This is a genomic window from Streptomyces sp. NPDC007808 (assembly GCF_042868655.1).
GTDB lineage: Bacteria > Actinomycetota > Actinomycetes > Streptomycetales > Streptomycetaceae > Streptomyces.
Window position 1 is genome coordinate 1 of record NZ_JBIAEQ010000007.1, and the last position, 54,381, is coordinate 54,381.

Annotated in this window: 57 protein-coding genes and 1 rRNA gene (1 of these 58 only partly in view); 24 read left to right on the plus strand and 34 right to left on the minus strand. The window is 70.9% G+C overall.

The features are described 5' to 3' along the window. Positions 1 to 95, plus strand: a 5S ribosomal RNA gene (rrf, locus tag ACFYNL_RS25410); the annotation flags it as partial. Between the two features lie 49 nt (positions 96 to 144). Here rrf and ACFYNL_RS25415 read toward each other — a convergent pair. Together ACFYNL_RS25415 and ACFYNL_RS25420 are read right to left on the minus strand one after the other, a co-directional pair. Continuing rightward, the gene (locus ACFYNL_RS25415; RefSeq protein ID WP_388807299.1) at positions 145 to 819 is read right to left on the minus strand and encodes a response regulator; all 675 of its coding nucleotides are present in this window, start codon (positions 817 to 819) and stop codon (positions 145 to 147) included. Then, complete coding sequence (locus ACFYNL_RS25420; protein ID WP_388807300.1) at positions 816 to 2,087, minus strand: sensor histidine kinase; 1,272 nt, start codon at positions 2,085 to 2,087, stop codon at positions 816 to 818. Before ACFYNL_RS25420 ends, ACFYNL_RS25415 begins: the two co-directional genes overlap by 4 nt. A gap of 86 nt (positions 2,088 to 2,173) precedes the next feature. Here ACFYNL_RS25420 and ACFYNL_RS25425 point away from each other — a divergent pair, with 86 nt between their 5' ends. Beyond that, the gene (locus ACFYNL_RS25425; protein ID WP_388807301.1) at positions 2,174 to 2,737 is read left to right on the plus strand and encodes a GNAT family N-acetyltransferase; all 564 of its coding nucleotides are present in this window, start codon (positions 2,174 to 2,176) and stop codon (positions 2,735 to 2,737) included. Positions 2,738 to 2,788: 51 nt separating this feature from the next. Here the strand turns inward: ACFYNL_RS25425 and ACFYNL_RS25430 are convergent, their stop codons facing one another. From ACFYNL_RS25430 to ACFYNL_RS25460, 7 genes are all read right to left on the minus strand, one after another. Continuing rightward, positions 2,789 to 4,444 carry a TraM recognition domain-containing protein gene (locus ACFYNL_RS25430; protein ID WP_388807302.1) on the minus strand — a complete coding sequence of 552 codons (1,656 nt, stop codon included), beginning with the start codon at positions 4,442 to 4,444 and terminating at the stop codon, positions 2,789 to 2,791. Between the two features lie 9 nt (positions 4,445 to 4,453). Then, positions 4,454 to 5,866 (minus strand): ATP-binding protein, encoded by a 1,413-nt coding sequence (locus ACFYNL_RS25435; protein ID WP_388807303.1) that lies wholly within the window; start codon positions 5,864 to 5,866, stop codon positions 4,454 to 4,456. A 6-nt stretch (positions 5,867 to 5,872) separates the two neighbouring features. Continuing rightward, the gene (locus ACFYNL_RS25440; protein ID WP_388807304.1) at positions 5,873 to 7,429 is read right to left on the minus strand and encodes an SCO6880 family protein; all 1,557 of its coding nucleotides are present in this window, start codon (positions 7,427 to 7,429) and stop codon (positions 5,873 to 5,875) included. Then, complete coding sequence (locus ACFYNL_RS25445; protein ID WP_388807305.1) at positions 7,426 to 8,742, minus strand: hypothetical protein; 1,317 nt, start codon at positions 8,740 to 8,742, stop codon at positions 7,426 to 7,428. The genes ACFYNL_RS25440 and ACFYNL_RS25445 overlap by 4 nt, the downstream gene beginning before the upstream one ends. Further along, positions 8,732 to 9,565 (minus strand): hypothetical protein, encoded by an 834-nt coding sequence (locus ACFYNL_RS25450; protein ID WP_388807306.1) that lies wholly within the window; start codon positions 9,563 to 9,565, stop codon positions 8,732 to 8,734. The genes ACFYNL_RS25445 and ACFYNL_RS25450 overlap by 11 nt, the downstream gene beginning before the upstream one ends. 208 nt (positions 9,566 to 9,773) lie before the next feature. Continuing rightward, positions 9,774 to 10,082 (minus strand): hypothetical protein, encoded by a 309-nt coding sequence (locus ACFYNL_RS25455; protein WP_004000049.1) that lies wholly within the window; start codon positions 10,080 to 10,082, stop codon positions 9,774 to 9,776. A gap of 415 nt (positions 10,083 to 10,497) precedes the next feature. Continuing rightward, on the minus strand, positions 10,498 to 11,100 hold the full coding sequence (locus ACFYNL_RS25460; RefSeq protein ID WP_388807307.1) for a TetR/AcrR family transcriptional regulator: 603 nt from the start codon (positions 11,098 to 11,100) through the stop codon (positions 10,498 to 10,500). Between the two features lie 89 nt (positions 11,101 to 11,189). Here ACFYNL_RS25460 and ACFYNL_RS25465 point away from each other — a divergent pair, with 89 nt between their 5' ends. Continuing rightward, positions 11,190 to 12,137 carry an oxidoreductase gene (locus tag ACFYNL_RS25465; RefSeq protein WP_388807308.1) on the plus strand — a complete coding sequence of 316 codons (948 nt, stop codon included), beginning with the start codon at positions 11,190 to 11,192 and terminating at the stop codon, positions 12,135 to 12,137. Here ACFYNL_RS25465 and ACFYNL_RS25470 read toward each other — a convergent pair whose 3' ends face one another. The 3 genes from ACFYNL_RS25470 to ACFYNL_RS25480 form a co-directional block, all read right to left on the minus strand. Beyond that, complete coding sequence (locus tag ACFYNL_RS25470; RefSeq protein WP_388807309.1) at positions 12,138 to 12,836, minus strand: HAD family hydrolase; 699 nt, start codon at positions 12,834 to 12,836, stop codon at positions 12,138 to 12,140. It abuts the gene before it with no gap. 196 nt (positions 12,837 to 13,032) lie between these two features. Next, positions 13,033 to 13,716 carry a LysE family translocator gene (locus ACFYNL_RS25475; RefSeq protein ID WP_388807310.1) on the minus strand — a complete coding sequence of 228 codons (684 nt, stop codon included), beginning with the start codon at positions 13,714 to 13,716 and terminating at the stop codon, positions 13,033 to 13,035. A 102-nt stretch (positions 13,717 to 13,818) separates the two neighbouring features. Beyond that, complete coding sequence (locus ACFYNL_RS25480) at positions 13,819 to 14,241, minus strand: hypothetical protein (protein WP_388807311.1); 423 nt, start codon at positions 14,239 to 14,241, stop codon at positions 13,819 to 13,821. A gap of 138 nt (positions 14,242 to 14,379) precedes the next feature. On the opposite strand from ACFYNL_RS25480, the gene ACFYNL_RS25485 reads away from it, so the two are divergent. From ACFYNL_RS25485 to ACFYNL_RS25505, 5 genes are all read left to right on the plus strand, one after another. Beyond that, the gene (locus tag ACFYNL_RS25485) at positions 14,380 to 15,138 is read left to right on the plus strand and encodes a PIG-L deacetylase family protein (protein ID WP_388807939.1); all 759 of its coding nucleotides are present in this window, start codon (positions 14,380 to 14,382) and stop codon (positions 15,136 to 15,138) included. A gap of 110 nt (positions 15,139 to 15,248) precedes the next feature. Continuing rightward, positions 15,249 to 16,016 carry a trypsin-like serine peptidase gene (locus tag ACFYNL_RS25490; protein WP_388807312.1) on the plus strand — a complete coding sequence of 256 codons (768 nt, stop codon included), beginning with the start codon at positions 15,249 to 15,251 and terminating at the stop codon, positions 16,014 to 16,016. 49 nt (positions 16,017 to 16,065) lie between these two features. Beyond that, positions 16,066 to 17,823 carry a serine/threonine protein kinase gene (locus tag ACFYNL_RS25495; RefSeq protein ID WP_388807313.1) on the plus strand — a complete coding sequence of 586 codons (1,758 nt, stop codon included), beginning with the start codon at positions 16,066 to 16,068 and terminating at the stop codon, positions 17,821 to 17,823. 100 nt (positions 17,824 to 17,923) lie between these two features. After that, positions 17,924 to 18,868 carry an NlpC/P60 family protein gene (locus ACFYNL_RS25500; RefSeq protein WP_388807941.1) on the plus strand — a complete coding sequence of 315 codons (945 nt, stop codon included), beginning with the start codon at positions 17,924 to 17,926 and terminating at the stop codon, positions 18,866 to 18,868. 197 nt (positions 18,869 to 19,065) lie between these two features. Continuing rightward, a complete protein-coding gene (locus ACFYNL_RS25505; protein ID WP_388807314.1) occupies positions 19,066 to 19,776 on the plus strand; it encodes a phosphatase PAP2 family protein in 711 nt (236 codons plus the stop codon). Between the two features lie 137 nt (positions 19,777 to 19,913). Here the strand turns inward: ACFYNL_RS25505 and ACFYNL_RS25510 are convergent, their stop codons facing one another. Continuing rightward, positions 19,914 to 21,470, minus strand: coding sequence for an FAD-binding oxidoreductase (locus ACFYNL_RS25510; protein ID WP_388807315.1), 1,557 nt, complete (start codon positions 21,468 to 21,470; stop codon positions 19,914 to 19,916). Between the two features lie 86 nt (positions 21,471 to 21,556). After that, a complete protein-coding gene (locus ACFYNL_RS25515) occupies positions 21,557 to 21,736 on the minus strand; it encodes a hypothetical protein (protein WP_388807316.1) in 180 nt (59 codons plus the stop codon). Positions 21,737 to 21,861: 125 nt separating this feature from the next. Between ACFYNL_RS25515 and ACFYNL_RS25520 the strand changes: the two genes are divergently transcribed. Continuing rightward, positions 21,862 to 22,698: a hypothetical protein gene (locus ACFYNL_RS25520; protein WP_388807317.1), complete on the plus strand. Its 837-nt coding sequence runs from the start codon at positions 21,862 to 21,864 to the stop codon at positions 22,696 to 22,698. Between the two features lie 109 nt (positions 22,699 to 22,807). After that, on the plus strand, positions 22,808 to 22,984 hold the full coding sequence (locus tag ACFYNL_RS25525) for a hypothetical protein (protein WP_019754303.1): 177 nt from the start codon (positions 22,808 to 22,810) through the stop codon (positions 22,982 to 22,984). A 39-nt stretch (positions 22,985 to 23,023) separates the two neighbouring features. Here the strand turns inward: ACFYNL_RS25525 and ACFYNL_RS25530 are convergent, their stop codons facing one another. Then, entirely contained in the window at positions 23,024 to 23,428 is a 405-nt protein-coding gene (locus tag ACFYNL_RS25530; protein ID WP_388807942.1) for a metal-sensitive transcriptional regulator, read from the minus strand. A gap of 236 nt (positions 23,429 to 23,664) precedes the next feature. Here ACFYNL_RS25530 and ACFYNL_RS25535 point away from each other — a divergent pair, with 236 nt between their 5' ends. The 3 genes from ACFYNL_RS25535 to ACFYNL_RS25545 all read left to right on the plus strand — a co-directional run bounded on the left by ACFYNL_RS25535 (position 23,665) and on the right by ACFYNL_RS25545 (position 25,805). After that, positions 23,665 to 24,285 (plus strand): DUF47 family protein, encoded by a 621-nt coding sequence (locus ACFYNL_RS25535; protein ID WP_352246668.1) that lies wholly within the window; start codon positions 23,665 to 23,667, stop codon positions 24,283 to 24,285. Positions 24,286 to 24,294: 9 nt separating this feature from the next. Further along, on the plus strand, positions 24,295 to 25,293 hold the full coding sequence (locus ACFYNL_RS25540) for an anion permease (RefSeq protein ID WP_388807318.1): 999 nt from the start codon (positions 24,295 to 24,297) through the stop codon (positions 25,291 to 25,293). A gap of 89 nt (positions 25,294 to 25,382) precedes the next feature. Next, positions 25,383 to 25,805 (plus strand): hypothetical protein, encoded by a 423-nt coding sequence (locus tag ACFYNL_RS25545; protein WP_388807319.1) that lies wholly within the window; start codon positions 25,383 to 25,385, stop codon positions 25,803 to 25,805. 124 nt (positions 25,806 to 25,929) lie between these two features. Here the strand turns inward: ACFYNL_RS25545 and pstB are convergent, their stop codons facing one another. The 12 genes from pstB to mshD form a co-directional block, all read right to left on the minus strand. Then, entirely contained in the window at positions 25,930 to 26,706 is a 777-nt protein-coding gene (gene pstB, locus ACFYNL_RS25550; protein ID WP_388807320.1) for a phosphate ABC transporter ATP-binding protein PstB, read from the minus strand. Between the two features lie 41 nt (positions 26,707 to 26,747). Continuing rightward, a complete protein-coding gene (pstA, locus tag ACFYNL_RS25555; protein WP_388807321.1) occupies positions 26,748 to 27,797 on the minus strand; it encodes a phosphate ABC transporter permease PstA in 1,050 nt (349 codons plus the stop codon). Continuing rightward, on the minus strand, positions 27,794 to 28,801 hold the full coding sequence (pstC, locus tag ACFYNL_RS25560) for a phosphate ABC transporter permease subunit PstC (RefSeq protein ID WP_388807322.1): 1,008 nt from the start codon (positions 28,799 to 28,801) through the stop codon (positions 27,794 to 27,796). Before pstC ends, pstA begins: the two co-directional genes overlap by 4 nt. Before the next feature lie 140 nt (positions 28,802 to 28,941). Continuing rightward, positions 28,942 to 30,066, minus strand: a complete 1,125-nt coding sequence (pstS, locus tag ACFYNL_RS25565; RefSeq protein ID WP_388807323.1) for a phosphate ABC transporter substrate-binding protein PstS — start codon at positions 30,064 to 30,066, stop codon at positions 28,942 to 28,944. A 242-nt stretch (positions 30,067 to 30,308) separates the two neighbouring features. Then, positions 30,309 to 30,731 (minus strand): NUDIX hydrolase, encoded by a 423-nt coding sequence (locus tag ACFYNL_RS25570; RefSeq protein WP_388807324.1) that lies wholly within the window; start codon positions 30,729 to 30,731, stop codon positions 30,309 to 30,311. Between the two features lie 48 nt (positions 30,732 to 30,779). After that, entirely contained in the window at positions 30,780 to 32,072 is a 1,293-nt protein-coding gene (locus ACFYNL_RS25575) for a CHAD domain-containing protein (RefSeq protein ID WP_388807325.1), read from the minus strand. Further along, positions 32,053 to 34,290: an RNA degradosome polyphosphate kinase gene (locus ACFYNL_RS25580; RefSeq protein WP_388807326.1), complete on the minus strand. Its 2,238-nt coding sequence runs from the start codon at positions 34,288 to 34,290 to the stop codon at positions 32,053 to 32,055. Before ACFYNL_RS25580 ends, ACFYNL_RS25575 begins: the two co-directional genes overlap by 20 nt. A 283-nt stretch (positions 34,291 to 34,573) precedes the next feature. Next, positions 34,574 to 35,482, minus strand: a complete 909-nt coding sequence (locus ACFYNL_RS25585; RefSeq protein WP_388807327.1) for a hypothetical protein — start codon at positions 35,480 to 35,482, stop codon at positions 34,574 to 34,576. Further along, complete coding sequence (locus ACFYNL_RS25590) at positions 35,479 to 36,477, minus strand: ABC transporter permease (RefSeq protein ID WP_388807328.1); 999 nt, start codon at positions 36,475 to 36,477, stop codon at positions 35,479 to 35,481. Before ACFYNL_RS25590 ends, ACFYNL_RS25585 begins: the two co-directional genes overlap by 4 nt. Beyond that, positions 36,474 to 37,361, minus strand: a complete 888-nt coding sequence (locus ACFYNL_RS25595; RefSeq protein ID WP_388807329.1) for an ABC transporter ATP-binding protein — start codon at positions 37,359 to 37,361, stop codon at positions 36,474 to 36,476. Before ACFYNL_RS25595 ends, ACFYNL_RS25590 begins: the two co-directional genes overlap by 4 nt. Further along, positions 37,358 to 37,762, minus strand: coding sequence for a GntR family transcriptional regulator (locus ACFYNL_RS25600; protein ID WP_388807944.1), 405 nt, complete (start codon positions 37,760 to 37,762; stop codon positions 37,358 to 37,360). The genes ACFYNL_RS25595 and ACFYNL_RS25600 overlap by 4 nt, the downstream gene beginning before the upstream one ends. Before the next feature lie 154 nt (positions 37,763 to 37,916). Then, complete coding sequence (gene mshD, locus ACFYNL_RS25605) at positions 37,917 to 38,843, minus strand: mycothiol synthase (RefSeq protein WP_388807330.1); 927 nt, start codon at positions 38,841 to 38,843, stop codon at positions 37,917 to 37,919. A gap of 145 nt (positions 38,844 to 38,988) precedes the next feature. Between mshD and ACFYNL_RS25610 the strand changes: the two genes are divergently transcribed. Both ACFYNL_RS25610 and ACFYNL_RS25615 read left to right on the plus strand, forming a co-directional pair. Continuing rightward, positions 38,989 to 40,803, plus strand: a complete 1,815-nt coding sequence (locus ACFYNL_RS25610) for a bifunctional metallophosphatase/5'-nucleotidase (protein WP_388807331.1) — start codon at positions 38,989 to 38,991, stop codon at positions 40,801 to 40,803. Between the two features lie 93 nt (positions 40,804 to 40,896). Next, positions 40,897 to 42,132, plus strand: a complete 1,236-nt coding sequence (locus ACFYNL_RS25615; protein WP_388807332.1) for a DUF2993 domain-containing protein — start codon at positions 40,897 to 40,899, stop codon at positions 42,130 to 42,132. 82 nt (positions 42,133 to 42,214) lie between these two features. Here the strand turns inward: ACFYNL_RS25615 and ACFYNL_RS25620 are convergent, their stop codons facing one another. Then, positions 42,215 to 43,000, minus strand: a complete 786-nt coding sequence (locus tag ACFYNL_RS25620; RefSeq protein ID WP_388807333.1) for a carbonic anhydrase — start codon at positions 42,998 to 43,000, stop codon at positions 42,215 to 42,217. A 202-nt stretch (positions 43,001 to 43,202) separates the two neighbouring features. Here ACFYNL_RS25620 and ACFYNL_RS25625 point away from each other — a divergent pair, with 202 nt between their 5' ends. Next, positions 43,203 to 43,340 (plus strand): hypothetical protein, encoded by a 138-nt coding sequence (locus tag ACFYNL_RS25625; RefSeq protein WP_388807334.1) that lies wholly within the window; start codon positions 43,203 to 43,205, stop codon positions 43,338 to 43,340. Between the two features lie 20 nt (positions 43,341 to 43,360). Here ACFYNL_RS25625 and ACFYNL_RS25630 read toward each other — a convergent pair whose 3' ends face one another. The 5 genes from ACFYNL_RS25630 to ACFYNL_RS25650 form a co-directional block, all read right to left on the minus strand. Beyond that, positions 43,361 to 44,794, minus strand: a complete 1,434-nt coding sequence (locus ACFYNL_RS25630; RefSeq protein WP_388807335.1) for an ATP-binding protein — start codon at positions 44,792 to 44,794, stop codon at positions 43,361 to 43,363. Continuing rightward, positions 44,791 to 45,525 (minus strand): response regulator transcription factor, encoded by a 735-nt coding sequence (locus tag ACFYNL_RS25635; RefSeq protein ID WP_388807336.1) that lies wholly within the window; start codon positions 45,523 to 45,525, stop codon positions 44,791 to 44,793. The genes ACFYNL_RS25630 and ACFYNL_RS25635 overlap by 4 nt, the downstream gene beginning before the upstream one ends. Before the next feature lie 103 nt (positions 45,526 to 45,628). After that, positions 45,629 to 46,678, minus strand: coding sequence for a S1C family serine protease (locus ACFYNL_RS25640; RefSeq protein WP_388807337.1), 1,050 nt, complete (start codon positions 46,676 to 46,678; stop codon positions 45,629 to 45,631). 166 nt (positions 46,679 to 46,844) lie between these two features. Continuing rightward, on the minus strand, positions 46,845 to 47,867 hold the full coding sequence (locus ACFYNL_RS25645) for a LacI family DNA-binding transcriptional regulator (protein ID WP_388807338.1): 1,023 nt from the start codon (positions 47,865 to 47,867) through the stop codon (positions 46,845 to 46,847). 117 nt (positions 47,868 to 47,984) lie between these two features. Beyond that, positions 47,985 to 48,764 (minus strand): winged-helix domain-containing protein, encoded by a 780-nt coding sequence (locus tag ACFYNL_RS25650; protein ID WP_388807339.1) that lies wholly within the window; start codon positions 48,762 to 48,764, stop codon positions 47,985 to 47,987. A 169-nt stretch (positions 48,765 to 48,933) separates the two neighbouring features. Here ACFYNL_RS25650 and ACFYNL_RS25655 point away from each other — a divergent pair, with 169 nt between their 5' ends. The 8 genes from ACFYNL_RS25655 (at position 48,934) to ACFYNL_RS25690 (ending at position 54,258) form a co-directional block, all read left to right on the plus strand. Beyond that, positions 48,934 to 49,818 (plus strand): alpha/beta hydrolase, encoded by an 885-nt coding sequence (locus ACFYNL_RS25655; protein ID WP_388807340.1) that lies wholly within the window; start codon positions 48,934 to 48,936, stop codon positions 49,816 to 49,818. 37 nt (positions 49,819 to 49,855) lie between these two features. Then, positions 49,856 to 50,110 (plus strand): MoaD/ThiS family protein, encoded by a 255-nt coding sequence (locus ACFYNL_RS25660; protein WP_388807341.1) that lies wholly within the window; start codon positions 49,856 to 49,858, stop codon positions 50,108 to 50,110. A 2-nt stretch (positions 50,111 to 50,112) separates the two neighbouring features. Continuing rightward, positions 50,113 to 51,366 (plus strand): hypothetical protein, encoded by a 1,254-nt coding sequence (locus ACFYNL_RS25665; protein ID WP_388807342.1) that lies wholly within the window; start codon positions 50,113 to 50,115, stop codon positions 51,364 to 51,366. A 153-nt stretch (positions 51,367 to 51,519) separates the two neighbouring features. Continuing rightward, positions 51,520 to 52,257 carry a DUF2993 domain-containing protein gene (locus tag ACFYNL_RS25670; RefSeq protein ID WP_388807343.1) on the plus strand — a complete coding sequence of 246 codons (738 nt, stop codon included), beginning with the start codon at positions 51,520 to 51,522 and terminating at the stop codon, positions 52,255 to 52,257. Positions 52,258 to 52,479: 222 nt separating this feature from the next. Further along, positions 52,480 to 52,560 (plus strand): putative leader peptide, encoded by an 81-nt coding sequence (locus tag ACFYNL_RS25675; protein ID WP_350310325.1) that lies wholly within the window; start codon positions 52,480 to 52,482, stop codon positions 52,558 to 52,560. A 146-nt stretch (positions 52,561 to 52,706) separates the two neighbouring features. Beyond that, complete coding sequence (locus ACFYNL_RS25680) at positions 52,707 to 53,552, plus strand: sulfurtransferase (RefSeq protein ID WP_388807344.1); 846 nt, start codon at positions 52,707 to 52,709, stop codon at positions 53,550 to 53,552. A 63-nt stretch (positions 53,553 to 53,615) separates the two neighbouring features. Continuing rightward, complete coding sequence (locus ACFYNL_RS25685) at positions 53,616 to 53,903, plus strand: DUF1416 domain-containing protein (protein ID WP_019755963.1); 288 nt, start codon at positions 53,616 to 53,618, stop codon at positions 53,901 to 53,903. 94 nt (positions 53,904 to 53,997) lie between these two features. Further along, on the plus strand, positions 53,998 to 54,258 hold the full coding sequence (locus ACFYNL_RS25690) for a DUF3099 domain-containing protein (protein ID WP_388807345.1): 261 nt from the start codon (positions 53,998 to 54,000) through the stop codon (positions 54,256 to 54,258). Between the two features lie 89 nt (positions 54,259 to 54,347). Here the strand turns inward: ACFYNL_RS25690 and ACFYNL_RS25695 are convergent, their stop codons facing one another. Further along, positions 54,348 to 54,381, minus strand: the 3' end of a protein-coding gene (locus ACFYNL_RS25695; RefSeq protein WP_388807346.1) for a DsrE family protein. It continues 329 nt past the right edge of the window; the window shows 34 of its 363 coding nt (coding positions 330-363); the start codon falls outside the window, past its right edge; the stop codon is at positions 54,348 to 54,350.

A 54,381-nucleotide genomic window follows, 5' to 3' on the forward strand; every position in this document is an offset into this window, starting at 1 on the left:
AAACGCCCGGTTACATTCCGAACCCGGAAGCTAAGCCTTACAGCGCCGATGGTACTGCAGGGGGGACCCTGTGGGAGAGTAGGACACCGCCGAACAAATTTTGAGAAAAGGCCCACACCTTTATGGTGTGGGCCTTTTTGCGTTTCAGGACGGCTGTACCAGTCCGGTGTCGTACGCCAGAATCACCGCCTGGATTCTGTCCCGGGAGCCTGTCTTGGCGAGGATGCGGCCCACGTGGGTCTTCACCGTGGACTCGGCCAAGTGGAGGCGCCCGGCTATCTCGGTGTTGGTCCAGCCCTTGCCGACCACCGTGAGGATTTCGAGCTCGCGGTCGGTGAGTGCGGTCAGGCGGGCGTCGAGGGGCATGGTGGTGCCGTCGGGCGTGGTCCGTGCCGGCAGGTGGTGGACGTACGCGTCCAGCAGGCGGCGGGTCAGGCTGGGGGCGACGACCGCGTCGCCTGTCGCCACGGCGCGGATGCCGGAGAGGAGCTCCTCCGGCTGGGCGTCCTTGACGAGGAAGCCGGAGGCTCCCGCGCGAAGGCCGGCGTAGGCGTACTCGTCGAGGTCGAAGGTGGTGAGGATCAGGACCCGGGTGCGGTCGCCGGCGGCGGTGATGCGGCGGGTGGCCTCGATGCCGTCCAGGCCGGGCATGCGGACGTCCATCAGGACGACGTCGGGGTGCAGTTCCGCGGTCATGCGGATCGCCTCGCTGCCGTTGGACGCCTCGCCGAGCACCGTCATGTCGTCCTGGCTCTCCAGGAGCATGCGGAAGCCGAAGCGCTGGAGAGGCTGGTCGTCGGTGATGAGGACGGTGGTCACTGCGGGGTTTCCTCCGGGAGACGCAGATGGACGCGCCAGCCCCGTTCGGGCTGGGGGCGTGGGCCGGCCTCAAGTGTGCCGCCGTACAGGGCCGTTCGCTCGCGCATTCCGGGGAGGCCGCGGCCACCCGTGATGGCGGCGGGACCGGTGGGGCCGGCGCTGCCGGTGTCGGTCACGGTGGCGGTGACGGCGCCCTTCTCCTCGTAGGAGAGTGAGATCTCCGCCGTCGTGCCGGGGCCGGCGTGTTTGAGGGTGTTGGTCAGGGCTTCCTGGACGACGCGGTAGACGGTGAGCTGGCGGCCCGCGGGGAGGCTCGGGGTGCCGTGGACGGTGATGCGGACGGGGAGGCCGGCGGCGCGTACGCGGTCGAGGAGTTGGTCCAGGTCGGTGAGGGTGGGCTGGGGGGCCAGTTCGGGGTGGGAGGCGGTGGGGGCCTCCTCGTCGCGCAGGACGTCGAGGAGGCGACGCAGTTCGCCGAGGGCCTGGCGGCTGGTGGTGGCGATGGCCTGCAGGGCCTGGGCGGCGCGCTCGGGGGACTTGGCGGCGGCGTACTGGCCGCCGTCGGCCAGGCCGGTGATGACGGAGAGGTTGTGGCCGATGATGTCGTGCATCTCGCGGGCGATGCGGGCGCGTTCGGCCGCGGCGGCGAGCTGGGCCTGCTGGTCGCGTTCGATCTCCAGGCGGCGGGCGCGGTCCTCCAGGGCCTCGGTGTGGTCGCGGCGGGTGCGGACGGTGATGCCCACGGCGACTGCCACGGCGATCGACATCAGGACCGGGACGATGTCCTTGTCCGGGCTCCCCTGTGGGTGGCGGGCCGCCAGCACCGCCATGGGGGTGGTGATGAGGGCCGTCGCCCACCACAGGTTGCTCGTACGGCGGCGCAGGGCGATGTGGAAGACGACGAGGAGCTGGAGCAGAAACGCCTGGAGGGCGATGCCCGTCCAGGCGTTCACCAGGGCGAACGGGGCTATGGCGAGGAGTACGGCCCGGGGATGCGACCGGCGCTTGAGGAGGGGGACGGAGAGACCGAGACTCAGGAGGAGGACCAGCCAGCGCGGGTTGTCGTGGTCGCGGGCCACGTTGAGCCAGCCGCCGCCGTAGTAGTCGATCAGAGCGGCCGTCACCCAGAAGCCGGTGAGCTGCAGGTCCCAGACGAGGGGGTGGCGGTGGTCGAAGGCGCGTACCCGTCGGCTGATGCGTTGGACGTGCTGGGTGAGGGGTTCCGTGGCTCGCTCTTGCCTGGCCTGCTCTTGCGTCACGTCGTCCATGGTGCGCGGTGCCGTACCTGCGCGGACAGGACCGTGGGCACTATTCCAGGTGAGGGATGTCGTACCCGGGTACTACGGTGGCCGTCATGAGCACCCTGAGTCCCGGCGCCTACGTCATCCGGTCGATCCGTGCCGACGAGTGGCCTGCCGCCAAGGAGTTGAGGCTGGCCGCGCTGCAGGACCCGATCGCTCCGCTGGCCTTCCTGGAGACGTACGAGGCCGCTGTGGCCCGGCCCGACTCGTTCTGGAAGGAGCGGGCGGCCGGTGCCTGCGAGGGGGCCGACCGGGCGCAGACGATCATCGCGGAGCGGCCGGACGGGGTGTGGGTCGGGACGTTGACCGTGCTGGTGGAGGAGCCGGGGACGACCGACTGGGCCGGGTTTCCGGTGGAGCGGAAGCAGGGGCATGTCGTCGCTGTGTTCGTGCGGCCGGAGGAGCGGGGCAGCGGGTTGACCGATGTGCTCTTCGACGCCGGGCTTGAGTGGGCGTGGTCGCGGGGCGCGGAGCGGGTGCGGTTGATCGTGCACGAGGAGAACGGGCGGGCCCAGCGGTTCTACCGCAAGGTGGGGTTCGTGCCGAGCGGGGTGACGGTGCCGCTCCCCGGGGCGCCGGGGGAGACCGAGTTGGAGTTCGTCCTTGAGCGGCCGTGACCGGCCGGCTGAGAGACGGGTGCGGGTGCTCGTGCGGGTGTGACGTCTCGGTCACACCGGGAGTTCGTCGTGCGGCCAGCGGGAGCGGGCCTGTTCCCGGGACCGGAGCAGGGCCAGGGTCGGCATGCCCCGGTCCGCTCCGGTTGCCAGCAGCTCCGGGAGCTGGGGAAGCGGAGCCACGGCGGCGACGTCGTCCAGGACGAGCGTCAGTGGTGGGTCGAGGCGACCGGAGGATGACCGTTCGGCCATGCGCCGGCCGCGCTCGACCACGTTCGAGACGAGGGCCGTCAGCAGGGGCATCGCGCCGGGGTTGCTCCTGGGGTCCTCGATGGATTCACCCACCACATAAAGCGTGCCCGCTTCGTGAACAAAGGAATCCAAGGCGAGGGCATCAGTTCGGTTTGGAGTGCAGGCTTCGCGGATGTTGACCGTGAGGAGGGCCGAGAGGGCTCTGCCGGTCAGTTCATGGGCCATGTCCCGGCGTTCGGGGTGGGCCGTGAGGGCGGCTTCGAGCTCGCCCGCGGCGCCCGGCGCGGCCTTCGGGTTCGTCCGGAGGGTGCGTACGGCGTCCTGGACCTGGGTGCCCTGGGACCAGCGGTGGACGTGGCGCATCGTACGGCCGTCGATGGCCGCGGCGTGCAGGTAGCTGCGCAGGAGCGTCTCGGCGGTGTCGCTGACCGCTTGGTCGAGACGGGAGGTGGGGCGGACCGGGGTCAGGAGCGCGGATGCTCTTGAGGCCGCTGTCCCCTTGTCCTCGCAGCCCGCCACGGGGGACCAGTGGAGGCGGGCCGGGGTGTCGCACAGGTGCGCGGGGTCGTAGAGATGGACCGGGCCGAGCTTGGACCTGGCGTCCTTGGTCTGCTCCCACAGGGCGGCGTTCGAGGTGATCACGAGGGTGGGGCCCGGCGCGTCGTGTACCGCCTGGGCCGCGGTCGTCTGGCGGCTTTCCTTGGGAGCCACCAGGATCTTCTCCCATCCGCCGTGTTGTTCGACGGGCGGCGGGCTGTGCGCCTCGGTCCATGACACCGGGCCTGCGCCCATGCCCACGCCCGCGCCCACGTCCGTGCCTTCGCTGGGCGCTGTGCGTTCGGTCGTCGTGGTCGGCCCGCCGGAATCGGGGTGCGGTGCCGGTGACGGGTGCATCGGTGAGGGGTGCATCTGCGTCGGGTGCACTGGTGACGGGTGCGCCGGCGACGGGTGCGCCTGTGTCGGCTGCGGCTGCGGCTCCGTTCTCGGGGCCGGGACGTCGGCTTTGACGAGGGTGGGGGAGGGCGGACCGGCAGGGTCCGGCTCCCCCTCGACCCGCGTCTTCCCCGCCCGCCGCGCCGCCCTGACGGCTCGCCAGCGGGCCACCGTCCCCAGGACGAACACCGTGAGGACGATCAGGATCATCAGCTGGCCTATGAACAGGCCCCAGAAGAGCCCGTATCCCGAGAACTGGTTCGCCGGCGCGTCCGGCCAGGCGCCCGGGATGTCGTGGGGCTGCTCGATCAGATGGCGCATGGCCAGCGGGGTGCGGGCGAAGGTGACGCCGGTCGGCCACGAGCCGTGCGCGAACCACGCCGCCAGGCCCGTCGCCGACCACACCAGCACGGTCATGCCCAGGAGGAAGGCGAGCAGGCCGATCAACAGGCCGTCGGGGATGCCTCCCTGAACCTCCCGGTGGTCCCTGCCGTCCCGGTGTGCGCGGCGGTCGTCCGGTCTCAACGCTTCTCCTTACGCCACCGTCGATTCGGAGTCGCCGAGGTGCTGCTCCACGAAGGCCGCCGCCCGTTCCTCCGCCTCCAGCTCGGCGGCGCGCAGCGCGTCGTCGGCCAGGTGGTCGCTCGACGACTCGGTCATCGCGCGGTCGGTGAAGACCAGGGGGCGTTCGGTCTCGGTGACCAGGTGTTTGACGACCTGGACGTTGCCGTTGACGTCCCAGACGGCGATGCCGGGCGTGAGGGAGGGGATGATCTCCACCGCCCAGCGCGGCAGGCCCAGTACGCGGCCCGTCGCCCTCGCCTCGTCCGCCTTCTGGGCGTAGATGGTCCTCGTCGACGCCATCTTCAGGATCGCCGCCGCCTCCTTCGCCGCCGCGCCGTCCACGACGTCCGAGAGGTGGTGGACGACCGCGACGAAGGACAGGCCGAGCCGTCGGCCGAACTTGAGCAGACGCTGGAACAGCTGGGCCACGAAGGGGCTGTTGATGATGTGCCAGGCCTCCTCGACCAGGAAGATGCGCTTCTTCCGGTCGGGGCGGATCCAGGTGTGCTCCAGCCATACGCCGACGATCGCCATCAGGATCGGCATCGCGATGGAGTTGCGGTCGATGTGGGACAAATCGAACACAATGAGCGGTGCGTCCAGGTCGATGCCGACCGTCGTGGGGCCGTCGAACATGCCCCTGAGGTCACCGTCGACCAGACGGTCCAGCACCAGTGCCACGTCCAGGCCCCACGCCCGTACGTCGTCTATGGCGACGTTCATCGCCTCGGCGGACTCCGGCTCGGGGTGCCGTAGCTGCTCGACGATGTCGGTCAGGACCGGCTGGCGTGCGACGATCGTCTCGTTGACGTAGGCGTGCGCGACCTTCAGCGCGAAGCCGGAGCGCTCGTCGAGGCCGTGGCCCATCGCGACCTCGATGATCGTGCGGAGCAGCGCGAGCTGGCCCGTGGTCGTGATCGACGGGTCGAGGGGGTTGAGGCGGATGCCGTGGTCCAGGGCGGCCATCGGGTCGAGCCGGATCGGCGTTATCCCCAGCTCCTGCGCGATGAGGTTCCACTCGCCGACGCCGTCCTCGCCCTGGGCGTCCAGGACGACGACCTGGCGGTCGCGGAAGCGCAGCTGCCGCAGGACGTAGGTCTTCTCCAGGGCCGACTTGCCGTTGCCGGACTCGCCGAGGACCAGCCAGTGGGGGGCGGGGAGCTGCTGACCGTACAGCTGGAAGGGGTCGTAGATGTAGCCCTTCCCGGAGTACACCTCGCGGCCGATGATGACGCCCGAGTCGCCGAGGCCGGGGGCGGCGGTCGGGAGGTAGACCGCCTGGGCCTGGCCCGTCGACGTGCGCACCGGCGGCCGGGTCGTCTCGACCTTCCCGAAGAGGAAGGACGTGAAGGCGTCGGTGAGGACGGACAGCGGGTCCCGCATCAGGTCCTACCTCCGAATGCCGGTGGCGAAGGGGAGCGTGTTGACGAATGCCCGGTGGTGCTCGCGGTCGCACCATTCCAGCTTCAGATACGACTTTCCGGCCGACGCCCGGATGGTCCGCTTGTCGCGGGCCAGCGCCTCGGGGCTACGGGAGGAGACGGTGATGTAGCCGACGAGGTTCACTCCGGCGGCGCCGCTCGCGAGGTCCTCGCCGCGCTGGTCGAGACGGTTGTGGGCGGCGACGTCGCGCGGGTCCACGGTGCGGTTCATCTTGGCGGCGCGGCTCGCCTCCGCCTCGTCGTTGGTCTTCTCGGTCAGCATGCGTTCGATGGCGACCTCGGTGGGTTCGAGGTCCATCGTGACGGCGACCGTGCGGATGACGTCCGGGGTGTGGACGAGCAGCGGCGCCAGGAAGTTGACGCCGACCGGGGTCATCGGCCACTCCTTCACCCAGGCCGTGGCGTGGCACCAGGGGGCGCGCGTGGAGGACTCCCGCGTCTTCGCCTGGAGGAACGTCGGCTCCATGGCGTCCAGCTCGGCCGGCCAGGCGTTGCGCTTCGTCATCGCCTGGATGTGGTCGATCGGGTGGTCCGGGTCGTACATGGAGTGGATGAGGGAGGCGAGGCGGCCCTGCCCGAGCGGCTGGCGGACCCGGATGTCGGCCTCCTGCAGGCGCGAGCAGATGTCGGTGAGCTCGCGGGCCATGACGACCGCGAGACCGGCGTCCCGGTCGATCTTGCCGCCGTGTGTGCGGGCGGCCCGGGCCATCGCCAGGGCCTCGGCGGACAGTTCGCGGGTGAAGTGCATGCAGGCGACGAGGTACGCGCGGTGCTGCTCGCTGCTCGTCGACACCATGGACTGCAGTTGGTCGTACGACTGCTGCAGCCAGCCCGGGGAACGGTCGTCGCCGCGTACGGCGACGTCCTTGGCGTGGGCGTCGGGGTCGGCGGGGAGGGTGCGGGCGAGCATCTGAAGGCGCGTCACGAAGCCGTCGCCGTTGGCGACATGCTTCAGCAGGGTGCCGAAGCGGTCGACGAGGGCCTCCTGGTCCTCGGAGTCCCGCAGGCCGACGCCGGGCCCCTCGATCTCGATCGCGGCCGTCACCGTGCGGCGGTCGGCGTGCAGCAGTACGGCGATCTCGTCCGGCCCGAACGGCGCGGCGAGCCAGGTGATGCGGCCGATGCCCGGGGGCGGGCCGACCTCGACCTCGCGGCCGTCGATGTGGGTGCCGGCCTCGATGGCGCCGGAGCGGTAGGTCGTGCCCTGGCGCAGGGTGCGCTTGTAGCTGCGGTTGATCTCGAACCACTTGTAGAAGGTCCGCTGCTTGTACGGCACGTAGACCGCGGCCAGCGCGAGCATCGGGAAGCCCATGAGCAGCACGATGCGTGCGGACAGGACGGGGACGAGGAGGCCGCACATCATGCCGAGGAACGCGCCCGCGATGATCAGCGCGATCTCGCCGGTCTCGCGGTTGCGGCCGACGATCGCGTTCGGCCGGGCGCGGCCGATGAGATATGTACGGCGGGGCGTGACCGGATGGGACACGTGGGACTCGGTCGTCAACGCCCGTCACCTCCTGAACGATTGCTGTTGCGGGTGTTGCTGGCGTGAGGGGTGTTCACCGTGCTGCTCGAACGGGGTGCGGGTGCGGCGGAGGGGACAGATCCGCCGCCCCCGTTCGAGGAGCGCGAGCTGTGCGCGGCGACGCCGCCGGAGGCGGGGTTGGAGGGGCGTGCTCCGCCGGCGTTGCTGTCCGCGCGGGTGCTGTGGGCCTTGATGCCCTGGGCGACGAGGGTCGCCGGGGAGCTGATGACGGCGGCGGCCTTGCCTTCGGCGCCGCGCATGATGCGGTTGTTGCGGGAGCCGGCGAGTTCGTCGCCGAAACCGGGGACGAAACGGTAGATCATCGCGCTGGCGAAGATGGCGAGCAGGATGATGGCGAGGCCGGAGACGACGGCGGAGAAGGCGTTCGGGCCGTCGTCGGCGGACAGGGCGCCGGCGAGGCCGAGGACGATGACGATGACCGGCTTCACGAGGATGACGGCGATCATGATGCCCGCCCAGCGGCGGACGTGGCCCCACAGGTTCTTGTCGACCAGGCCCGCGTAGACGACGGTGCCGAGGAGGGCGCCGACGTAGAGCAGGGCGGCGCGGATGACGAGCTCCAGCCACAGGACGCCGGCGGCGAGGATGCTGACCAGGGAGACGACGATCAGCATGATCGGGCCGCCGCCGATGTCCTCGCCCTTCTCCAGGGCGCCGGAGAAGGTGCCGAAGAAGGTGTCCGTCTGGTCGCCCGTCGTCTTGGCCAGGACGTCCGTGATGCCGTCGGTCGCCGATACGACGGTGTAGAGGATCAGGGGCGTGAACGCGGACGCCAGCACCGTGAGCCACAGGAAGCCGATCGCTTCGCTGATGGCGGTGGTGAGGGGGACGCCTCTCACGGCTCGCTTGGCCACGGCCAGCAGCCACAGGAGAAGCGTGAGGATCGTCGATGCCGCGAAGACGACAGCGTACTGCTGGAGGAACTTGGCGTTCGTGAAGTCGACGTTCGCGGTCTCCTGCACGGCGTCACTGAGCTGGTTGACGGTCCATGCGGCGGCGTCGGCACAGCCCTTGGCGAGGGAGGAGAGGGGGTCGAGGGTGGAGGTGGGGTCGGTGAGGGAGGGGGTGCCGCCGGAGCGGTTGGAGCCGCCGTTGTCTTTTTCGCAGTAGTCCTTGGCGGGGCCGCGGATGAGGTCGCAGGGGTTACTGCTGCCCGACGGTGTGGGCGAGGGGGTCGGGGCGGCGACGGCGTGCGTGGCCAGCAGCACGGCCGTGGTCTGTACGGCGGCGAATGCCGCGGTGACCTTGAGGAAGTGGCGGTTAGCGCGCATACGTGAACCCTCCGTACTCCTCGACGGCCTTCGTCATGTCGTCGGCGGTGGAGGCCCTCTGATCCCGGCCGACCGGCACGGGCCCGTCCTTCTGCTGGAAGTCAGTGACCTTCCAGTCGTTGTCGACCCACGTCAGCTGATAGGTCGTGGTGTACCAACTCTCGGAGACCGGGTTGGTGGAGCCGTCGCCGGACAAACCGAAGAGGGAGGTGTACCAGACCTCGACAGTGGCGGCGTTCGCGCTGAACGACGTGGTCTTGGTGCCCACGGGGATGACACGGGAGATGAACGACTGGCCCGCCGGCGCGGCACCGTCCTTGTCGAGGCCGATGTTCGCCAGGAACTCCTCGCTGGAATACGCGTTGTCCAGGTCGGCCTGTCGGTTGGCGGCGACATCGGGGGCGTAGACGGTGTTCACGATCTCGTGCCGTCTGGCGGTGTTGAACATCTCCGCAGACCCCAGAGCTACGGAGTAGTTCGCCGCCGCACTCTGCGCCCCCTCCTCATCCCGAGCGAACCCCGCCGGGATCCCCCCGGCCTTCCCCTCCACCGGCTTGGAGCCGCTGGCTGCCGTTGTTGAGGAACTCGGCTGGTTCTCGTCCCCCGCACCCTGAGCGGAGTCATCGCCTCCACGGTTCGCGAAGGCGATCGCCGCGATGAGGAGGACGACCACGCCCACCACGGTGACCAGGCTCCGCGACGACGAGCGGCCGCCCCGCCGCCCGCCCCCGTACACGTCGGTGCCGCTCTCCGGCAGCCGTGTCCTGGTCTGACCGGTGCCTCCGTAGCCGCCGGAGGTCTCCCGTTCGTCTCCGAGACTCATGCCGCGTACGCCCCCTCGGCGTCGGATGAATACACGTAGGAGTACGACGGTAGCCGTGCTGGTTCCCGCGTGGGCGCGGTGTGGTGACTCGACATCAGGGAAACGCAACCTCAGCCGGTTGGGCACGACGGGTGGGTGGGGGACTGGGGGGACCGGGCGTGCCCGGAGCGGACGGAGGGATCGAGGAGCGAGGAGCTCGACGGGGCGGCTATACGGCCATGCCGTACACGATGGTGAACAGCGTGCCCAGTGAGCCGATGATGAAGACGCCCGTCAGTCCGGCGATGATCAGACCCTTGCCCTGCTCGGCGCTGAACGTGTCGCGCAGCGCCGTGGCGCCGATGCGCTGTTTGGCCGCGCCCCAGATGGCGATGCCGAGGCAGATCAGGATGGCCACCGCCATCACGACCTCGATCATCACCTTCGCCTCGTTGCCCAGGCTGCCGAAGGGACCCCAGTCCGGAGCGATCCCGCCGATGATGGTGTTGATGTCGCCCTTATCGGCCGCAAAGAGCATGTAAGTCACCGCCCCTGTTGGGTAGTTCCGCAGTTCCCCTGCGCTGCGCAGAGGTCAGGCCTCATTCTCGCCGACATTGTCGCCGTCGTATGTCGACTTGGCGTCATTGATGGGCGGGATTCGTACGAATACCTCGTACGGTCACTCTGTGTATCACGGCAGGTCACGCCGGGCAATGAGGCCTGAGCGGAACCTGGTGTGTGGTTCCGTCGTTACCCCTCTTCACCCCGGGGGCCGTTTCTGACGGCCGGTCGGGTGAGTGGTCGTGCCCGTGTTCTGCGGGTGAAGGCTATCCCGGGTGGGCGAACGGGGCGTGCCGGGGTGCGGGCGCCGTGGTGGGGGGTGGTGACGGTGGGTCAGGCGGTGCGGGGTAGGGCGGCGGTGGCAGCGGGTGGATGTTCCCGTGGCCTTCGGGTCAGCGGGGCTTCAGGCCGTGCAGCAGGTGGTGGACGAGGCCCTCTACGCCCGCCAGGGCCGCTTCCGGGGTCAGCCAGCCGGCGGTGATGAAGGCGGACACTCCGTGGAGGGCGGCGCCGGTGACGAGGTTGAGTTCCTCAGGGTCGCCGTCGATGATCTCGCCGCGCTTCTGGGCGTCCGCGAGGACGCGTTCGAGGCTGCCGACCGTGCGGTCGACGGCGGCCGCCATCTGCTCGGAGGCGCCGGGGTCGTGCTTGCGGGCGTACATGAGCTCCAGGAGCTCGGTGTTGTCGACGGCGAAGCCGAGGTAGGCCCTGGCCAGCGCGATGAGGCGCGGCTCCAGGGGGAGTGCGGGGTCGTCGGCGGCGCTCAGGGTCTGGGCGAGCCGTTCGTACCCCGCCAGGGCGAGCGCGTTGAGCAGGGCCTGCTTGTCCTTGAAGTGGCGGCCCGGGGCGGCGTGGCTCACGCCGACGTCGCGCGCCAGTTCGCGCAGTGAGAGGGAGGCGACGCCCTTGTCACGCAGGGTGCGTTCCGCGGCGGCGAGCAGGGCGGCGCGCAGGTCTCCGTGGTGATAGGGGCGGCTCTCGTGCATGCGCACCATCGTAGCTTGATGTTGGCGATGCCATCATTGTTGGCGTCGTCACTATTGTTGTCATTGACAGCATTGTTGGCGGCGCCTACATTCGAGGTATGGCTGACCACATGAAGAAGAGCGACAAGGCATGGGACGCGACCCGCCTCCCCGACCTCACCGGCCGCACGGCCGTCGTCACCGGCGCCAACAGCGGCATCGGGCTCACGGCCTCGGACGCGCTGGCCCGTGCGGGCGCCCACGTCGTGCTGGCCGTACGGGACCTGGAGCGGGGGCGGGCGGCCGCGGCGAAGGTGCACGGCAGCACGGAGGTGCGGCGGCTGGATCTGGCGGATCTGTCGTCGGTGCGGGAGTTCGCGGACGGCTGGCAGGGGCGGCCGCTCGATCTGCTGATCAACAACGCGGGCGTGATGATGCTGCCGCGGCAGCGGACCGCGGACGGCTTCGAGATGCAGTTCGGCACGAACCACCTCGGCCACTTCGCGCTGACCAACCTGCTGCTGCCGTACGTCACGGACCGGGTGGTGACGGTGTCGTCCGGTGCCCACCGCTGGTTCGGTGCGCGGATCCGCTTCGAGGACCTCGACTTCACCTCCGGCTACGACCCGCAGCGCGCCTATGCCCAGTCGAAGCTGGCGAACCTCCTCTTCACGCTGGAACTCCAGCGCCGCCTGACGGAGGCCGGATCCCCGGTGCGCGCCGTCGCGGCGCACCCCGGTTACGCCGCCACCAACCTCCAGAGCCACGCGGGGAACCCGGTGATGCGGGGGCTCATGAAGTTCGGCAACAGGTTCCTCGCCCAGGACGACAGGGCGGGCGCGCTGCCGACGCTGTACGCCGCCACGCAGGAGCTGCCCGGCGCGAGCTACGTCGGTCCCGACGGGTTCGCCGAGATGCGGGGTGCGCCGACGCTGGTGGGGCGGACCGCGGCGGCCAGTGACGCGGCGGTGGCACGGCGACTGTGGACTGTGTCGGAGGAGTTGACGGGGGCGAGCTGGCCCTCGGAGCGGGTGGAACGGCCGGACCCGGCGGCCGCTGAGCGCTAGCTAGGCGGTTCGGCGGGCGGTGGCTCGGCCCAGTCCTGCGGCCCAGGCCGACAGTTCGGGTGTGTCCAGGGTGGCGCCCAGCCAGTCGTGGTCGAGGCCGGCGCCGGGCAGGGACGGCACGACCGCCACGTAGAGCCCGGCGGTGCGGGCCGCGGAGACGCCGGTGGCCGAGTCCTCGAAGGCCACGCAGTGCTCCGGCGCCGCGCCGAGCGCCTCGCAGGCCCTGCGGTAGAGGTCCGGCGCGGGCTTGGGTGAGCGGACCTCGTCGGCGGCGAACGAGTGGGTGAAGCAGGAGGCGAGACCGGCCGATTCCAGTGCGGTGTCGAGCAGTTCGCGAGGGCTGTTGCTGGCCACGGCGATCGGTACGGCCGCCCGGCAGGCGCGCACCAGTTCCGCGGCCCCGGGGAGGGCGGCGGCGCCCCGGGCGAGCTCCCCGCGGACCCCGTCGAGGAGTTCGGCGGCGAGCTCGGGGCCGGCTCCCGGTCGTCCGAAGTACTCCGCCATGGCAGCTGCCGCGGCCTCCACGGTACGGCCGATGAGCAGGGCCTTCTGTGCGGGGCCGAAGGGATGGCCGTGCGCGGCGAAGAGAGCCCGCTCCGCGACTGTCCAGCAGCGTTCGGTGTCGACCAGGAGGCCGTCGCAGTCGAAGACGACGGCTTGGGGGGCGGTGGGGAGGGGGCGCGGGCGCGTGGGGTGCATGAAGGGCGCTGTCCTTTCGCTTCGGTGAGCCGATTGCCGGGGGTGAACTGATCGCGGTGGGTGGGGCGCCGTGCCGACGGTCGCGGGCGTGGGCGTGGCCATGGCGGTGCGGCGGTGGTGGGCGTGGTGGTGGCGGGCCTGCGATGGCGGTGGCCGGCGTGGCGGCGGCGGTGGCGGGCGTGGCGGTCCACGCGGGTCACTCCGCGAACGCCAGCCGGACGCCGAAGGCGGCGATGACCGTGCCGGTGAGGCGGTCGAGGCGGCGGCGCGCGGCGGGTCGCCCGAGGAGGTCCCGGAGGGTGTGCGCGACGGCGATCAGCGCGCAGGCCCAGATGACGGCGAGCACGACGTGCACGCCGGTCAGGAGCACGCCGGCGGCGACGTGCGGGGCGTCGGCCGGGATGAACTGCGGGAGCACCGCCACGTAGAAGGCGCCCATCTTCGGGTTGAGCAGGTTCGTCGCGGTTCCCTGGCGCCAGCCGCCGAGGAGGGAGTCGTCGATCCGGGGGCCGTCGGTGTCCGCTCCGGGGCGGGGGCCGGGGCGAGGGTCGGCCGCGTCCCCGGTCGTGCGCGGGCGGTCGGCCGGGCGGTGCCAGGTGGACCAGAGCATCCTGCCGCCCATCCACACCAGGTACGCGGCACCGGCCCAGCGCAGGATCTCGTAGGCGAGGTGGGACGCGGTCAGCAGGGCGGTGATGCCCAGTGAGGTGAGCACGCCCCAGACGAGGGTGCCGCTCTGGATGCCGAGGACGACGCCCCAGGCGCGCCGGCGCCGGCCGAGTGCGGCGGTGCGCAGGACGAGTGCGGTGTCCAGACCGGGGGTGAGGGTGAGCAACCCCACCATCAGAGAGAACGTCCCCAAGGTGTCCATGGCGATCATGGATGCTCACCCTAGGGTGGAGGGCGGGGTGAAGCTACCGATCCTGCCCGGAATCGGGCAGGCGGCAGGGGTTTCGGTCGTCCTTTTCAGATGTTCGTCGCGTCAGGACTCCGGCTGGGTCACGGTCAGGGCCCATCGGATGCCGTCCGAGGAGGCGTCGACGGTCACGAAGAACGAACCGGGAGGGACCACGCCGGGGGCCATGGTCACCGAGCCCACGCCGGCCTCCCCGGCCGGGCAGTCGACCGAGAACGCGGCGACCTGCGTGTCCCGCGACGACTCCATCGTCACGTGCACGCTGCCACCGCCCTCACAGGCCACGGTGAGCACGGTGGGCAGCCCCTCCCAGGCGCCCCCCGACACGACACCCCCGTCTCCCGTCCTCTCCTCCACCCACACCAGGCCGTCCGGTCCGGGGTGCGGCAGCAGTACATCGGGCGACGCGGCGGCGGGTGCCGCCCCGAGGCCGGTCAGTCCGCCGACCACCAGTGCCGTCACGGCCAGAGCGCGACTGGTTCGTTTCACGTTCGTTCCCCCTGAACATCGTTGGCGCTTAGGCCAGTTGCTCGGTCGAGGCACAGTCTGCCGGGGCGGACGACCCCATGTCTGAGCTTTTGTCCTCAGGGGTATGCCGCAACGCGGAGGTGACCGCCCATGCCGCCGATGCCGGTTCCGAGCCTGCTCGCCGTGTTCGCCCACCCGGACGACGAGTCCCTGTTCTCGGGTGGAGTGCTCGCCCGCCATGCCGCCGCGGGCGCCCGTACGGCGGTCGTGACGGCGACCTGGACCCCGGGCACCCGGCGCGGTACCGAACTCGCCCAGGCGCTGCGCGTACTCGGTGCCGGGGAGCCGCTGATGCTCGGCTACGCCGACGCCAAGGTGCCGCACTCCGCGCCGGGCAGCCCCCGGCTGTGCGAGGCGCCGCTCGACGAGTCGGTGGGGCGGCTGGTCGCCCATATCCGGCGGTTCCGCCCGGAGATCGTGGTCACCCACGACGCCTACGGCGGCCTGACCGGCCACCCCGACCATGTGCACACCCACCGCGTGACCGCCCTCGCGGTGCAGGCGGCCGGACTGGAGCGGCTCTACCCCGAGGCCGGTGCCCCGTGGCAGCCGAGCGCCCTCTACCTGGCCACCCACCCGCACTCGGCCCTCGACGCGTTGAGCGAGCTGGCCGGTGCGGGAAAGGCGATGAACACCGTCCCCGACGAGCGGATCACCGCGACCGTCGATGTGAGCGCCTGGCTGGAGCAGAAGTGGGCCGCCGTCCTGGCCCATCGCAGCGAGGTCGAGCGGGGAGCCGCACCGGGCCTGCTCGCCGGCTTTCCCGCGGCCGTCCGCGAGCGGATCCTCGCCACCGAGTGGTACATCCGCCACGACCTGGTCCCCGGTGGGCCGCACCAGACGGAACTGACGGCGTGAATCACCGGTCCGGGACGCCGCCCGTACTCCCCGCCCGGACCGTGGCTCGCCCGGGAGGGCGTCAGGCGATCTGACGTTCCTCTCACCTTCGTCCGCCACAGTGGCCCCCGATGAAACAGCCCTCCCGCCCCCTCGCCACCCGGCTCTCCCTGTACGCCGCCTGCCTCCTGCTCGCCTGCACCCCGGCCTCCTCCGCGGCCGGTGACGCCGGCGCCGGTCCTCTTGGGGTGAGCGCCGTCACCGTGGCGACGGCGCGGAACGCGCGGGTAGGGGCGCTGTTCGCGGCCGGTCGCCGGGATCGTCTGCGCGGCAGCCACTTCTGCACGGCATCCGTCGTCCACAGCCCGCACCGCTCCCTCATCGTCACCGCCGCCCACTGCCTCGACGCAAGGACGGGCGCGCTGGTCTTCGTGCCCGGGTACCGGGACGGCCGGGCGCCGTACGGGGTGTGGAGCGTCAGGAGGTGGTTCCTGCCGCGGGGGTGGACCGAAGGGCGGGACGAGGACAGTGACGTGGCGTTCGCCGTGCTCGGGAAGCGGGACGGGGAGGGCGTCGAGGACGTCGTCGGCGCCAACCGGTTCGTCACGGGTGCGGCGACCGGGGCCGAGACCGTGACCGTCACCGGCTACCCGGACGCCCGCGAGGCGCCGGTCAGCTGCGCCAACCGGCCGAGTCCGCGCGGTCGTACGCAGCAGCGCCTCGCATGTCCGGGGTTCAGCGGGGGGACCAGCGGCAGCCCGTGGGTCGGCGGGGACGGGCAGGTCGTGGGCGTGCTCGGAGGGCATCAGGGGGGTGGGTCCACGGCCGACGTGTCGTACAGCGTGGTGCTGGGGGCCCGGGCGGCGGCGCTGTACCGGCAGGCGGCGCGGGATCCGTGATCCGCAGGGCGTGCCTGCGCCGAACTCGGCTCTGTGGCAAGGTCGGTCCGTGGACGCACTGAAAGATCGGGATCCCGCGCACATAGGCGCATACACGCTGCTCGCACGGCTCGGGGCGGGTGGAATGGGACAGGTCTACCTGGCTCGGTCGCCGGGTGGGCGGCTGGTCGCGATCAAGGTGATCCGTGACGAGATCACCGACCATCCGGAGGCACTGGCCCGGTTCCGGCGGGAGGTCGAGACCGTGCGGGCCGTGCGCAGCGCGTACACCGCCAACCTGATCGACGCGTCACTGGACGCCGCGCCCTACTGGCTGGCCACGGAGTATGTGTCGGGGCCGACGTTGGGCGGGGCGGTGGGGGAGCGGGGGGCGTTGCCCGCCGACAGCGCACGGCGGCTGTTCGCGGCACTGGCCGAAGCCCTGGCGAGTGTGCACGGGTACGGCGTGACCCACCGGGACCTCAAACCGCAGAACGTCATCCTGTCTCCTCAGGGGCCGCTGCTCATCGACTTCGGGATCGCTCGTGGCGTGGCCGACACGGCTCTCACGCAGACCGGACTGGCGCCGGGCACCCCGGGCTACACCGCGCCCGAGGTGCTGATCAGCAATCAGGTCGGTGCGGCGGCCGACGTGTTCGCGTTGGGGGCGACGCTCGCGTATGCCGTGACGGGGCGGCCGCCGTTCGGTTCCGGTCCGACCCATGCGGTGTCGTACCGGGTGGTGCACGAGGAGATCGACCTCGACGGGGTGGAGCCGGAACTTGCCGCGCTGATACGGGAGTGCGTGGCCAAGGAGCCGGCCGCGCGGCCGGGACTCGACGCGGTCATCACACGCTGCGCGGTGTCGTCCGCGCTCGCCGAGGATCAGTTCTACGCGAGGCTCAGCACCGAAGCCGAAGCCGTGCCCCAGGACCTGGAGGCGGCGGTGGCGGCAGGGCTGGTGCCACCAGGGCACGGGGCGCCGACACCACCGGCGTATCAGCCGACCGTCGGGCCCGGGTACGTGCCGACGGCCCGACCCGGGTACGTGCCGACGCTCACGCCCTCCGCGCCGACCGCCGTACCGCGGCCGCCCAGGTCCCGCCGTACCCCCTGGGTCGTGGCCCTCGCGGTCGCGCTGGTGGTGGGCACGGCCTCCGCGGTGGCGTTGCGGGCGCTCGACGACGGAGGCGACGGCTCCGAGGAGGGGCGGGGCGGTGGCAAGTCGCCGACGGCTTCGGCGTCCACCGGCGCCGCGCCCGTCGAGGTGGCGAAGTACATCGTCAACGACCGGATCTCCCGGGACTACTGGACCCTGTCCGACGAACCCGACGAGGCGGCCCGCGGCATCGGAGAGTGCAGACAGGTCGGTGGCGTCCCTCCGGCCGGGGAACTCCAGTACAGCGTGGGCGACGCCGACGACCCCGAATCACCGACCGTGTCGGAACGGGCGAAGATCGCCTTCCGGTTCAAGTACGCGGAACTCGGCACCAAGAAGCCGGAGCCGTACTACGTCTCGGTGGGGGTGAAGCCGCCGCACGAGATCGACGCCGACACGGGCAAGCCGTACGACGTGATGATGGAGAGCAAGAACATCGGCTACACGAGCAGGCCCGTCGACATCTACAAGTACCGGAAGACCGGCGACTTCATCGAGCTGACGTACCCCGACGACTTCCGCAGCCACTACCCGAACGGGAAGACGTACCCGCCGATCCCCGTCGCCAACGACCCGGGTGACTGGACGGCGGTCCTGTACCACGTCAAGGGCGGGCCCTCCGACTACGAGAGCATCGGTTGCACCGGCTTCCGGGTGGGAAACTCCTAGACTGGCGCGGGCGGGACTCCCGGCGGGCGAGGGGCGGTTGACGGTGCGTAAGGCATGGATCGTGGCGGGTGCCGCTGTCGCGGCCGGGCTCAGCTTCGTGATGCTGCTCGTCGTCGGGGTCTACATCGTCGCGGGAAACCTCGCCGGCACCGTCGGCGGAGCGGCCAAGACGCTGGCCAAGGGGGCCGTACCGGCCGCCTACGCGGACCTCGTGCGCAAGTGGGGCAATCTGTGCCCCGCCATCAACCCGGCGCTCCTCGCCGCCCAGTTGTACCAGGAGAGCGGTTTCAACCCGAACGCCAAGAGCCCGGCGGCGGCGCAGGGCATCGCGCAGTTCATCCCGGGGACCTGGGCCACGCACGGGATCGATGGCGACGGGGACGGCGACCGCGACGTATGGGATCCGAATGACGCGATTCCATCGGCCGCGAAGTACGACTGCACGCTCGCCTCGTACGTGAAGGACGTGCCCGGCGACCCGACGAAGAACATGCTCGCGTCGTACAACGCGGGGGCGTACGCGGTCATCAAGTACGGGGGTGTGCCGCCGTACAAGGAGACCCAGAACTACGTCAAGACGATCACGACCCTGGAGGCGAGCTTCGCCGCACCCACGACCCGCGTCGACCCCTCCGAGCAAGCCGCCGGGGCCATCTACTACGCCCAGAAGAAGCTCGGCACGCTCTACCTCTGGGGTGGTGACGGTACTGCTGAGGACGGTGGGCGGTTCGACTGTTCGGGGTTGACCAAGGCCGCGTACGAGAGTGTCGGGATCACGTTGCCGCGGGTCGCCAACGACCAGTGGAACGCGGGGCCGCACCCGGACCGGGACGAGTTGCTGCCCGGGGATCTGGTGTTCTTCTCGGACGACCTCACCAACTCCCGGGCCATCCGGCATGTGGGGATTTATGTCGGTGGCGGGTACATGATCGACGCACCGAGAACAGGTGCTGTGATCCGGTTCGACCCGATCGACACCCCCGACTACTTCGGGGCCACCCGGGTCACCGAAGATGGCGCGAAAGCGCTCCCCACGACCGTGTAGACGGAGTGTGAACCGCCCCCCTGAACTGCGGCGATGGGTCTCTCTTCGATAACGTCTGCGTGATCATTCAGTGGAGTGTGGAACGTATCAACGGGAGCCGTGCGTTCCTGGTGTCGTAGCCGGATCTACAACCACGGGGGTGGGCGGAACGGCGTACGCAGGATGCGCCGGAGAGAAGATGAAGGGGCCGCAGCATCATGGCTGGACTCGCAGAATCCGGGTCGAACCCCGACGTCGAGCTGCTTTACGACATCAATGGCCTGGCCAAGGACGCCCCGGGCTGGTTCGACCGGGTCATGGAGTACGTCGGTGAGTACGGGATCCTGCTCGCCCTGATCATGCTCGGACTGTGGTGCTGGTGGTCCGTGCGGCGCCGGGGCGCGGAGGACGCCGCCTCGTCGGTGGCCGCGCTGGTCTGGGCGCCGCTGGCCGCGGGGGTCGCGGTGCTCGTGAACGTCCCGATAAGGGGCTTCGTCGAGCGGCCCCGTCCTTTCAACACGCATCAAGGACTTGAAGTCCTGGTGGCCGGCAAGACCGACTACTCGTTCGTGAGCGACCACGCGACGATCGCGATGGCCCTGGGGGTCGGGTTGTTCGTCGCCAACCGCAGGTTCGGGCTGATCGGGATCGGGCTCGCGCTTCTCGAAGGCTTCTGCCGGGTCTACATGGGCGTGCACTACCCGACCGACGTCGTGGGCGGGTTCGCGCTCGGCACGGCCGTCGCGCTGCTGCTCTCGCCGCCGGCCATGGCCCTGCTGACGCCGTTGATGTCCGCCATCGAGCGCTCGCCGCGGGGCGGGTGGCTGATCAGGGCGCGGGGCGCGTCACGGGCGGGTGGACAGGACGCGGTGATCCCCGGGGCCCGGAAGGAGCCCACGGGGGCGGAGGAACGGGACCTGGCCGCCTAGCCGGGTCGGCCGTCCGGATCATGCCGGCGTCGCAGGGCGCATGCCTCTGCCTCCCCCGCGACGCCCGGCACGTACGCTCCCTCGACGCCACGCCACGCTCCCCCGCCGCCACGCCCCGCCCTGGTGCCCCGGCTCCGCTACAGGGCCTGCGGGTAGGTGAAGAACCGCTGCGGGTCGTACTGCCTCTTCAGCTGCGACAGGCGCGTCGCCGCGTCCCCGTAGTACGCCTTGCGCCAGTCCCTCAGACCCGGGTCGGTGTAGTTCTGGTACGCGGCGCCCGAGGCGTACGGGCGCATCGCGTCATGGGCCGACTTCAGCCAGGCCTGCGAGGCGGAGCCCGTCGTGCCGGCCCGCCAGGAGCCGATGTACTGGGCCAGCATCCGGGAGCGGCGGTGGACGAAGGCCGTCGCGGTGGGGGAGACGCGATTCACGGCGCCGCCGAGGGCCGTGAGGGCGATGCTGCCGGCGCCGCCGCGGACCGACTGGACCTGCCTCATCAGGGTCTGGATGCCGGTCGACGAGAGGGAGCGGTCGAAGAAGTCCGACTTCGCCGCGTACGTCTCACGGCCGAGCGCGCCCTGCGGTGACCGGCCCGGAGTGGAGCCGGGGAGGTGGCACTGCGCGTCCGTCGCGAAGGACGAGCAGCCGGCGTAGAGCTCCATCGACTCCTCGTACGAGCGGCGCCTGAGGGCGACCCTGGTGGCGGGGCCGGGGCCGCCGGGGCGGTCGGCCAGGCGGTCCACGGCGTTCTGGAGCTCGCGGTAGGTGCCCAGGGAGAACGCGGCGACCGAGATGGTGGGGGTGCCGCCCGCGTGGTTCGCCAGGTGCAGGGAGGACCAGATCTCGTCGGGCTGGGTGGGACCCCACTCCTGCCAGGCTTTGATGAGCTTGGCCGCCTTCGACCAGGGCCAGGTCATGTACGCGGTGACGGCCTGGGGCGCGGGGTGGGTCCTGAAGTGCAGTTCCGTCACGACGCCGAAGTTGCCGTTGCCGGCGCCGCGCAGGGCCCAGAACAGGTCCTTGTGGGTGGTGGCGTTCGCGGTGAGCTGCTTGCCGTCGGCCGTGATCAGCGTGGCCTGGGTGAGGTTGTCGCAGGTCAGGCCGTAGGCGCGGGAGGTCACGCCGTGGCCGCCGCCGAGGGTGAGGCCGGAGACGCCGACGGTGGGGCAGGAACCGGCGGGGATGGTGGTGCCCTTGGCGGCGAGGGCGCGGTAGACGTCGATGAGTTTGGCGCCGGCGCCGATCACCGCGGTGTTGCCCGAGGCGCGTACGCGGTTGAGCTTGGAGACGTCGATGATCAGGCGGTTGGTGCCGGAGGACCAGCCCGCGTAGGAGTGGCCGCCGTTGCGGATGGCCACGCGCAGGTCGTGGGCGCGGGCGTAGGCGAGGGTGGTGCGGATGTCGTCGGGGTGGGCGACGTAGGCGACCGCGGCCGGCTTCAGGGCGTCGAAGCGGGTGTTGTAGAGCTGGTGGGCCGGCTTCCAGTCGGCGTCCCCGGGGCGTATGAGGGGGCCGTCCAGGTCCCGGGCGAGGGCGCTCCAGTTGGCAGGGCCGCGGGAGGAGGCGGTGGTGCGCATGGAGGTGTTCGTGCGGGTGGCCGACTCGGTGCCTGTGCCCGTACTGCCGTTGCAGGCGGTGGTAGCCAGGGCGGTGAGCGCTGCCGCGCCGCCGCCGATGAAGGTACGCCGTTCCATGTCGCCTCCTGGGGGGGGTTCCGTGGAACGAGACGGGGTGGTGAGGGCCGGGGTTCCATGGATCCCTCGGGCGGCACCCCGGGGCGTCAGATCCCGCCGTGACCTTCCGCGTCGGATCGGGCCAGGCTCCGTGCGCGTCTCGCCGGGCCCCACCAGCCGCAGGTGCAGTGGGCCGAGCAGAAGCGGCCCTTCTCCACTGTCGTCGTGCGGTGCTCCTGGGAGTCGCGGGGTGTCGGGGGAGACGAAGGTCCGTCCTGCTGCGCCACACCGGCAACGTTACCCAAGGCAAGTAAGGCCAACGCCTCCGGCGGCGTGACGGGGGCACCTACCGGTCGTTAACCGGAACGACAAGGGGCCCGTGACGGACGTACCGGCTGGGGGTAGGACGGCGATGACGGAGCGGCAGCAGCGCAGGCGGAGGCATGGGGCGGGCGTCGCGGCCGGCGTCCTGTGCGTCTGCCTGGCCGGCAGTGGATGCGCGCAGAGCGGGGCGGCCGCCGACTCGCGGGGGAGCGACGCCCTGAAGGTCGTGCGGGACGCCGCCGACGCGCTCGTCGGTGCCCGCACTTCCAAGGCCCGTACGTCCATGGAGATGGCCACCGGCGGCACCCGTGTCACCATCCGCGGTGAGGGCGTGTACGACTTCCATGAGCGGGTGGGGCGGTTGAAGGTTCTGCTGCCCCAGGACCCCGCCGGGGCGACCGCCCGTAGGCCGATCATGGAGCTGCTCGCTCCCGGGGCCCTGTTCATGAAGAACCGCGGCGCCGGCGTGCCCGCCGACAAGTGGGTGCGCGTCGACACGCGGTCGCTGTCCGACGGGAACCTCGTCACCGGCGGCGCCACCGATCCGTTCGCCGCGGCCGAGGTGCTGCGCGGGGCGCGGACCGCGACGTACGTGGGCGAGAAGGACGTCGACGGTACGGCTGTGCGGCACTACCGGGGCACCGCCGACCTCGGCGTCGCCGCCCGGAAGGCGTCCCAGGGGAACAAGGAGGCCCTGGCCGCGGCGGCGAAAGGGTTCGCCACGGATCAGGTGCCGTTCGACGTCTATGTCGACGACGCCGGGCGGATCCGCAAGGTCAGGCACCGGTTCAGCTTCGTCAACGGGCAGCAGGAGGGTGCCGTGGCCGTGGCCTCGACGACCCTGCTGTACGACTTCGGAGCCCCCGTCGACGTACGGCTGCCGCGGAACGACGACATCTACGCCGGCAAGATCGCCGAGGAGTGAGCGTCGGCGTATGCGTGCGTGACGGGCGTCAAGAACTAGCCCGTCCGTGCCATGCGCGGTGTGTAGCCGCTCCCTACTCTAGGAAGTCGGTGACGGCAGAGAAGAGGTGATGCACGTGGCTCCGGTCGGCGGTACGGCAGTTCAGGACCACGTGGCCCTCGCCGAGATCGAGCTGTGCGGAGAGCTGATCATCGCGGCCTCGGCGGCCCGTGAGGACCGGCTCAGCCTGGAGAGCATCGACGAGGTGCTGCGCGTGGCCGAGGAGCGGGACGCCTCGGGCGGCTGAGCCGGCGTGGCCGGCTCCCTTCACACCGCCCGGTTCCCCTCACGTCCGCAGCAGGCGGCCGATCGCCTTCGTCGCCTCCTCGACCTTCGCGTCGATCTCCGCACCGCCCTTGAGGGCCGCGTCGGCGACGCAGTGGCGCAGGTGCTCCTCCAGCAGCTGGAGCGCGAAGGACTGCAGGGCCTTGGTGGAGGCGGACACCTGCGTGAGTATGTCGATGCAGTAGACGTCCTCGTCGACCATCCGCTGCAGACCGCGGATCTGGCCCTCGATCCGGCGCAGCCGCTTGAGGTGCTCGTCCTTCTGCTTGTGGTAGCCGTGGACGCCGTGGTCGTGGTCGGTCACGACGGCCGTGGTGTCCGAGGGAGCCGTGGTGTTCGTCACGGCCGTCCCCGCGGCGCCGTCGGTGGCGGAGGGCGCACCTGCGCCGGCCTCGGTGGTCGTCATCGCGTCCTCCAGACGTAAACCGCTCATATACCCCTACTGGGTATATCGTACCGAACTTTCCTGGGTAGGGGGCCTGTGGCCGTTGACATGAAACGGCCGCTGGACTGGACCACTGGGCAGCCCCCGTGCCGACCACTGTGCCTGATGGGCGACACTGGAGGACGGCCCGATAGCCGTGGCCGGATGATGCGCCTAGCATCAGCCTGACCGAAACCGATGCTTCCTGAGGACCCCACGTGCGATTTCGTCTGACCCCCCGGGAGACGAGCTTCTACGACATGTTCGCCGCATCCGCGGACAACATCGTCACGGGCTCGAAGCTCCTGATGGAACTGCTCGGGGCGGACACCGCCGGCCGGGCCGAGATCGCCGAGCGTATGCGGGCCGCGGAACACGCAGGTGACGACGCCACGCATGCGATCTTCCACCAGCTGAACTCCTCGTTCATCACGCCGTTCGACCGCGAGGACATCTACTCCCTCGCCTCGTCCCTCGACGACATCATGGACTTCATGGAGGAGGCCGTCGACCTGGTCGTCCTCTACAACGTCGAGGAACTGCCCAAGGGCGTCGAGCAGCAGATCGAGGTCCTGGCGCGCGCCGCCGAACTGACGGCCGAGGCCATGCCGCACCTGCGCACCATGGAGAACCTCACCGAGTACTGGATCGAGGTCAACCGGCTGGAGAACCAGGCCGACCAGATCCACCGGAAGCTGCTGGCCCACCTCTTCAACGGCAAGTACGACGCCATCGAGGTGCTCAAGCTCAAGCAGATCGTGGATGTCCTGGAGGAAGCGGCAGACGCGTTCGAGCACGTGGCGAACACGGTGGAGACCATCGCGGTCAAGGAGTCCTGAGGCCCGTCCATGGACACCTTTGCTCTGGTCGTGACCATCGCGGTCGCGCTCTTCTTCACGTACACCAACGGCTTCCACGACTCGGCGAACGCGATCGCCACCTCCGTGTCGACGCGGGCGCTGACACCGCGGGCCGCGCTGGCCATGGCAGCTGTCATGAACCTTGCCGGCGCGTTCCTCGGTTCCGGGGTCGCCAAGACCGTCAGTGAGGGCCTGATCCAGACACCGGAGGGCTCGAAGGGGATGGGCATCCTCTTCGCGGCGCTGGTGGGTGCGATCACCTGGAACCTGATCACCTGGTACTTCGGCCTGCCCTCGTCCTCCTCGCATGCGCTGTTCGGCGGCATGGTGGGCGCCGCGCTGGCCGGCGGGACGACCGTGTACTGGGACGGGGTGCTGGAGAAGGTCGTCATCCCGATGTTCGTGTCGCCCATCGTCGGGATGTGCGCCGGCTACCTGGTGATGACGGCGATCATGTGGATCTTCCGGCGTGCCAACCCGCACAAGGCCAAGCGCGGATTTCGTATCGCGCAGACCGTCTCGGCCGCGGGCATGGCGCTCGGGCACGGTCTGCAGGACGCACAGAAGACGATGGGCATCGTGGTGATGGCACTGGTCATCGCCGATGTCGAGGACTACGGCGACCCCATCCCGGTGTGGGTGAAGGTCGCGTGTGCCGTGATGCTGTCGCTGGGGACGTACGCCGGTGGCTGGCGGATCATGCGGACGCTGGGGCGGAAGATCATCGAGCTGGATCCGCCGCAGGGATTCGCGGCGGAGACGACCGGCGCGTCGATCATGTTCGTCACCGCCTTCCTCTTCAAGGCGCCGATCTCGACGACCCATGTGATCACCTCGGCGATCATGGGCGTGGGGGCGACGAAGCGGGTGAACGCCGTGCGGTGGGGCGTGGCCAAGAACATCATCCTGGGGTGGTTCATCACGATGCCGGCGGCGGCACTGGTCGCGGCCGGCGCCTTCGGGATCGTGCATCTGGCGTTCCTTTAGGAAAACCCCGCCCCACCGGCCCCTCCCGTGAAATCATGGGCCAACGCTTCTGCGAACTTACGTTCGAGAACCAAACGGGAGGAATCACCATGGCGAGTTTTGCCAGACGCCTGGCGTCCGTCACCGGAGCGGTGGGTGCCACGACCGCCACCCTGCTCTACGTCGCTTCACCCGCGTCGGCGGCGATCGAACGCTACGCCGTGAGCACCGTGGGGTCGGGCAGCTACCCGACCGCGGCGGGCTCGCTCGACTTCTACACGTACGACGACTCTTTCAACATCTGCGACAACTCCTCCGACGGCGCCGGCGTGGTCGGTTCCTGGAAGATCGGCACCTCCGGCGCGGTCGAGTCCAGGTACAACGGCAATGGCCGTGCCACGTGCGTCTCCGCCGACGAGAACTTCGCCGAGTCGGCCACGATCTACATCAGGGTCTGTCTCCAGGACAACGGAGACCTGAAGGAAAGCACCTGCAGCCCCTGGAAGAGGGCGTACGCCGACGGCGTGGGGTAACCGCGGTCCGGCCACGGCACAAAAGGAGCCCGCCCCCCGGGGAGCCGGGGGGCGGGCCCTTTTTCGTCCTCGCGGTGGCACCGCCATGCAGCACCGCGAGGGGTTCACATCGCCGGGCGCCGGCTCAGCCGAAGCGGCCCGAGATGTAGTCCTCTGTGGCCTGGACCGACGGGTTGGAGAAGATGCGCTCCGTGTCGTCGATCTCTATGAGCTTGCCGGGCTGGCCGACCGCCGCCAGGTTGAAGAAGGCGGTGCGGTCGGAGACGCGGGCGGCCTGCTGCATGTTGTGCGTCACGATGACGATCGTGAAGCGCTCCTTCAGCTCCCCGATCAGGTCCTCGATGGCCAGGGTGGAGATCGGGTCCAGGGCCGAGCAGGGCTCGTCCATGAGCAGGACGTTCGGCTCGACCGCGATGGCACGGGCGATGCACAGACGCTGCTGCTGGCCGCCCGACAGGCCCGAGCCGGGCTTGTTCAGGCGGTCCTTGACCTCGTTCCAGAGGTTCGCGCCCTTGAGGGACTTCTCGACGATGTCCTGCAGCTCGCTCTTCTTGTAGTTGCCGTTCAGGCGCAGGCCCGCCGCCACGTTGTCGAAGATCGACATGGTGGGGAAGGGGTTCGGGCGCTGGAACACCATGCCGACCTCGCGGCGCACGGACACGGGGTCGATGCCGGCGCCGTACAGGTCCTCGTCGTCCAGGAGCACCTTGCCCTCGACGCGGCCGCCGGGGGTGACCTCGTGCATACGGTTCAGGGTGCGCAGGAACGTCGACTTGCCGCAGCCGGAGGGGCCGATGAAGGCCGTCACCGAGCGGGGCTCCACCGTCATCGAGATGTCTTCGATCGCCTTGTGGGAGCCGTAGTAGGCGGTGAGGCCGCTCACGTCGATTCGCTTGGCCATGATTACGTCACTTCCAGATCTTCGGTCGCTGTAGGGCCGCGTCAGCGACCGGTCTTCGGGGCCTTCCAGCGGGCGATGCCACGGGCCACCAGGTTGAGGATCATCACGAAGGCGATCAGCGTGAGCGACGCGGCCCACGCGCGGTCGAACGCTGCCGGGGAACCGGCGCTGTTCGCGTACTGCTGATAGATGTACAGCGGCAGTGACGCCTGCGCACCCTCGAAGGGGTTGGCGTTGATGAACGCGTTGCCGAACACCAGCAGCAGCACCGGGGCCGTCTCACCGGTGATACGGGCGACGGCCAGCATGATGCCGGTCGTGATACCGCCGATGGAGGTCGGTACGACCACCTTCAGGATGGTGCGCCACTTCGGGACGCCGAGCGCCAGGGACGCCTCGCGCAGCTCGTTCGGGACGAGCTTGAGCATCTCCTCCGTGGAACGGACGACCACCGGCATCATCAGGATCGCGAGCGCGAGCGAGCCGGCGAAGCCGAAGGGCTGCATGTCCAGCATCAGCATGAGGCTGAGGATGAACAGACCCGCGACGATCGACGGGATGCCGGTCATGACGTCGACGAAGAAGGTGATGGCCCGGGCGAGACTCCCGCGGCCGTACTCCACCAGGTAGATCGCGGTCAGCACACCGATCGGCGCGGCGATCAGGGTGGCGAGGCCGACCTGCTCCAGGGTGCCGAGGATGGCGTGGTAGATGCCGCCGCCCGGCTCGGAGTCGGCGACCACGCCCATGGAGTGGGTCAGGAAGTAGACATCGAGGACCTTCACACCGCGCTGCACGGTCGCCCAGACCAGCGAGGCCAGCGGCACGACGGCGAGCAGGAAGGCCACCCAGACCAGCGTCGTGGCGATGCGGTCCTTGGCCTGGCGGGGGCCCTCCACGCGGGAGGCGATGACGTACGTGCTCAGGACGAAGAGCAGACCGGCGATCAGGCCCCACTGGACGCGGCTGTGCAGGCCGGCGCCCAGGCCGACGCCCACGGCCACGGCGACCGAGCCGGCCGCGATCGCGTACGGCGCCCACTTGGGCAGGCGGGCACCCTTGAGGGTGCTGACGGCGGTGGCGGTGCTCATGCGTTGGCCCCCGAGTACTCCTTGCGGCGGGCGATGATCGCGCGGGCCGCGCCGTTGACCAGCAGGGTGATGACGAACAGGACCAGGCCGGAGGCGATCAGGGCGTCCCGGCCGAACTCGCTCGCCTCACCGAACTTGCTGGCGATGTTCTGGGCGAAGGTGCCGCCGCCCGGGTTGAGCAGGCTGGCGTGGATGTCGAAGTCGGGGGAGAGCACGGTGGCCACGGCCATGGTCTCGCCGAGCGCGCGGCCGAGGCCGAGCATCGAGGCGGAGATCACGCCGGAGCGGCCGAAGGGGAGGACCGCCATGCGGATGACCTCCCAGCGGGTGGCGCCGAGCGCCAGGGCCGCCTCCTCGTGCATCTGCGGTACCTGGCGGAAGACCTCGCGGCTCACGTTGGTGATGATCGGCAGGATCATGATCGCGAGCAGGATGCCGACCGTGAGCATCGAACGGGCGGGCCCCCCGTCCCAGGCGAAGAGACCGGTCCAGCCGAGGTACTCGTTCAGCCAGCCGAAGAGGCCGTTCATGTGCGGGACGAGGATCAGCGCGCCCCACAGGCCGTAGACGATGGACGGCACCGCGGCGAGCAGGTCGATCACGTACGCGATCGGGCCGCCGAGCTTGCGCGGGGCGTAGTGCGTCAGGAACAGCGCGATGGCGACGGCGATCGGGACCGCGATCACCATGGCGATGATCGAGGAGACGATCGTGCCGTAGACCAGCACCGCGATGCCGAACTTCGGCGGGACCGCGCTGGTGTTCCACTCGAAGGCGGTGAGGAAGTTCGCCTCGTCCTTGCTGATCGCCAGGCTCGCGCGGTAGGTGAGGAAGACCGCGATGGCGGCCATGATCACCAGCAGGAAGATGCCCGACCCACGGGAGAGACCGAGGAAGATCCGGTCACCGGGTCGGGTGGCGCCCCGGGCGGCACGCTTCTGCTCGGTCGGCGAGGGCTCGGGGACGGGTGGAGGAGCTTGGATGTTCTTCGTCGTTATGTCCATCGGGTTCTCCGGTCTGCGGAGCCGCATGCGGTCTGCGGCGGCTCGGAGGAGCCGTGCGGGTGACACGGCTCCGGGCGGCGGTGCACCGGAAGGTGCGGTCCGGTCCGGGTCACTGGGGCCCGGACCGGACCGCACCCAGGTCAGTTCAGGCCCTCGATGGTCTTGCGGACCTCGGAGATGATCTCCGCGGGCATCGGGGCGTAGTCGTTCTCGGTGAGGATCTTCTGGCCGTCCTCGGAGGCGATGTAGCGCAGGAACGCCTTGGTGCCGGGGAGGGTGTCGGCCTTGTTGCCCTTGTCGCAGACGATCTCGTACGTCACCAGGGTGATCGGGTAGGCGCCGTCGGCCTTGGTGGCGTAGTCCAGCTCCAGCGCCATGTCCTTGCCGGTGCCGACGCGCTTGGCGGCGGCGATCATCTTGGTGGCGTTGGCGACGTTGGCCTCGACCGGCTCGGCGGCACCCGTGTCGATGCTGACCGTGTTGATGCCGTCCTTGGCGTACGACAGCTCCATGTAGCTGATGGCGCCGGAGGTCTGCTTGACCTGCGCGGCGACACCGGAGGAGCCGGAGGCGGACTGGCCGCCCTTGGCCTGCCAGGCCTTGCCGCCCTCGTAGGGCCACTCGGACTTGGCGGTGGCGATCAGGTACTTGGTGAAGTTGTCCGTGGTGCCGGACTCGTCGGAGCGGTGGAACGCCTGGATCTTCAGGTCGGGCAGCTTGACGCCCGGGTTCAGCTTCGCGATCGCCGGGTCGTTCCAGTTCTTGATCTTGTCGTTGAAGATCTTGGCCAGGGTCGGCGCGTCCAGCACGAGCTTGTCGACGCCCGGGACGTTGTAGCCGACCGCGATCGGGCCGCCGACCATCGGCAGGTCGATGCCCTGGCCGTCCTTGCAGATCTTCTTGGAGGCGGCGATCTCCTCCTCGTCCAGCGCGGAGTCGGAACCGGCGAAGGCGACCTGTCCCTGCGTGAACGCGGTGACGCCGGCGCCCGAGCCGCCGCCCTTGTAGTTGATCTGCACGTTCTTGCAGGCGGCGGAGAACTGCTTGACCCAGGCGTCGATCGCGTTCTTCTGCGCGGAGGAGCCGTCGGCGAGCAGCTGGCCCTGGGCGTCGTCGCACTTGATGTTGCCGGCCGCGGCGGTGGACGTGCCGCTGCCGCCGTTGGTGCCGGTTTCGTCGGAGCCGCACGCCGTGAGGGCCAGGGCGCCGGAGACGGCGAGAGCGCCGAGAGCGAGTGCCCGCCGGTTCTTGCGCTGAAGCTTCACTTGAGGGAGTTCCTTCCAGGAGCCGCCGTCCTGAATTCGGCGGCGTGCGAAGAATGGGTGGTGCGGACGTCCCCCGGGGCGCGGTCCGCACCGCGTAAGGCTGAAATTAGGCAGATCAGGTGAAGCGGCCGATTGGCATAAATGAACGAGGGGTGAACCCCTGGGGACGGTGCGGTGAGGTCACGGAACGCTTACGTCGAGGACACGGGTGCATCCCGAGGATTTGTGCGATGTGCCGGTGTTCAGGCGAGGTGCAACGACTCCAGCAAGTCGTCCACGAGGGTGCGGTCCCTCGGCTGGGTCAGCCGGCGCCGGGCGGCCGCGGGGGAGAGCCACCGTATGCGGTCCACCTCCGGGCCCGGGGTGAAGGTGCCCGGTCCCGACTCGGCGGCCCAGTAGCGGACCTCCTTGGGGCGGCCGTTCGCCACGTACCGCACGGTCGGCAGCTCGGCACCGGGGCGAGCGGTGTGCCCCGTCTCCTCCGTCACCTCGCGCAGGGCCCCCTCCAGGGGGTCCTCGCCGCGTTTCAGCTTGCCCTTGGGGTGTGACCAGTCGTCGTACTTCGGCCGATGGATGAGGCATATCTCCAGCTCACCGTCGGCCGGTGAGCGGCGCCACAGGACGCAGCCGGCCGCGCGGACGGTGAGGTCCTTCGCTTGCGTCACCGGTGTGCCTCCTTCCGGGGAAGCCGCCTTCGGGTCAGCGCCTCCGTCTCAGGACGTGCCCACCCTCTGCATCTGCCAGGACTGCTGGAAGGCGAACCGCGCCGCCTCCACCTCGTGCCGCTGATCGGCGTGCAGCACCCCCAGGGCGTACGCCGTCGCCGGGGCGATCCGCGGCGTGCGGGCCGCCTGGGCCGCGGCGGCCGCCGCCTCGGAGGCGTCGCGGTGCCGGTTGAGGGACTGACCGGCTGCCAGCAACCGTACGTCCACCGAGGTGTCGCCGCCGTGCATGGCCTCGCGGGCGTAGCGGTGCAGGCGCAGCAGCAGACGGACCTGGTGCCAGGGCGCGTCCTGCGGGTGCGGGGCCGGATCCGGGGAGAGGCCGTGGATTAGGGCCTCCGCGTTGTAGGGGTGGCCCGCGGTCACCAGGGGGAGCGCGGCTACGGCGTCGGTGAGGCGTTCCTCGGCGGCGGCCGCGAGGGGGCGCAGGTCGGCGGTGGCCGCGGCGGCGGTGAGGGGGACCTCGCTGGCCAGTAAGGCGATGCCGTCGGCCACGGCGTGGAAACGGCTGCTGCCGAGGGCCTGGAGTGCGGTGCTGTGCGCCCGGGTCCGGGCGAGGGTGAGCTGGCGTTCGAGGAGCGCGCCCGCTTTGGCGGCGCCGACCGTGAGGTTGCCCCGGTCGGGGGTGGGCGCCGGGGCGGGCGGGCCGGCGTGGGGCGGTGCCGCCTGCCGCAGGGCGGATGCGGCCCCGGCGACACGGCCGTCCGCGGCCGGGTCCGGCGCGTCGGACGCGGTTCGGGACGGACTGTCCGCGGCGGCGCCGAGCGGGCCGTCGGCCGCGGTCCCGGCTGCGCGCGCCGAGTGGACGCCCGCCGCCGAGTCACCGGCCGTGCCCGCCGCGATCCCCGTGCCGCCCGCGATCCCCGTGCCCGCCTGCGCCGGGAAGACCGGCGCCCCCGACAACCGGTGCAGCGCCAGCAGCAGGCGGTCCAGGCGGGCCGCGTACGCGTGTTCCATGGCGAGGGTTCCCGAGAGCCAGGCCAGTTCCGGGCGGATGGCCTCCGACCAGTCGGGGTCCAGCAGGGGACGGAACGTGTGCAGGCTGGCGCTGATGCGGCGGGCCGAGCGGCGCAGGGCCCGCGCCGCGTCGACGGAATCCACCGAGCCGTTGCCCGCCGGCCGGGACTTCGCCCGGGCGTGGGCGCCCCCCTCGCCGCCGGTCTCCCGGTGCACGCGCAGGGCTCGGAGGAACTCCGTGGCCTGGGCGCGCAGGTAGCCCGCGAGGGCGTCCCCGGTCACCGCCCCGGCCACGGGGTCCGTCGGGTCAAGGTGTTGCTGTGCCACGCCGGCGCCTCCGGGCGTCTATGAGCATCTCCTGGACGTTGCGCAGGGGCTGCCCCTCCACGTCCGTCGCGTGCCGGGTCCACTCGCCCTCCGGCCCCAGGTGCCAGGACGCGGTGGAGTCGGACATACCGGTCTCCATGAACCGGTTCAGCGCGGCGCGGTGGGCGGGGTCGGTGACCCTGACCAGTGCTTCTATACGGCGGTCGAGATTGCGGTGCATCATGTCGGCGCTGCCGATCCACACCTCGGGTTCGCCGCCGTTGCCGAAGGCGAAGACCCGGGAGTGTTCGAGGAAGCGGCCCAGGACCGAGCGGACGCGGACGTTCTCCGACAGCCCCGGCACGCCCGGGCGGACCGCGCAGATGCCGCGGACCCAGATGTCGACCGGCACGCCCGCCTGGGACGCGCCGTAGCAGGCGTCGATGAGCGCCTCGTCGACGATCGAGTTGACCTTGATGCGGACGTAGGCGGGACGCCCGGCACGGTGGTGCTGGACCTCCTTGTTGATCCGCGAGATCAGGCCGTCGCGCAGGGACTTCGGGGCGACCAGCAGACGCCGGTACGTCTCGCGGCGCGAGTAGCCCGACAGGCGGTTGAACAGGTCGGACAGGTCCGCGCCCACCTGCGGGTCCGCCGTCAGCAGGCCCAGGTCCTCGTACAGCCGTGCCGTCTTCGGGTGGTAGTTGCCGGTGCCGACGTGGCTGTAGCGCCGGAGCGTTTCGCCTTCCTGGCGGACCACCAGCGACAGCTTGCAGTGGGTCTTCAGGCCGACGAGGCCGTACACCACATGGCAGCCCGCCTCCTCCAGCTTGCGCGCCCACTTGATGTTGGCGTGCTCGTCGAACCGGGCCTTGATCTCGACCAGGACGAGTACCTGCTTGCCGGCCTCGGCGGCGTCGATGAGCGCGTTGACTATGGGGGAGTCGCCGGACGTCCGGTACAGGGTCTGCTTGATCGCGAGGACGTCCGGGTCGTCGGCCGCCTGCTCCAGGAACGCCTGCACGGAGGTGGAGAAGGAGTCGTACGGGTGGTGCAGGAGGACGTCCCGGTTGCGCAGCGCGGCGAAGATGTCCGGCGCGGACGCCGACTCGACCTCGGCGAGATCGCGATGGGTGCCCGCGACGAACTTCGGGTACTTCAGTTCGGGCCGGTCGATGGAGGCGATGCGGAACAGGCCGGTGAGGTCGAGGGGGCCGGTCAGCGGGTAGACCTCGGCCTCGCTGATCTTCAGCTCGCGCACCAGCAGGTCCAGGACCTCCTGGTTGATGTTCTCCTCGACCTCCAGGCGCACCGGCGGCCCGAAGCGGCGCCGCATGAGCTCCTTCTCCAGGGCCTGGAGCAGGTTCTCGGCGTCGTCCTCCTCCACCTCCAGGTCCTCGTTGCGGGTGACCCGGAAGGCGTGGTGCTCCAGCACCTCCATGCCCGGGAACAGCTCCTCCAGGTGCGCGGCGATGACGTCCTCCAGCGGGACGTACCGGCCGGGGGAGGCCTCCAGGAAGCGGGAGAGCAGCGGGGGCACCTTGACGCGGGCGAAGTGGGGCGTACCGGTGACGGGGTTGCGTACCCGCACGGCCAGGTTCAGGGACAGGCCGGAGATGTACGGGAACGGGTGCGCCGGGTCGACCGCCAGCGGGGTCAGGACCGGGAAGATCTGGTGCCGGAACAGGGTGAACAGGCGGGCCTGCTCCTTCTCCTGCAGTTCGTTCCAGCGGACCAGGTGGATGCCCTCCTCCGCGAGGGCCGGAGCCACGTCCTCGTGGTAGCACGCGGCGTGCCGGGCCATCAGCTCACGGGAGCGGGCCCAGATCATCTCCAGGACCTCGCGGGGCTGGAGGCCGGAGGCGGAGCGGGTGGCGACACCGGTCGCGATACGGCGCTTCAGACCGGCCACGCGGACCATGAAGAACTCGTCCAGGTTGCTGGCGAAGATCGCCAGGAAGTTCGCCCGTTCGAGCAGCGGGGTGTTCGGGTCCTCGGCGAGTTCGAGGACGCGCTCGTTGAACGCGAGCCAGCTGCGCTCCCGGTCCAGGAAGCGGCCCTGGGGCAGCCGGACGCCCTCGATCTCGGTGACCTCGTACGCGTCGAGGTCGGCGTCGATGTCGGGTTCCAACTCGGAGACGACCGCCGAGGAGACCGTGTGCGGGCGGTGTGCCGCTATGGAGCCCACGGAGGGCTGCGCGTGCTGGACGTTCGCCTGGGCGTTTGTGGACTGGCTCATGTGCCCATTGTTCCGCGCGTCGAGGCTTACGGGCGCGTCGGAACGGGCGGGCGGGAGCGTGGTGGCGAGGCGTCGGGCGTACCCGTTGGTCGCGCTCCCCTCCGTGGACGGCGAAGGCTCTGGCACGGCGGGCGTCATTGGCCGAGCGTCGCAAGCCTGTCTGAACCGTTGGTTACGGAGACATGGCGTGCGGGATAGCGGGGGGCGGCTCGCAAAGGTTCCCCGGGTGGCCGGCCGCCGCAGCCGCACGTCCCTCCCCCCGTGGAGGGACGTGCGGCGGGTCTCACGGGGTGCGGCGGCGCAGGATCGCGAAGGCGGCGAGCGTCGCGGCGGCGGCCACGGCGAGCAGGATGCCGGTCTCGGCGTACTGGAGCGGCCAGAAGTGGGACTCGGGGTGGAAGGTCGCCCGGGTCTCGCCCTCCCAGCGCATCTGCCAGGCGGAGCGCGGCAGCTCCAGGCCGCCCTCCTCGACACGGGTGACCGTCGGGCTGAGGTCGTCGCGGGTGCGCTCCAGCACGTTGTGGAGGAGCAACGCGGCCGCGAAGCCGACTCCGGCGGCGGGCAGCGCCCGGCGGCACAGCAGTCCGGCGAGGGCTCCGACGGCGAGGCCCGCCAAGGGGTAGGCGACGACGGTCGGGCCGGTCGCGATGAACACGTCCGGGTAGTACCAGTCCCCGACCAGGCTGGGGTCGTCCTGCCGCACCCAGAGGTTCAGCAGCGCGACCGCGCCGGTGCCGGCGGTGAGCAGGAGTGCCGGGACGGCGAGCTGGGCGGCCAGCCAGCGGGTCGGGGAGACCGACTGGGTCCAGGCCAGCCGCGCGGTGCCGCTCTCCAGCTCCCGCCCGATGAGCGCGCCGCCCGCCCAGGCGGCCACCGGGAAGATCGCGTAGGACAGGACGGCGGCGATCAGCGCGATGAAGGTGCGGTACGTGTCGTCGGCGGTGATCGCCTCGACCGACGCGCAGGTGGGCAGGCCGTCGACGGCGACCGGTTCGGCGCAGGCGCTCATGCCGCGGCGCGCCTCGTCGCCGATCGCATACATCCACACCAGGACGGCCGTGGCGGCGGTCGTCACCAGCACCAGGAGGACCAGGGCCGTGCGGTGCAGCCGCAGGACGGACCAGAGCAGTCCGCTCGGGCCGCGCGCAGTGCGGGTGGTCGGGGCCGTCGTGGCGGTCAGGACGGTGGTCATACGGCGGCTCCGGTACGGCGCTTCAGCAGCCAGAAGGCGACCAGGACCGCCAGGGCCGCGACGGCGAGGACGATGCCGGTCTCCACGAGCTGCAGGGGCCAGAAGTGGGAGGAGGGGTGGAAGTCGCGGTAGAAGCCGACGATGTCGTGCTCGGCGAGGCACTTGGCGTCGTCGACGCAGATCGGGTCCGGGATCCGGGCGCCGGAGGAGGTGATCGCGCCCTCGTCGACGACCATGCCGATGTAGGGCGGGTACTCGTGTGTGTTCGTGAGCGTCTCCAGCGGCCACAGGTAGGGGCGCAGAACGCCGAGCACGGTCGTCAGGAGGGCCAGGCCGACGACCGCCAGGCCGAGCGCGGGCAGGGCGCGGCGCTGGAGCAGGCCCGCCAGGACGCCGAAGGCGAGGCCGAGGAGGGCGTAGGAGATGCCGACGGTGCCGTTGGCTTCGAAGGCGGTGCCCTGGTACCAGCTCAGCGTGCCCATGGCCGCCCGCAGCGGGCCGTCCACCGACCACAGCATGCGGTGCAGCAGCGTGAGCACGAGCATGCCGGTGGTGAGGAGGACGGCCGGGACGGCGAGCTTGGCGGCCAGCCAGCGGGCCGGGGAGACCGACTGCGTCCACGCCAACTGGGCCGTACCGCTCTCCAGTTCACGCCCGATGAGCGCGGCGCCCGCCCAGCCGGCGGTGAGGAACGGCGCGAGACCCAGGAGGCCGGCGCCGACGCCGATGGCCGTGTCGTACATGTCGTAGGCGGGGCCCAGGTTGTCGCAGCCCAGGCCGGGATCGTTCGTGTCGCAGTGCAGGGTGCGGTACTCGGACCAGGCGGCGTCCGCGCCCGGACCGTACGCCCACAGCAGCGCTCCCGCGCCGACGGCCACCAGCAGCACCCAGAACCACAGCGCCCAGCGGTGCACCCGCAGCAGCGCCCAGAGCAGTCCGCGCGGTCCCCGGGAGGGCTCGTGGGTGGTGGACCTCTCCAGCGTCAGGGCGGTCATGCGGCGACCTCCTGCACACCGTCGAAGCGCAGGGCCGGTGCCTCGGGAGCGCGCAGGTGCGCCAGGACCAGTTCCTCCAGGGTCGGTGCCGAGGTCTGCCAGGTGTCGCCGAGGGGTCCCGCGGGGCGGATCAGCGCCGTGAGCTGACGTCCCGTCGTGCGGGACTCGACCACGGTGTGCGGGGCGAGCGGCGTCTCGGCCCGGGCCTTGACGAGCCGGTGCGCGGCGAGCAGGTCGTCCAGCGGGCCGGCGAGGCGGACGCGGCCGGAGCCGAGCAGCAGGAGGTGGTCGCAGGCGCCGTCCAGCTCGGCGACGACGTGCGAGGACATGACAACCGTGGTGCCGCGCTCGGCGGCGTCGGCCATGAGCGTGGCCATCAGCTGGTGCCGGGCGAGGGGGTCCAGGTCGGCCATGGGCTCGTCCAGGAGCAGCAGTTCGGGGCGCTTGCCGAGGGCGAGCGCGAGGGCGACGCGGGTGCGCTGGCCGCCGGAGAGCGTGCGGATCTTGGCGTCGGGGTCGAGTTCGCCCTCGGCGACGATCCGCTCGGCGGCCCGGGTGTCCCAGCGGCCGGGGTTGAGCTCGCGGCCGAAGCGCAGGGTGTCGGCGACGGTGAGCTGGGGGTGCAGGGGCTTGTCCTGGGCGACGTACGCGAGGCGCTCGCGGACGGCCGCCGGGGCCTGGCCGAACACGGTGACCGTGCCCTCGGTGGGCCGCAGCAGTCCGGCGGCGAGGGACAGCAGCGTCGACTTGCCCGCGCCGTTCGGCCCGACGACGGCGCAGACGCTGCCCGCCGGGAGCCGGAAGGCGCAGCCGTCCAGCGCGGCTGTGCGGCGTCGCCCGAACCTCCTGGTCAGCGCCGCCGCCTCGATGGCGCTCTCGGTCATGAGTCGTCCCCCTTGAAGTGCGTGTCCTGCTTGAAGTGCGTGTCCAGTACGGAAGTGAAGAGCGCGTCCACGTCGTCGCGGTCCAGCCCGGCCTCGCGGGCCCGCACGGCCCAGGCGTCCAGCTCGGTGCGCAGCGGCGAGTCGGCCGGGGCGGTGTTCAGTCCGCGCCGTACGAACGTGCCGAGCCCCCGGCGCGCCTCGACCAGGCCCTCGCGTTCCAGTTCGCGGTAGGCCTTGAGGACGGTGTTGGGGTTGATGGCGGTGGCCTCGACGACCTCGCGGGCCGTGGGCAGTTTGTCGCCCGGCTCCAACACGCCCAGGCGCAGCGCCTGTTTGGTCTGCTGGACGATCTGTACGTAGGTGGCGACGCCGGAGCGTCGGTCGATGCGGTACTCGACCACCCGTTCCACCACCCTTTCACTAATTGAGTAGTGAAAGGGTGGTGGAAAGAAAGGGGCGGCGTCAAGGCTGCCGCCCCTTAAGGGGGTTATGTGTGGATCGACTTCCCGTTGTGGCCCGGTATGTCACGTCCCCGGATGTCCGGCCTCCGGTAGGTCAGGTCTCCGTGCGGTACATCAGGTCCGTCTCGTACGTGGTGAACCCCAGCCGCTCGTACACCGACACCGCCGCCTTGTTGTCGGCGTCGACGTACAGCATCGCCGTCGGCAGTCCCTGTGCGGCCAGATGCCGCAGCCCGATCGTCGTCAGGGCCTTGCCCAGCCCCCCGCCCTGCGCGCCCGGGCGCACGCCGAGGACGTACACCTCGCCGAGCCCGTCGGCCGCGTGGACCTTCGTCCAGTGGAAGCCGACGAGTTCACCCGCGCGCTCCGCCAGGAAGAACCCGGCCGGGTCGAACCACGGCTCGGCCTTGCGGTCGTCGAGGTCCCGCTGGGTGAGGGAGCCCTGCTCGGGGTGGTGCGCGAACGCCTCGGCGTTCACGGCGAGCCAGGCGGAGTCGTCCTGGCCGGGCACGAAGGCGCGCACCGTCACGCCCTCGGGGAGCACCGGGTCGGGCAGGTTCAGGTCGGCCAGGGAGCGGCGCATCTGGCGCAGTTCGCGGAACAGCGTGAGGCCGAGCACCTGGGAGAGGTGGCGGGCGGCGGCGTGGCCGCCGTGGGCCCACACCCGCAGCCGTTTGCCGGACGCGGCGAGCAGGGCCGAGCCCAGGGCGCGGCCGTGACCGTGGCCGCGGTGCGAGGGGCGGACGACCAGTTCGGCGGCCGGCGCCTCCACCGGATCGGTGTCCTCCAGCTGGGCGTAACCGACGAGTTCGCCCGCGACCGTCAGCAGCAGATGCGACACGCCCTCGCGCTCGCCGCCCCGCAGCTGCAGCCGGCCCTGCTCGGACACCGCCTGCTGCCCGTCGTTGCGGGCGGCCTCCGCGAGCAGGTCCAGTACGGCCTCGGTCTGCTCCGGGGAGAGCGCAAAGTGGGTCTCGATGGCGCGGGACGAGAGGGGGTGTGCGGTGTCGTCGCTGGTCATGCGTACGAGGGTAAGGGGCCGCCTGGTCAAAGTCCCGGCACAGAAGCAATCAACGTGTGACCTGAATCCCCTGTCGCGCTACGCGCGTTGACTCTAGGCTGCCGCCCGACGGGGCCATGTCACACCTAGACCGACAGGGGGGCGCATGCCAGCCACATCCCACCAGAACCACCGCAGACGCCGTACGTACGCGCTGATAGCGACCGCGGCGTCGCTCGCCACCGCGGGCGCGCTGGTCGCCGCCCTCCCCGGGGCGGCGACGGCGACGGAGAGCTCGGACCGGCACGGCGGCGGCCACCACTTCAGCCGCTACCAGGACGTGCAGCTGCTGTCCTTCAACGACCTGCACGGCAACCTGGAGCCGCCGTCCGGCTCGTCCGGCCGGGTCACCGAGCACCAGCACGACGGCACCACGAAGACCATCGACGCGGGCGGCGTGGAGTACCTCGCCACGCACCTGCGGAAGGCCCGCGAGGGCAACAAGTACTCCGTCACCGCCGCCGGCGGCGACATGGTCGGCGCCTCCCCGCTGATCTCCGGCCTGTTCCACGACGAGCCCACCATCGAGGCGCTGAACAAGCTCGACCTGGACGTCACCTCCGTCGGCAACCACGAGTTCGACGAGGGCCCCAAGGAACTGGCCCGCCTGCAGAAGGGCGGCTGCCACCCGACGGCCGGCTGCTACACGGACGAGGAGTTCGAGGGCGCCGACTTCCCGTACCTCGCCGCGAACGTCCTGAACGAGAAGACCGGCAAGCCGATCCTCAAGCCCTACTGGGTCTGGAAGAAGAAGGACGTCAAGGTCGGCTTCATCGGCGTGACCCTGGAGGACACCCCGGGCGTCGTCTCGGCCGAGGGCGTCAAGGGCCTGAAGTTCAAGGACGAGGTCGAGACGATCAACAAGTACGCCCGCGTGCTCCAGAAGCAGGGCGTGAAGTCGATCGTCGCCCTCATCCACGAGGGCGGGGCCCCCGCCTCGACGTCGTACAACTACGACTGTGACGCGCCGGGCGCGGGCGACGGGATCTCCGGTCCGATCGTCGACATCGCCAAGAACATCACGCCGCAGGTCGACGCGCTGGTCACCGGCCACACGCACGCCGCGTACGCGTGCACGATCGCCGACCCGTCGGGCAAGCCGCGCACGGTCACGTCGGCCGCGTCCTTCGGCCGCCTCTACACCGACACCACGCTGACGTACGACCGCTTCACCGGCGACATCGCCCGTACGGCCGTGAAGTCGGCGAACCACGTGGTCACCCGGGACGTCCCCAAGGCGCCCGACATGACCGAGCTGATCAGCAGGTGGAACACCCTCGCGGCGCCCATCGGCAACCGCGCGATCGGCTACATCTCCGCCGACATCCCCAGCACCGGCACCGAGTCCCCGATGGGCGACCTGATCGCGGACGCGCAGCTCGCGCACGGCAAGGAGCTGGACCCGGAGACCGACCTGGCGCTGATGAACCCCGGTGGCATCCGGGCACCGCTGACCTACGCGGCCAAGGGCGCCGAGGGCGACGGTGTGGTGACGTACGCCGAGGGCTTCACCGTGCAGCCGTTCTCCAACACCGTGAACCTTCAGGACCTCACCGGCGCACAGCTGATCCAGGTGCTCAAGGAGCAGGTCAGCGGCACGAACGCGGCCTCGCCCAAGGTCCTCCAGGTGTCCTCGGGCCTGACGTACACGCTGGACCTGACGAAGACGGGGGCGGACCGGGTGGTGACCGACTCCATCAAGCTGAACGGTGAGGCCGTCAACCCGACGGCCACCTACCGCGTCGCCACGAACAGCTTCCTCGCGGGCGGCGGCGACGGTTTCCCGACGCTGGGTCAGGGCACGAACGACCTGGTCGGCTCCGACGACCTGACGGCGCTGGAGAAGTACCTGACGGCCAACTCCTCGGCGTCGAACCCGATCGCGCCGCCGGCGGCGAACCGGATCACGGTCGTGAAGTAGTTCGACGCGGGATCGTGTGAACCGGCGTGAACTAGATCGCAAACCCCCGGTAGAGGTTGCGGGTGGGGGGCGTGCGCATGGTCGGATGGACCGATGCGTTCCCCCCACCACATAACGACGCATCCCTACACAAACCCATACGAGGAGCTCGCCGCACTCGACGACGGTCCGCTGGACGAGTTCCTCCACGAGGACACGCGCGACGGACCAGGCGAGCAGGACGAGCGGGACCAGGCGGCGGCCCAGGACGACCCCTGGGCCCCGCCCAACCACCGCCGCAACGGCCGTCGCCGCCGGCGCGGTCGCTTCGCGGGGCTTCCCCTCGCGCTCAAGGCGGTGGTCGCCCTGCTCGTCCTCGCCGCCTTCCTCGCCCTGGGCGACCGCTGGGCCCTGCTGTACGCCGAGCGCAGAGCCGCGGACACCCTCAAGGACCGGCTGCATCTGACCGCGGCCCCCGAAGTCGAGATCGGCGGCTTCCCCTTCCTCACCCAAGTCGCCGACGAGCGGCTGGACTCGGTGCGGATCACCGTCCCCGACGTGGCCGCCGACCGGATCTCGCTCGCCCAGGTGACGGCGACGGCGAAGGACGTACGTCTGGACACCGACGGCCCGACCGAGGTGCGCGGCGCCGACGTCCCCCACCTGGAGGGCGACGTCCTGCTCTCGTTCGCGGACCTGAACCGCGAACTCGGCGCCTCCCAGGTGACGTTCACCGGCGAGGGCGACAACCGCGTCCGGGCACGCGGCACCCTGCCGGTCGCCGGACACGACCTGCGGCTGCGCGCCGAGGCCCGCATCGTGCGCGAGGGCGACCGCGGCATCGCGACACACATCGCCGGCATGCGCCTGGACATCGGGGACCTGGCCACGTACCGCCCCGGCGCCCGCGCCTCCCAGGGGCTGCACCTGAGCCCGCGGTCGGCGGAGCGCCTCGCCAAGGAGACCGAGAAGGCGAAGGCGCTGCTGTCGGTCCCCTCCGTGGTACGGCGGCTGGGCGTGCCCGACTCACTGGTGCGCGACGCCCTGCGCAGCGAGGCCAAGCTCACCGAGCTGACCGGCACCCCGCGTTTCGCCCAGCGGGCGATGAAGCTCAACCTCATCGACCTGGCCCTGGACCACCCCGAGCTCCTCAAGCGCCTCGGCTTCGACCCGGCCCTCCTCGACGCCCTGCCCCGCCTCACCCGGCCGGTCCTCGCCGACCAGCTGTCCCTGGGCTTCCGCCTGCCCGAACCGCCGAGCGGTGAGCTGCGGTTGCGGGACGTGCGGGTGGAGGAGGACGGGATCAGGGTGCGCCTGGAGGGCGCGGGGCTCACCGTCGGCGGCAGGTGAGTGCCGTCCCTGGCCGAGGGACGCCAGGGCGAGCGGGTGCGGCAGCGTCCGGGAGGACGGCCGTACCGCTCGCCCCGCGGCGTCAGCACAGGCGGTGGACGCCCTGGGTCGTCAGTTCGTAACGGGCGCCGACGATGGCCAGTTCGCCCGCGGCGACCTTCGCGGCGAGGTGCGGTTCCGCGGCGAGGCGGGCGTGGACGGCCCGTACGTTGGCGTCGATGGTCGAGTCGACGCGGGCGTCGCCCTCCTTGCTGCGGTCTATGTTCGGCGCTATCTGGTCGGCTATGTACTGGATGTGGGCAGGCAGCCGCTCGTCCGACCCGTCCGCCGCGACCGCGGCCTTCACCGCGCCGCAGGACTGGTGCCCGAGCACCACGACCAGCGGGATGTCCAGTTCGAGCACACCGTAGGCGACGCTGCCCAGTACGGCCTCGTCCAGCACCTCACCGGCGGAGCGCACGGTCATCAGGTCGCCGAGGCCCTGGTCGAAGACCAGCTCCGGAGGGACACGGGAGTCGATGCAGCCGAGTACGACGGCGAAGGGGTGCTGACCGGACGTCAGGGCCTGACGCACGGCGGGCGACTCGTCGGGGTGCCGTTCACGGTAGCTGCGCCAGCGCCGGTTGCCGGCCGCGAGGGCTCGCAGGGCTTCCGCGGGGGTGCTGGGACGGTGGCCGGAGGCCGTGGTGGCCGGCGCGGCGGCGGCGGAGCCCGAGCCGAGGGCGGCGGTGGTTCCCAGCGCCGCTGCCCCGGTCAGCCCGGCCCGCAGCAGTGCGCGGCGGGCGAGCGAGGGGAAGGCGAACCGCTTGTGAGCGGAGGCGGAGGCGGAGGCGGCCGGCTCGGGGCCGGCGGATCTGTCGGAGTTCACGAACTGGAACGTACGCTCGACAAAGCGGACTGGCGTTCACGTTGCCGAATCATGGCCGGGCGCGGAGAACTCATGATCGAGCGTTGGCACCCTCTTGGTGTTTTCCCGCGCCCGCCTTGACTCTTCCGGCTGCGCCCGGGGCTCAGGGGAAGGGCCCGAGCAACGGGTTGCCGCTGACTGCGGAAGGGGTGTGCACGACCTCATGGACAGCCACCTCCGGCTGTTCTGGCAGCGGACCGGTGACCCTGTTGCCTACGCGGAAGGCAACGGCATCGGCGAGGTGACCGACGATCCGGAGAAGGTCCTGTTCTTCCGTTTGTCCTACGGTCTCGTCACATGAAGGGCCCCGCGTGACCGCCGCTACGGAATTTCCGGCGGAGCCGTAGGCGCCCCCGGCAGCCGTACGGTCGCCACCGTGCCGCCGCCCTCCGCGCGCTCCAGGGTGACCTGGCCGCCGGCCTGCTCGACGGTCCGGGCCACGATCGACAGACCCAGTCCCGACCCCGGCAACGCCCGCGCGCTCGGTGAACGCCAGAAGCGGTCGAAGACGTAGGGGAGTTCGTCGGCGGGGATGCCGGGGCCGTGGTCGCGGACGGTGAGGACGCCGTCGTGCAGGGCGACCTCGATCGTGCCGCCCTCAGGGCTGAACTTCACCGCGTTGTCGAGAACGTTGACCACCGCGCGCTCCAGCGCCGCCGGTTCCGCGCGGACGTACCAGGGCCGGAGGTCGGCCGTGATCGTCAGTTCCGGGCCGCGCAGGCGGGCTCGGCGCAGCGCCGACTCCACCGTGTCCTCCAGCGAGATCACCTGGACGCGCTCACCGCGCTGGCCCTCCGAACGGGACAGTTCCTGCAGGCCACCGATGAGAGCCGCCAGTTCGGTCATCTGGGCCTTCACCGAGGCGAGCAGCGCCTTGCGGTCGGCTTCGGGGATCGGGCGGCCCGTCTCCTCGCTGCGGGTGAGGAGTTCGATGTTGGTGCGCAATGACGTCAGTGGGGTACGCAGCTCGTGGCCCGCGTCGGCGATGAGCTGCTGTTGGAGCTCGTGGGAGCTGGCCAGCGCCGATGTCATGGAGTTGAAAGAGCGGGACAGGCGCGCCACCTCGTCCTCGGCGTCGTCCTCGACGGGGATGCGGATGTTCAGGTCCTCGGTCCGGGCCACGTGCTCGACGGCCTCGGTGAGCTTGTCGACGGGGCGCAGTCCGGCGCGGGCGACGGCGAGGCCGGCGGCTCCGGCGCCGAGTACTCCCACGCCGGAGACGAGGAGGAGGATCAGGGCCAGTTCGTTGAGGGTGGCGTGGGTGCCCTTCAGAGGGGTCGCGAGCTGCAGGGCGACCCCTCGTGAATCGGCCTGGTCGACGCCCAGGTACACGGTCAGCACCCGTACGGCGTCGCCGCCCTCGGTGGTGCCGTCGCGGAACATGCCCTCGCTGCTCTTCGCGTTCTTGATCACGGTCTTGTCGGAGTCGGTGACCTTGACCGCGCCCGGGGAGTTCGGGTCGACGCAGGGAGCGCCCTCCTCCTTGATCGCCTGGACGTAGTCGTTCCGCCCCGGGAACAGCTGGGCGTTCTCCTGCGGGGTCTGGGTGCACCTCTGCAGGAGCGCTGTGACCGTTCCGGGCCTGCGCGCCATGTCCTTCAGGTCGGAGTCGACCTGCTCGTACAGCTTCCCCTGCACGATGAACCAGCACGTCACCGAGACCGCGGCCACCGCGAACGCCACCGCCGCCGCCACCAGCAGCGCCAGCCGCGAGCGGATCGGCAGGGACCGGTACCGGCGCACCAGACGCTTCACTCCGCCCCGCCCTGCCGCAGCACGTACCCCACGCCCCGGACCGTGTGCACGAGCCGCGGCTCGCCGCCCGCCTCGGTCTTGCGGCGCAGGTACATGACGTACACGTCCAGGGAATTGGAGCTCGGCTCGAAGTCGAAGCCCCACACCGCCTTCAGGATCTGCTCCCGGGTGAGGACCTGCCGTGGATGCGCCAGGAACATCTCCAGCAGCGTGAACTCGGTACGGGTCAGCTCCACCGGCCGCCCACCCCGGGTGACCTCCCGCGTGGCGAGGTTCATGCGCAGGTCGGCGAAGGTCAGCGCGTCGTCCTCCTCCACCGTGCCCGCCCCGGCCGCCGCGTAGGAGCTGCGCCGCAGCAGCGCGCGGACCCGGGCGAACAGCTCGTCCAGTTCGAAGGGCTTCACGAGATAGTCGTCGGCGCCCGCGTCCAGCCCCGTGACGCGGTCACCGACCGTGTCGCGGGCCGTCAGCATCAGGATCGGGGTCGTGTCGCCGGCGCCCCGGATGCGGCGGGCCGCGGTCAGGCCGTCCATGCGGGGCATCTGGATGTCCAGGACCACCAGGTCGGGCCGGTAGGCCGACGCCTTCTCCAGGGCGTCGGCGCCGTCGACCGCGACCTCGGTGTCGTACCCCTCGAAGGCGAGGCTGCGCTGGAGTGCTTCACGCACGGCCGGCTCGTCGTCGACGATCAGGATGCGCTGGGGGTCACGGTCGCCGTCGGCGGGACTCATGGGCTCGGGATCCTCGGGTGTGGTGGGACGGGGAGGGGCGGCTGTACGCCTTCAGCCTCGCATGTCCGGTCTCGGCTTCTCGGCCGGACTTTGCGGACACGGCCTAGCTCTGCGCCCCCGACCGCAGCGTCGCCAGGTCGGACTTGACGGTGTCGATCGGGATGGCGAAGCCGAGGCCGACGCTGCCGGCGTCGCTGGAGCTCGATCCCGCCGGCGAGTACATCGCGGAGTTGATGCCGATGATGTTGCCGTTCATGTCGATCAGCGCACCGCCGGAGTTGCCGGGGTTCAGTGAGGCGTCGGTCTGCAGGGCCTTGTACGTCGTGGTGTCCGAGCCGGTGTCGCCGTTGAACTGGCGCCCGCCGAACTCGAACGGCCAGCCGCCGTCCGGCTGTTGCTGCCCCTCGTCCGTGGAGACGGTCACGTCGCGGTCGAGGGCCGAGACGATACCGCTGGTGACGGTGCCGGTCAGGCCCTCGGGGGAGCCGATCGCCACGACCTGGTCGCCGACCTGCACCCGGCTGGAGTCGCCGAGGCCGGCCGCCTTGAGACCGGAGGCGTTCTCCAGTTTGATCAGCGCGAGGTCCTTCTTGCTGGCGGTGCCGACGACCTTGGCGGTGTACGACTTCCCGTCGCTGGTGGAGACCTTGATCTGCGAGGCGCCCGCGATGACGTGGTTGTTGGTGACGATCTCGCCGTCACTGGTGATGATCACGCCGGAGCCGGTGGAGGACCCGGCGTTCGAGGCCGCGTTGATCTCGACGATGCTGGGACCGACCGCCTTGGCGACCCCGGCGACGGTGCCCTTCTGGCTGGCGGGGACGACGTTGGTGTTCGTGGCGCCGGCGCCGGCGACGGTGTCGCTGCGGGTCAGCTCCTGGATGCCGTACGCCGTGCCGCCTCCGATCGCCGCGGCCACGATCGCCACGGCGGCGATCAGGGCGACGGGACCGCGGTTGCGGCGTCGCTCCCTCGGCGCCTGGGCGACGGGCTCGGTGAGAAGCGTGGTGGGCGTTCCGCCGCCCGCCTGGTGCGCCGAGGGCCGGTATGCAGGCGGGGGCGGCCATTCCGGGTCGACGGGGGAGGAGGCGTGCTGCTCGGCGCCCTGGTAGGGGTTCTCGTGATCGCCGCTGCGGCGGAAGCTCTCGGTCATGGAAATGAGCTTGTCGCCCGTCCATGAGAGCTTCCTGAGTGCTGACTGAGAAGCCCGGCAGAAGAGCGTATGCCCGATGTAAAGGCCGCACCGGCGGCAGGCGGCCGCCCCTCGGAGAGCTCTCAGGAAAGCCGTCGGGACCGCGACCCCGTCAGCCCCGCCGCTCTCAGGCGCACCCGCAGGACCGCCGGGTCACGAGCCGCGACGGGAACACCTTCAACCGCTCCCGCCGGGAGCCCGCGACGCGCAACCCGTCGTCGAGGACCAGGTCCACCGCGGCCCGGGCCATCGCCGACCGGTCCGACGCGATGGTCGTCAGCGGCGGGTCCGCCAGCGCCGCTTCCTTGATGTCGTCGAACCCGGCGACGGCCAGCTTCCCGGGCACGTCGATCCGCAGCTCACGAGCCGCGCGCAACACACCGATCGCCTGGTCGTCGGTGGAGCAGAAGATCGCGGGCGGCCGGTCCGGCCCCGAGAGGATGTCCAGCGCTATGCGGTACGCGTCGTAGCGGTTGTACGGCGCCTCGAAGAGCCGTCCCTCGGTGGGGAGCCCGGCCTCGGCCATGGCCCGCCGCCAGCCCTCGACGTGGTCGGAGACCGGGTCGCCGACCGCCGGGGTCTCCGCGGTGCCGCCCATACAGGCGACGTACTCGTACCCGTGCTCCAGCAGGTGGCGGACGGCGAGCTGGGCGCCGCCCAGGTCGTCGGTGACGACGGCGACGTCGTCGATGGCCTCGGGCCGCTCGTGCAGCAGCACGACCCGGGCGTCCCAGGCCTCGATCTCGGCGGCGGCCAGGTCGTTCAGGGCGTGGGAGACGAGGATGAGTCCGGAGACCCGCATGCCGAGGAACGCCCGCAGATAGTGGACCTCGCGCTCGCCCACGTAGTCGGAGTTGCCGACGAGAACCATCTTCCCGCGCTCGGCGGCGGCCCACTCGACGGCGTGCGCCATCTCTCCGAAGAAGGGCTGGCGTGCGTCCGGCACGATCAGGCCTATGAGATCCGTGCGCCGCGAGGCCATCGCCTGCGCGACCCGGTCCGGACGGTAGCCCAGCTCCTTGATCGCGGCGAGGACACGCTCGCGCGTGGCCGGGGCGACCGGCCGGGGTCCGTTGTTGATGACATAACTGACGACGGCAGTGGAGGTCCCTGCCAGTCGCGCGACGTCATCCCGAGTCACCTTGGCCACGCGCGGAGTCTACGCGGATGGACCCGCTCTGGGCAGGGCGTGAAGGAGCTTGCCCGGCGCCCGACCACGGCTTCGCTGTGCGAAAGCAACGCGGGCCCCGCCCCGTCGGAGCCCCCGCTAGGCCTCGGCGTGGACCTCGGCGCCGTCCAGGGCCGCCGTCTCGTCCGCATCGTCCGACTTTGAACGGCTTGCCTTGGCCTTGGCTTCGTCGGCGGCGCGCTCGACCTTCTCGGGCGTAACGAATCGATAACCGACGTTCCGGACGGTGCCGATGAGCGACTCGTGCTCGGGGCCGAGCTTCGCCCGCAGCCGTCGTACGTGCACGTCGACCGTCCGGGTGCCACCGAAGTAGTCGTAGCCCCACACCTCCTGCAGGAGCTGCGCGCGCGTGAAGACGCGGCCCGGGTGCTGGGCGAGGTACTTCAGGAGCTCGAACTCCTTGAAGGTGAGGTCGAGGACCCGTCCCTTGAGCTTGGCGGAGTAGGTCGCCTCGTCCACCGACAGGTCGCCGTTGCGGATCTCCATCGGGGAGTCGTCGTTGACGATCTGCTGGCGGCCCATGGCGAGCCGCAGCCGCGCCTCCACCTCGGCGGGACCCGCGGTGTCGAGCAGGACGTCGTCGATGCCCCAGTCGGCGGTGACGGCGGCGAGGCCGCCCTCGGTGACGACGAGGACGAGGGGGCAGCCGGGCCCGGTCGAGCGCAGGAGCTGGCACAGGCTGCGGACCTGCGGGAGGTCGCGGCGTCCGTCGATCAGGATGACGTCGGCGCCCGGGGTGTCGACGAGTGCGGGGCCTTCGGCCGGGGCCACGCGCACGTTGTGCAGCAGCAGGCCGAGGGCGGGGAGCACCTCCGTCGACGGCTGGAGGGCATTGGTCAGGAGCAGCAGAGAACTCATACGTCTGGTTCCTCCTCGGTCCCTGCGAGGACATTGCGGTACGGAACTGCTCTGCGATCCCGAAGGCCCGTACACCTGCGGTTTCCCGCGTCGTATACAACGCTTCCGAAAGCACAAAAGGACCCGGGGGCTACGCTGCCCGAGTCCTCTGCCCAGCAGAATAGCCGACATGAGCGATGCTCCGGCAGGTCATGTGGCAGGATCGACGGTTCGTCCGAACTGTGAGACATCCAGACGTACACCTATGCGGACGTTTCTGCACACCGACGACGGCGTGACCATCGATTCCGTATACGACCCGGGTGCGGTCGTATACGAGGCCGACGACCCCTCGCGTCCACCCGCCCGTGATCCGGTGTTCGTCGTCGCCCACGGCTTCACCGGCGATGTGGACCGGCCGCATGTGCGCAGGGTGGCGCGGGCCCTCGCGCGGCACGGAGCCGTCGTGACCTTCTCCTTCCGGGGGCACGGCGCCTCCGGCGGACGCTCCACCGTCGGCGACCGCGAGGTGCTGGACCTGGCGGCGGCGGTGCGCTGGGCCCGCGGGCTCGGGCACGCGCGCGTGGTGACCGTCGGCTTCTCCATGGGCGGCTCGGTGGTGCTGCGGCACGCGGCGCTGTACCGGCCGGACGCGGCGGGGAGCGAGGAGCAGCACGCGGGGGCGCACGCGGACGCGGTGGTGTCGGTGAGTGCGCCTGCGCGCTGGTACTACCGGGGCACGCCCTACATGCGCCGCCTGCACTGGCTGGTGACCCGGCCCGAGGGGCGTCTGGTGGGCCGCTACGGATTCCGCACCCGGATCCACCACCGCGAGTGGGATCCGGTGCCGATGTCGCCGGTCGAGGCGGTGCCGCGCATCGCGCCCACCCCGCTGCTGATCGTGCACGGCGACCGGGACGGCTACTTCCCCCTCGACCACCCCAGGATGCTGGCCGCCGCGGCCGGTGACCAGGGCGAGCTCTGGCTGGAGCCCGGCATGGGGCACGCCGAGCACGCGGCCGGCGAGGAACTGCTGGACCGGATCGGGGACTGGGCCCTCGCGCAGGGCGGCTAGCCTGACGGGGTACACAGCCGATCGATTGAGGAACCTGATGCCCAAGGTCACGGTGCGCTACTGGGCCGCCGCGAAGGCCGCGGCCGGGATCGCCGAGGAGCCGTTCGAGGCGGCCACGCTCGCCGATGCGCTGGACGCCGCCCGCGAGCGACACCCCGGTGAACTCGTGCGCGTCCTGCAGCGATGCTCGTTCCTCGTCGACGGCGATCCCGTGGGCACCCGCGCACATGAGACGGTACGGCTGGCCGACGGCGGCACGGTCGAGGTGCTCCCGCCGTTCGCAGGAGGGTGACGATGACCGACCAGCCGTATCAGGGGTACGACGGGTACGACCCGTATCAGCAGCCCGCGCCGCAGGGGTGGCCCGGGCAGCAGGCGTACGACGATCCGCAGGCCGCCCAGCAGCACACGCAGCAGTGGCAGGGGCAGACCTGGGAGACCCAGGTGCAGCCACCGGTCACGCCGGCGGCGGCCGCGGAGACGTCGTATCTGCCCTCCCAGGGGGCGGGGGTGTACGGGTACGGGGACGCGGGGCACACCGGCCCGGCTCCCGGATATCAGGCAGCGGGCTGGGACGGCCCGGCTCATCCGCACGGCCACCAGCCGCAGCCGCAAGGCCGGCCCCAGGGTCACCAGCCGCAGCCGCAGCCGCATGCCCAGCCCCAGGGCCACCAGCCGCAGCCGCAGGCTCAGCCCCAGCCGGCCCACGTCCAACCCCAGGCCACCGGACCCGAGCCGGAAGCGGAGCCGGGTGACGGTTCCGGATACGGCCCGGCGACCCTCGCCGGCAACCCCCGCGTCACCGACGCCCAGCGGGCCCGGCTGGAGGGCCGGTCCCCGATCATCGAGCCGGGGATGCAGCCGGCCGCGCTCACGGCACTGCTGGGAGTGCTGCTCGCGGCGGCGGCAGCGGTCGGCTCGTACGCGCTGCTCGTCCCCCTCGTGGTCCTGCAGGCGGTGACGGCGGCGGGCTGGTTCCGGCTGAACGGCATGTGGCCCGCCCGGCAGGGCATCGCGCTGGCCTTCGCGGGCGCGCTGACGGCGGACGTGGCGCTGCTGGCGGCGGACCGCGCGCCGGCGGCGATCCTCGGCACGCTGGGCGTCTGGGTGCTGCTCGCCCTGGTGCTGCAGCTGCGCTCGCACGCCGACCCGGACGAGCGGATGTACGGCCTGATGGCGACGGTCGCCTCGGCGGCGCTGTCCATCGTCGCGGCCGGGTACCTCGCGGCGGAGGCGGACGCGGCGATCGTGGGCGCGTTCGCGGTGGCGGTCTCGGTCCTGGCGCGGGCACTGCCGCTGCCGACGCCGGCCTCCGTGGTGGTCGCGCTGCTCGCGGCGGCCGGAGCCGGGGTCGCCGGAGGCGCGATGACGGGCGTCGGGGCGAGCGGGGCGCTGCTCGGCGCGGGAGCCGCGGTGTGCGCCCTGATCGGGCACCGGGTGGCGAGCTACGACTACCCGTCCCGTTTCGTCCACTTCACGGCCGGAGTCGCCCTGCCGCTGGCGTGCGCGGCGCCTGCGGTGTACCTGCTGGGGCGGGCGTTGGTCTGAGCCGGGTTCTGGCTCGTTACGGTCGTCCCTGTCACAGGTGATCGACAATTCGGTGGTCCCCCCTTGCCCCAGGGTTACCCTCGCGCTTGACGGCCACCCGGTCGTCAGCGACCGCGTCCTTGATGACCGCCGAGGTGGGGGGAACACCACAACATGCGCGCCCTTCGGATACTGCTGATCCTCGTCGTGATACTCGGCGGCCTGTTCGTGCTGGCCGACCGGCTCGCCGTCGGATTCGCCGAGGACGAAGCGGCCGGCAAGCTCCAGGCCAGCGAGAACCTCACCGCCACCCCCGACGTGTCCATCAAGGGCTTCCCCTTCCTGACGCAGGTCGCTAGCGGCACGCTGGACGACGTCGAGGTCGGCATCAAGGACTACGAGGCGAGCGCCGGCGCCGAGGGCAGGACGATCCGGATCGACGACCTCACGGCGAACATGAAGGGCGTCGAGTTCTCCGGCGACTACAGCTCCGCCACCGCCGCCACCGCAACCGGCAGCGCGTCCGTGACCTACGCCGAGCTGCTGAAGGCCGCCAAGTCCGAGCCCACCCAGGTCGCCCCCGGTGTCACCGCGAACGTCGTCGGCCTCTCCGACGGCGGCAACGGCAAGATCAAGGTGGCCGTCGAGGCCACGGTCCTCGGCAACAAGCTGCCGAACCCGGTCTACGTCCTCAGCTCGGTCACCGCCCAGGGCGACACCGTGAAGGTGAACGCCGACAACCTGCCGAAGTTCGCGGGTGCGGACATCGCCGAGTCCCGGACCCGCGCGATCACCGACTTCGAGCAGAAGATCGACGGCCTTCCGGGTGGCATCGAGCTCGACCAGGTCCGGGCCGCGAAGAACGGCGTCGAGATCACGGTGAAGGGTTCGAACGTCCGCCTCGCCGGGTAGTACCGGACCGGACGAAGCGGCGGTCACCGTGGCCCCCGGGGCGCCGGTGTCCGACTGGCGAGACGGCGCAGTCCGTACCGTAGATGTGACCGCCGATACACCGGCCGACGGGCCGGGCGCGGACGGCCCCGACAGTGATCCATTCCCGAATGGCGGACGATCCTGTCTCAACATGCGACACGCCGGTGACACGCTCGCATGTCCGTCCCTACGATCGAGGCCATGAAGCGACAGGCGGATCTCACGAAGCGGCGGGCAGTAGACCTGTGCCGCGTTGCCGCCATGCTCTGTCGCACCTTCTGAGCGGACGCGTCCGGCGTAGCCCGGCGCCCGCATCCCAGCCGCCCTGCCCAGGGCACCCGTGCGCGCACCCCGGCCCGATCGCCGGTGGCGAACCGCACCCCGCCTACACGCACGCCCCGCCGTAACTGCCCCGGAGGAGAAAGAGCATGAGCCGCAGCGACGTCCTGGTAGACGCCGACTGGCTTCAGGAGCACCTCGACGACGAGAACATCGCGATCGTGGAGGTGGACGAGGACACGTCCGCCTACGAGAAGAACCACATCAAGAACGCGATCCGCATCGACTGGACCAAGGACCTGCAGGACCCGGTCCGCCGTGACTTCGTCGACCAGGCAGGCTTCGAGAAGCTGCTGTCGGAGAAGGGCATCGCCAACGACACGCTGGTGATCCTGTACGGCGGCAACAACAACTGGTTCGCGTCCTACGCCTACTGGTACTTCAAGCTCTACGGCCACGAGAACGTCAAGCTCCTCGACGGTGGCCGCAAGAAGTGGGAGCTCGACGCCCGCGAGCTGGTCGCCGGTGACGAGGTGCCGGAGCGCCCGAAGACCGACTACAAGGCCAAGCCGCAGGACACGTCGATCCGTGCCTTCCGCGACGACGTCGTGGCCGCCATCGGTGCGCAGAACCTGGTGGACGTCCGGTCCCCCGACGAGTTCTCCGGCAAGCTGCTCGCCCCGGCCCACCTGCCGCAGGAGCAGTCCCAGCGTCCGGGCCACGTCCCGTCCGCCCGCAACATCCCGTGGTCGAAGAACGCCAACGACGACGGCACCTTCAAGTCGGACGACGAGCTCAAGGAGCTCTACGCCGAGGAGCAGGTGGACCTGGCGAAGGACACCATCGCCTACTGCCGCATCGGTGAGCGCTCCGCGCTGACGTGGTTCGTGCTGCACGAGCTGCTCGGTGTGGAGAACGTCAAGAACTACGACGGCTCCTGGACCGAGTACGGCTCGCTCGTCGGTGTTCCGATCGAGCTCGGCGCCAACAAGTAAGCGACACGTCCCGAAAACCCCCGACCGGCCTTCCTTCCGGTCAGACCCCTTCTGGAGAAAGACATGTGTGGAGCGAAGGCCGGCGGCCCCGACGCCTCGACGATCAAGCCCGGTGAGACCACCATCCAGGGTCAGGTGACCCGCGACGGCGAGCCGGTGACGGGCTACGTCCGTCTGCTGGACTCGACCGGCGAGTTCACCGCGGAGGTCCCCACCTCCGCCACGGGCCAGTTCCGCTTCTACGCGGCCGAGGGCACCTGGACCGTGCGCGCTCTGGTCCCGGGCGGCACCGCCGACCGCACCGTCGTCGCCGAGAAGGGCGGCCTGGCGGAGGTCGCGATCGCGGTCTGATCGCCGAGCGCACGTGACGGCCGAGGGGCCGCACCTCATGGGTTGGACGCCCGAGGTGCGGCCCCTTTGGCGTGCACAGACCTACCCTGGAGGCATGTACGCGCGCCGGCGTCACCTCTACTTCGCCATGATGGGGACGTGCCTCACGCTCTTCGTCGCGGCCTGGGGCGTCGTACGTCTGTGGTCGGTGCCGGTGGCCGTGGGCATGTGCGTGGTCGCCATGGTCATCCCGCCCCTCGCGGCGATGGTCGCCAACCGCCGCGGCCCCGAGGACCGCTGGTGGGACGACCCCTCGGGCGATCCCCAGTCCGACGAGTGGTGGGACGAGCTGGACGGCAGGAAGGGCCCGCGGTGAGCGTCGGCACGCAGACGCGGGGGAGGGGCCGGCGCGGGGTACGGGTCCGGTAGCCCGGGCGCGACGACCGGCCCCAGGCCGGACACGGCCTAGTAGACCAGCGCCTGAGCCCCGTCACCCAGG

Excerpts from the sequence above, each read along its gene's own strand:
- ACFYNL_RS25420 (WP_388807300.1), bottom strand. The coding sequence starts at position 2,087 with ATGGACGACGTGACGCAAGAGCAGGCCAGGCAAGAGCGAGCCACGGAA.
- ACFYNL_RS25425 (WP_388807301.1), top strand. The coding sequence starts at position 2,174 with ATGAGCACCCTGAGTCCCGGCGCCTACGTCATCCGGTCGATCCGTGCC.
- ACFYNL_RS25435 (WP_388807303.1), bottom strand. The coding sequence starts at position 5,866 with ATGCGGGACCCGCTGTCCGTCCTCACCGACGCCTTCACGTCCTTCCTC.
- ACFYNL_RS25445 (WP_388807305.1), bottom strand. The coding sequence starts at position 8,742 with ATGCGCGCTAACCGCCACTTCCTCAAGGTCACCGCGGCATTCGCCGCC.
- ACFYNL_RS25450 (WP_388807306.1), bottom strand. The coding sequence starts at position 9,565 with ATGAGTCTCGGAGACGAACGGGAGACCTCCGGCGGCTACGGAGGCACC.
- ACFYNL_RS25455 (WP_004000049.1), bottom strand. The coding sequence starts at position 10,082 with ATGCTCTTTGCGGCCGATAAGGGCGACATCAACACCATCATCGGCGGG.
- ACFYNL_RS25460 (WP_388807307.1), bottom strand. The coding sequence starts at position 11,100 with ATGGTGCGCATGCACGAGAGCCGCCCCTATCACCACGGAGACCTGCGC.
- ACFYNL_RS25465 (WP_388807308.1), top strand. The coding sequence starts at position 11,190 with ATGGCTGACCACATGAAGAAGAGCGACAAGGCATGGGACGCGACCCGC.
- ACFYNL_RS25470 (WP_388807309.1), bottom strand. The coding sequence starts at position 12,836 with ATGCACCCCACGCGCCCGCGCCCCCTCCCCACCGCCCCCCAAGCCGTC.
- ACFYNL_RS25475 (WP_388807310.1), bottom strand. The coding sequence starts at position 13,716 with ATGATCGCCATGGACACCTTGGGGACGTTCTCTCTGATGGTGGGGTTG.
- ACFYNL_RS25485 (WP_388807939.1), top strand. The coding sequence starts at position 14,380 with ATGCCGGTTCCGAGCCTGCTCGCCGTGTTCGCCCACCCGGACGACGAG.
- ACFYNL_RS25490 (WP_388807312.1), top strand. The coding sequence starts at position 15,249 with ATGAAACAGCCCTCCCGCCCCCTCGCCACCCGGCTCTCCCTGTACGCC.
- ACFYNL_RS25500 (WP_388807941.1), top strand. The coding sequence starts at position 17,924 with ATGCTGCTCGTCGTCGGGGTCTACATCGTCGCGGGAAACCTCGCCGGC.
- ACFYNL_RS25505 (WP_388807314.1), top strand. The coding sequence starts at position 19,066 with ATGGCTGGACTCGCAGAATCCGGGTCGAACCCCGACGTCGAGCTGCTT.
- ACFYNL_RS25510 (WP_388807315.1), bottom strand. The coding sequence starts at position 21,470 with ATGGAACGGCGTACCTTCATCGGCGGCGGCGCGGCAGCGCTCACCGCC.
- ACFYNL_RS25520 (WP_388807317.1), top strand. The coding sequence starts at position 21,862 with ATGACGGAGCGGCAGCAGCGCAGGCGGAGGCATGGGGCGGGCGTCGCG.
- ACFYNL_RS25525 (WP_019754303.1), top strand. The coding sequence starts at position 22,808 with ATGCACGTGGCTCCGGTCGGCGGTACGGCAGTTCAGGACCACGTGGCC.
- ACFYNL_RS25530 (WP_388807942.1), bottom strand. The coding sequence starts at position 23,428 with ATGACGACCACCGAGGCCGGCGCAGGTGCGCCCTCCGCCACCGACGGC.
- ACFYNL_RS25540 (WP_388807318.1), top strand. The coding sequence starts at position 24,295 with ATGGACACCTTTGCTCTGGTCGTGACCATCGCGGTCGCGCTCTTCTTC.
- ACFYNL_RS25545 (WP_388807319.1), top strand. The coding sequence starts at position 25,383 with ATGGCGAGTTTTGCCAGACGCCTGGCGTCCGTCACCGGAGCGGTGGGT.
- pstB (WP_388807320.1), bottom strand. The coding sequence starts at position 26,706 with ATGGCCAAGCGAATCGACGTGAGCGGCCTCACCGCCTACTACGGCTCC.
- pstA (WP_388807321.1), bottom strand. The coding sequence starts at position 27,797 with ATGAGCACCGCCACCGCCGTCAGCACCCTCAAGGGTGCCCGCCTGCCC.
- pstC (WP_388807322.1), bottom strand. The coding sequence starts at position 28,801 with ATGGACATAACGACGAAGAACATCCAAGCTCCTCCACCCGTCCCCGAG.
- ACFYNL_RS25580 (WP_388807326.1), bottom strand. The coding sequence starts at position 34,290 with ATGAGCCAGTCCACAAACGCCCAGGCGAACGTCCAGCACGCGCAGCCC.
- ACFYNL_RS25585 (WP_388807327.1), bottom strand. The coding sequence starts at position 35,482 with ATGACCACCGTCCTGACCGCCACGACGGCCCCGACCACCCGCACTGCG.
- ACFYNL_RS25590 (WP_388807328.1), bottom strand. The coding sequence starts at position 36,477 with ATGACCGCCCTGACGCTGGAGAGGTCCACCACCCACGAGCCCTCCCGG.
- ACFYNL_RS25595 (WP_388807329.1), bottom strand. The coding sequence starts at position 37,361 with ATGACCGAGAGCGCCATCGAGGCGGCGGCGCTGACCAGGAGGTTCGGG.
- mshD (WP_388807330.1), bottom strand. The coding sequence starts at position 38,843 with ATGACCAGCGACGACACCGCACACCCCCTCTCGTCCCGCGCCATCGAG.
- ACFYNL_RS25610 (WP_388807331.1), top strand. The coding sequence starts at position 38,989 with ATGCCAGCCACATCCCACCAGAACCACCGCAGACGCCGTACGTACGCG.
- ACFYNL_RS25615 (WP_388807332.1), top strand. The coding sequence starts at position 40,897 with ATGCGTTCCCCCCACCACATAACGACGCATCCCTACACAAACCCATAC.
- ACFYNL_RS25625 (WP_388807334.1), top strand. The coding sequence starts at position 43,203 with ATGGACAGCCACCTCCGGCTGTTCTGGCAGCGGACCGGTGACCCTGTT.
- ACFYNL_RS25635 (WP_388807336.1), bottom strand. The coding sequence starts at position 45,525 with ATGAGTCCCGCCGACGGCGACCGTGACCCCCAGCGCATCCTGATCGTC.
- ACFYNL_RS25640 (WP_388807337.1), bottom strand. The coding sequence starts at position 46,678 with ATGACCGAGAGCTTCCGCCGCAGCGGCGATCACGAGAACCCCTACCAG.
- ACFYNL_RS25650 (WP_388807339.1), bottom strand. The coding sequence starts at position 48,764 with ATGAGTTCTCTGCTGCTCCTGACCAATGCCCTCCAGCCGTCGACGGAG.
- ACFYNL_RS25655 (WP_388807340.1), top strand. The coding sequence starts at position 48,934 with ATGAGCGATGCTCCGGCAGGTCATGTGGCAGGATCGACGGTTCGTCCG.
- ACFYNL_RS25660 (WP_388807341.1), top strand. The coding sequence starts at position 49,856 with ATGCCCAAGGTCACGGTGCGCTACTGGGCCGCCGCGAAGGCCGCGGCC.
- ACFYNL_RS25665 (WP_388807342.1), top strand. The coding sequence starts at position 50,113 with ATGACCGACCAGCCGTATCAGGGGTACGACGGGTACGACCCGTATCAG.
- ACFYNL_RS25670 (WP_388807343.1), top strand. The coding sequence starts at position 51,520 with ATGCGCGCCCTTCGGATACTGCTGATCCTCGTCGTGATACTCGGCGGC.
- ACFYNL_RS25675 (WP_350310325.1), top strand. The coding sequence starts at position 52,480 with ATGAAGCGACAGGCGGATCTCACGAAGCGGCGGGCAGTAGACCTGTGC.
- ACFYNL_RS25680 (WP_388807344.1), top strand. The coding sequence starts at position 52,707 with ATGAGCCGCAGCGACGTCCTGGTAGACGCCGACTGGCTTCAGGAGCAC.
- ACFYNL_RS25685 (WP_019755963.1), top strand. The coding sequence starts at position 53,616 with ATGTGTGGAGCGAAGGCCGGCGGCCCCGACGCCTCGACGATCAAGCCC.
- ACFYNL_RS25690 (WP_388807345.1), top strand. The coding sequence starts at position 53,998 with ATGTACGCGCGCCGGCGTCACCTCTACTTCGCCATGATGGGGACGTGC.